At 69.9% G+C, this 57,501-nt stretch carries 51 protein-coding genes (1 of these 51 only partly in view); 36 read left to right on the top strand and 15 right to left on the bottom strand.

Translation table 11 applies throughout. The features are described from left to right. The 6 genes from dxr to SNA_RS30975 all read left to right on the top strand — a co-directional run. Positions 1–586 carry the 3' end of a 1-deoxy-D-xylulose-5-phosphate reductoisomerase gene (dxr, locus tag SNA_RS31000; RefSeq protein ID WP_044368270.1) on the top strand. It extends 680 nt beyond the left edge of the window, so the window shows 586 of its 1,266 coding nt (coding positions 681–1,266); its start codon lies beyond the left edge, outside the window; it ends in the stop codon at positions 584–586. Further along, positions 583–1,884 carry a M50 family metallopeptidase gene (locus SNA_RS30995; RefSeq protein ID WP_030071577.1) on the top strand — a complete coding sequence of 434 codons (1,302 nt, stop codon included), beginning with the start codon at positions 583–585 and terminating at the stop codon, positions 1,882–1,884. Before dxr ends, SNA_RS30995 begins: the two co-directional genes overlap by 4 nt. Positions 1,885–2,071: 187 nt before the next feature. Further along, complete coding sequence (gene ispG / locus SNA_RS30990) at positions 2,072–3,229, top strand: flavodoxin-dependent (E)-4-hydroxy-3-methylbut-2-enyl-diphosphate synthase (protein ID WP_051877511.1); 1,158 nt, start codon at positions 2,072–2,074, stop codon at positions 3,227–3,229. Positions 3,230–3,401: 172 nt separating this feature from the next. After that, positions 3,402–4,247, top strand: a complete 846-nt coding sequence (locus SNA_RS30985) for a GNAT family N-acetyltransferase (protein WP_030071573.1) — start codon at positions 3,402–3,404, stop codon at positions 4,245–4,247. 41 nt (positions 4,248–4,288) lie between these two features. Then, entirely contained in the window at positions 4,289–4,825 is a 537-nt protein-coding gene (locus tag SNA_RS30980; protein ID WP_030071571.1) for a GNAT family N-acetyltransferase, read from the top strand. Between the two features lie 89 nt (positions 4,826–4,914). After that, positions 4,915–6,648 carry a proline--tRNA ligase gene (locus tag SNA_RS30975; RefSeq protein ID WP_044367853.1) on the top strand — a complete coding sequence of 578 codons (1,734 nt, stop codon included), beginning with the start codon at positions 4,915–4,917 and terminating at the stop codon, positions 6,646–6,648. A 47-nt stretch (positions 6,649–6,695) separates the two neighbouring features. Here the strand turns inward: SNA_RS30975 and SNA_RS30970 are convergent, their stop codons facing one another. The 3 genes from SNA_RS30970 to SNA_RS30960 are packed head-to-tail and all read right to left on the bottom strand — an operon-like array spanning position 6,696 to position 8,586. Continuing rightward, positions 6,696–7,601 carry an aminoglycoside phosphotransferase family protein gene (locus SNA_RS30970; protein ID WP_044367851.1) on the bottom strand — a complete coding sequence of 302 codons (906 nt, stop codon included), beginning with the start codon at positions 7,599–7,601 and terminating at the stop codon, positions 6,696–6,698. A 25-nt stretch (positions 7,602–7,626) separates the two neighbouring features. After that, the gene (locus SNA_RS30965) at positions 7,627–8,094 is read right to left on the bottom strand and encodes a ferritin-like domain-containing protein (RefSeq protein ID WP_030071565.1); all 468 of its coding nucleotides are present in this window, start codon (positions 8,092–8,094) and stop codon (positions 7,627–7,629) included. 30 nt (positions 8,095–8,124) lie between these two features. Then, complete coding sequence (locus SNA_RS30960) at positions 8,125–8,586, bottom strand: hypothetical protein (RefSeq protein WP_044367849.1); 462 nt, start codon at positions 8,584–8,586, stop codon at positions 8,125–8,127. A 150-nt stretch (positions 8,587–8,736) separates the two neighbouring features. Here SNA_RS30960 and rimP point away from each other — a divergent pair, with 150 nt between their 5' ends. The 9 genes from rimP to SNA_RS30920 all read left to right on the top strand — a co-directional run bounded on the left by rimP (position 8,737) and on the right by SNA_RS30920 (position 17,951). After that, entirely contained in the window at positions 8,737–9,234 is a 498-nt protein-coding gene (gene rimP / locus SNA_RS30955) for a ribosome maturation factor RimP (protein WP_030071562.1), read from the top strand. A gap of 2 nt (positions 9,235–9,236) precedes the next feature. Next, positions 9,237–10,229 (top strand): transcription termination factor NusA, encoded by a 993-nt coding sequence (gene nusA / locus SNA_RS30950; RefSeq protein WP_030071558.1) that lies wholly within the window; start codon positions 9,237–9,239, stop codon positions 10,227–10,229. A gap of 111 nt (positions 10,230–10,340) precedes the next feature. Next, on the top strand, positions 10,341–10,631 hold the full coding sequence (locus SNA_RS40720) for a YlxR family protein (RefSeq protein ID WP_078970327.1): 291 nt from the start codon (positions 10,341–10,343) through the stop codon (positions 10,629–10,631). A gap of 178 nt (positions 10,632–10,809) precedes the next feature. Beyond that, a complete protein-coding gene (gene infB, locus SNA_RS40715) occupies positions 10,810–13,923 on the top strand; it encodes a translation initiation factor IF-2 (RefSeq protein WP_078970326.1) in 3,114 nt (1,037 codons plus the stop codon). A gap of 211 nt (positions 13,924–14,134) precedes the next feature. Further along, positions 14,135–14,428, top strand: a complete 294-nt coding sequence (locus tag SNA_RS30940; protein ID WP_030071556.1) for a DUF503 domain-containing protein — start codon at positions 14,135–14,137, stop codon at positions 14,426–14,428. Positions 14,429–14,492: 64 nt separating this feature from the next. Next, entirely contained in the window at positions 14,493–14,957 is a 465-nt protein-coding gene (gene rbfA, locus SNA_RS30935) for a 30S ribosome-binding factor RbfA (protein WP_030071555.1), read from the top strand. Beyond that, the gene (gene truB / locus SNA_RS30930; RefSeq protein ID WP_078970325.1) at positions 14,954–15,934 is read left to right on the top strand and encodes a tRNA pseudouridine(55) synthase TruB; all 981 of its coding nucleotides are present in this window, start codon (positions 14,954–14,956) and stop codon (positions 15,932–15,934) included. Before rbfA ends, truB begins: the two co-directional genes overlap by 4 nt. Positions 15,935–16,368: 434 nt before the next feature. Further along, the gene (locus tag SNA_RS30925) at positions 16,369–17,316 is read left to right on the top strand and encodes a bifunctional riboflavin kinase/FAD synthetase (protein WP_044367845.1); all 948 of its coding nucleotides are present in this window, start codon (positions 16,369–16,371) and stop codon (positions 17,314–17,316) included. A 47-nt stretch (positions 17,317–17,363) separates the two neighbouring features. Continuing rightward, complete coding sequence (locus SNA_RS30920; protein ID WP_030071549.1) at positions 17,364–17,951, top strand: hypothetical protein; 588 nt, start codon at positions 17,364–17,366, stop codon at positions 17,949–17,951. A gap of 106 nt (positions 17,952–18,057) precedes the next feature. On the opposite strand, the gene SNA_RS30915 is transcribed toward SNA_RS30920, so the two are convergent. The 3 genes from SNA_RS30915 to eccE form a co-directional block, all read right to left on the bottom strand. Next, positions 18,058–20,631 (bottom strand): SCO5717 family growth-regulating ATPase, encoded by a 2,574-nt coding sequence (locus SNA_RS30915; protein ID WP_044367842.1) that lies wholly within the window; start codon positions 20,629–20,631, stop codon positions 18,058–18,060. Positions 20,632–20,984: 353 nt separating this feature from the next. Beyond that, positions 20,985–21,824 (bottom strand): hypothetical protein, encoded by an 840-nt coding sequence (locus SNA_RS30910; protein ID WP_030066656.1) that lies wholly within the window; start codon positions 21,822–21,824, stop codon positions 20,985–20,987. Continuing rightward, positions 21,824–23,050: a type VII secretion protein EccE gene (gene eccE, locus SNA_RS30905; RefSeq protein ID WP_030066655.1), complete on the bottom strand. Its 1,227-nt coding sequence runs from the start codon at positions 23,048–23,050 to the stop codon at positions 21,824–21,826. The genes SNA_RS30910 and eccE overlap by 1 nt, the downstream gene beginning before the upstream one ends. Before the next feature lie 358 nt (positions 23,051–23,408). Between eccE and SNA_RS30900 the strand changes: the two genes are divergently transcribed. The 7 genes from SNA_RS30900 (at position 23,409) to SNA_RS30870 (ending at position 31,168) form a co-directional block, all read left to right on the top strand. After that, positions 23,409–25,082 carry a type VII secretion protein EccB gene (locus SNA_RS30900; RefSeq protein WP_030066654.1) on the top strand — a complete coding sequence of 558 codons (1,674 nt, stop codon included), beginning with the start codon at positions 23,409–23,411 and terminating at the stop codon, positions 25,080–25,082. A gap of 386 nt (positions 25,083–25,468) precedes the next feature. After that, the gene (locus tag SNA_RS30895; RefSeq protein WP_030066653.1) at positions 25,469–25,789 is read left to right on the top strand and encodes a WXG100 family type VII secretion target; all 321 of its coding nucleotides are present in this window, start codon (positions 25,469–25,471) and stop codon (positions 25,787–25,789) included. A 120-nt stretch (positions 25,790–25,909) separates the two neighbouring features. Beyond that, positions 25,910–26,203 (top strand): WXG100 family type VII secretion target, encoded by a 294-nt coding sequence (locus tag SNA_RS30890; RefSeq protein WP_044367841.1) that lies wholly within the window; start codon positions 25,910–25,912, stop codon positions 26,201–26,203. A gap of 297 nt (positions 26,204–26,500) precedes the next feature. After that, complete coding sequence (gene mycP, locus SNA_RS30885) at positions 26,501–27,787, top strand: type VII secretion-associated serine protease mycosin (protein WP_030066651.1); 1,287 nt, start codon at positions 26,501–26,503, stop codon at positions 27,785–27,787. Next, positions 27,780–28,085, top strand: coding sequence for a hypothetical protein (locus tag SNA_RS30880; RefSeq protein WP_030066650.1), 306 nt, complete (start codon positions 27,780–27,782; stop codon positions 28,083–28,085). Before mycP ends, SNA_RS30880 begins: the two co-directional genes overlap by 8 nt. 51 nt (positions 28,086–28,136) lie before the next feature. After that, positions 28,137–29,720 carry a hypothetical protein gene (locus tag SNA_RS42900; protein ID WP_030066649.1) on the top strand — a complete coding sequence of 528 codons (1,584 nt, stop codon included), beginning with the start codon at positions 28,137–28,139 and terminating at the stop codon, positions 29,718–29,720. A gap of 89 nt (positions 29,721–29,809) precedes the next feature. After that, the gene (locus SNA_RS30870) at positions 29,810–31,168 is read left to right on the top strand and encodes a S8 family serine peptidase (protein WP_044367839.1); all 1,359 of its coding nucleotides are present in this window, start codon (positions 29,810–29,812) and stop codon (positions 31,166–31,168) included. Between the two features lie 167 nt (positions 31,169–31,335). On the opposite strand, the gene SNA_RS30865 is transcribed toward SNA_RS30870, so the two are convergent. Both SNA_RS30865 and SNA_RS30860 read right to left on the bottom strand, forming a co-directional pair. Beyond that, positions 31,336–31,548, bottom strand: a complete 213-nt coding sequence (locus SNA_RS30865) for a DUF397 domain-containing protein (RefSeq protein ID WP_030066647.1) — start codon at positions 31,546–31,548, stop codon at positions 31,336–31,338. Then, positions 31,545–32,375, bottom strand: a complete 831-nt coding sequence (locus tag SNA_RS30860) for a helix-turn-helix domain-containing protein (RefSeq protein ID WP_030066646.1) — start codon at positions 32,373–32,375, stop codon at positions 31,545–31,547. Before SNA_RS30860 ends, SNA_RS30865 begins: the two co-directional genes overlap by 4 nt. A 124-nt stretch (positions 32,376–32,499) precedes the next feature. On the opposite strand from SNA_RS30860, the gene SNA_RS30855 reads away from it, so the two are divergent. The 3 genes from SNA_RS30855 (at position 32,500) to SNA_RS30845 (ending at position 34,552) form a co-directional block, all read left to right on the top strand. Further along, a complete protein-coding gene (locus SNA_RS30855; RefSeq protein WP_078970323.1) occupies positions 32,500–33,081 on the top strand; it encodes an ATP-binding protein in 582 nt (193 codons plus the stop codon). A gap of 166 nt (positions 33,082–33,247) precedes the next feature. Next, positions 33,248–33,703: a hypothetical protein gene (locus SNA_RS44495; protein ID WP_241779920.1), complete on the top strand. Its 456-nt coding sequence runs from the start codon at positions 33,248–33,250 to the stop codon at positions 33,701–33,703. Between the two features lie 84 nt (positions 33,704–33,787). After that, entirely contained in the window at positions 33,788–34,552 is a 765-nt protein-coding gene (locus SNA_RS30845; protein ID WP_157880153.1) for a hypothetical protein, read from the top strand. Between the two features lie 117 nt (positions 34,553–34,669). On the opposite strand, the gene SNA_RS30840 is transcribed toward SNA_RS30845, so the two are convergent. The 4 genes from SNA_RS30840 to SNA_RS30825 all read right to left on the bottom strand — a co-directional run bounded on the left by SNA_RS30840 (position 34,670) and on the right by SNA_RS30825 (position 39,696). Next, positions 34,670–35,821: a WXG100 family type VII secretion target gene (locus SNA_RS30840; protein WP_157880152.1), complete on the bottom strand. Its 1,152-nt coding sequence runs from the start codon at positions 35,819–35,821 to the stop codon at positions 34,670–34,672. 695 nt (positions 35,822–36,516) lie between these two features. Then, the gene (locus SNA_RS30835; protein WP_030066641.1) at positions 36,517–36,762 is read right to left on the bottom strand and encodes a hypothetical protein; all 246 of its coding nucleotides are present in this window, start codon (positions 36,760–36,762) and stop codon (positions 36,517–36,519) included. Between the two features lie 246 nt (positions 36,763–37,008). After that, the gene (locus SNA_RS30830) at positions 37,009–38,985 is read right to left on the bottom strand and encodes an ATP-binding protein (RefSeq protein WP_241779919.1); all 1,977 of its coding nucleotides are present in this window, start codon (positions 38,983–38,985) and stop codon (positions 37,009–37,011) included. A 306-nt stretch (positions 38,986–39,291) separates the two neighbouring features. After that, positions 39,292–39,696 carry a hypothetical protein gene (locus SNA_RS30825; RefSeq protein WP_030066639.1) on the bottom strand — a complete coding sequence of 135 codons (405 nt, stop codon included), beginning with the start codon at positions 39,694–39,696 and terminating at the stop codon, positions 39,292–39,294. Between the two features lie 237 nt (positions 39,697–39,933). Between SNA_RS30825 and SNA_RS30820 the strand changes: the two genes are divergently transcribed. Both SNA_RS30820 and SNA_RS30815 read left to right on the top strand, forming a co-directional pair. After that, positions 39,934–40,260, top strand: coding sequence for a WXG100 family type VII secretion target (locus SNA_RS30820; protein ID WP_030066638.1), 327 nt, complete (start codon positions 39,934–39,936; stop codon positions 40,258–40,260). Further along, a complete protein-coding gene (locus SNA_RS30815) occupies positions 40,257–40,964 on the top strand; it encodes a WXG100 family type VII secretion target (protein ID WP_078970322.1) in 708 nt (235 codons plus the stop codon). The genes SNA_RS30820 and SNA_RS30815 overlap by 4 nt, the downstream gene beginning before the upstream one ends. A gap of 121 nt (positions 40,965–41,085) precedes the next feature. Here the strand turns inward: SNA_RS30815 and SNA_RS30810 are convergent, their stop codons facing one another. Beyond that, positions 41,086–45,042 (bottom strand): type VII secretion protein EccC, encoded by a 3,957-nt coding sequence (locus tag SNA_RS30810; protein ID WP_030066636.1) that lies wholly within the window; start codon positions 45,040–45,042, stop codon positions 41,086–41,088. Between the two features lie 260 nt (positions 45,043–45,302). On the opposite strand from SNA_RS30810, the gene eccD reads away from it, so the two are divergent. From eccD to SNA_RS30780, 6 genes are all read left to right on the top strand, one after another. Continuing rightward, positions 45,303–46,766, top strand: coding sequence for a type VII secretion integral membrane protein EccD (gene eccD, locus SNA_RS30805; RefSeq protein WP_044367833.1), 1,464 nt, complete (start codon positions 45,303–45,305; stop codon positions 46,764–46,766). A 154-nt stretch (positions 46,767–46,920) separates the two neighbouring features. Further along, a complete protein-coding gene (gene rpsO / locus SNA_RS30800) occupies positions 46,921–47,208 on the top strand; it encodes a 30S ribosomal protein S15 (RefSeq protein ID WP_030066634.1) in 288 nt (95 codons plus the stop codon). Between the two features lie 268 nt (positions 47,209–47,476). Next, on the top strand, positions 47,477–49,696 hold the full coding sequence (locus SNA_RS30795) for a polyribonucleotide nucleotidyltransferase (RefSeq protein ID WP_030066633.1): 2,220 nt from the start codon (positions 47,477–47,479) through the stop codon (positions 49,694–49,696). Next, entirely contained in the window at positions 49,693–51,072 is a 1,380-nt protein-coding gene (locus tag SNA_RS30790; protein ID WP_030066632.1) for a M16 family metallopeptidase, read from the top strand. Before SNA_RS30795 ends, SNA_RS30790 begins: the two co-directional genes overlap by 4 nt. A 47-nt stretch (positions 51,073–51,119) precedes the next feature. After that, on the top strand, positions 51,120–51,872 hold the full coding sequence (gene dapB, locus SNA_RS30785; RefSeq protein ID WP_030066631.1) for a 4-hydroxy-tetrahydrodipicolinate reductase: 753 nt from the start codon (positions 51,120–51,122) through the stop codon (positions 51,870–51,872). A 14-nt stretch (positions 51,873–51,886) separates the two neighbouring features. Then, the gene (locus tag SNA_RS30780; RefSeq protein WP_030066630.1) at positions 51,887–52,339 is read left to right on the top strand and encodes a tetratricopeptide repeat protein; all 453 of its coding nucleotides are present in this window, start codon (positions 51,887–51,889) and stop codon (positions 52,337–52,339) included. Between the two features lie 25 nt (positions 52,340–52,364). Here the strand turns inward: SNA_RS30780 and SNA_RS30775 are convergent, their stop codons facing one another. Beyond that, entirely contained in the window at positions 52,365–52,934 is a 570-nt protein-coding gene (locus SNA_RS30775; protein WP_030066629.1) for a hypothetical protein, read from the bottom strand. A 101-nt stretch (positions 52,935–53,035) separates the two neighbouring features. Continuing rightward, the gene (locus SNA_RS30770; RefSeq protein ID WP_030066628.1) at positions 53,036–53,275 is read right to left on the bottom strand and encodes a hypothetical protein; all 240 of its coding nucleotides are present in this window, start codon (positions 53,273–53,275) and stop codon (positions 53,036–53,038) included. Between the two features lie 245 nt (positions 53,276–53,520). Here SNA_RS30770 and thyX point away from each other — a divergent pair, with 245 nt between their 5' ends. The 3 genes from thyX to SNA_RS30755 all read left to right on the top strand — a co-directional run bounded on the left by thyX (position 53,521) and on the right by SNA_RS30755 (position 57,185). Next, positions 53,521–54,288, top strand: a complete 768-nt coding sequence (gene thyX / locus SNA_RS30765) for an FAD-dependent thymidylate synthase (RefSeq protein ID WP_030066627.1) — start codon at positions 53,521–53,523, stop codon at positions 54,286–54,288. A 198-nt stretch (positions 54,289–54,486) separates the two neighbouring features. Beyond that, positions 54,487–55,386: a 4-hydroxy-tetrahydrodipicolinate synthase gene (gene dapA, locus SNA_RS30760; RefSeq protein ID WP_030066626.1), complete on the top strand. Its 900-nt coding sequence runs from the start codon at positions 54,487–54,489 to the stop codon at positions 55,384–55,386. 113 nt (positions 55,387–55,499) lie between these two features. After that, complete coding sequence (locus SNA_RS30755; RefSeq protein WP_044367832.1) at positions 55,500–57,185, top strand: ribonuclease J; 1,686 nt, start codon at positions 55,500–55,502, stop codon at positions 57,183–57,185. The last annotated feature ends 316 nt before the right edge of the window (positions 57,186–57,501 follow it).

Here is a 57,501-nt window from a genome sequence, read left to right as displayed (position 1 = left end):
GGGCCCGGTCGTCACCATCAACTCCGCGACCCTGGTCAACAAGGGTCTGGAGGTCATCGAGGCCCATCTGCTCTTCGACGTCCCCTTCGACCGCATCGAGGTCGTGGTCCATCCGCAGTCCTACATCCACTCGATGGTGGAGTTCACGGACGGTTCCACCCTGGCCCAGGCCAGCCCGCCGGACATGCGGATGCCGATCGCCCTGGGCCTGGGCTGGCCCGAGCGGGTCCCGGACGCGGCGCCGGGCGTGGACTGGACCAAGGCCCAGACCTGGGAGTTCTTCCCGCTCGACACCCGGGCCTTCCCGTCCGTGGCCCTCGCCTGCCACGTCGGAGACCTCGGCGGCACCGCCCCGGCCGTCTTCAACGCCGCGAACGAGGAGTGCGTCGATGCGTTCCTGGCGGGCGGGCTGCCGTTCACAGGGATTGTGGATACGGTCGCGGAAGTGGTCGCCGAACACGGCGTACCGGCCAACGGAACCTCACTGACCGTGGCGGACGTCTTGCAGGCGGAAACCTGGGCGCGTGCCCGCGCCCGCGAACTGGCCGCCCGTGCGGCACGGACATCATCGGAGGCTCGCGTATGACGACCTGGATGACCATCCTCGGCATAGTCGTCTTCGTCGTCGGCCTGCTGTTCTCCATCGCCTGGCACGAACTCGGCCATCTCTCCACGGCCAAGATGTTCGGCATCCGGGTGCCGCAGTACATGGTGGGCTTCGGGCCGACGCTCTTCTCCCGCAAGAAGGGCGACACCGAGTACGGCATCAAGGCCGTCCCGCTCGGCGGCTACATCCGCATGATCGGCATGTTCCCGCCCGGCGACGACGGAAAGCTCCAGGCCCGGTCCACCTCACCGTTCCGCGGCATGATCGAGGACGCCCGCTCGGCGGCCTTCGAGGAGCTCCAGCCCGGCGACGAACAGCGGCTCTTCTACACCCGTAAGCCCTGGAAGCGCATCATCGTGATGTTCGCCGGGCCGTTCATGAACCTGATCCTCGCGGTCGTGATCTTCATGAGCGTGCTGATGGGCTTCGGCATCAACACCCAGACCACCCAGGTCGGCTCCGTCTCGGACTGCGTGATCTCCGCGGCCGCCAAGACCGACAAATGCCCCTCCGGCGCCAAGGACTCCCCGGCCAAGGCCGCGGGCCTGCGGGCCGGCGACAAGATCGTCACGTTCAACGGGCACGCCGTACCGGACTGGAACACCCTCCAGAGCCAGATCCGCGACACCACCGGGCCCGCCACCCTCGTCGTCGAGCGGCACGGCGCGCGCAGGACGCTGCACGCCGACCTGATAGAGAACAAGGTCGCCAAGACGGACGGGCACGGCGGTTACGTCCCCGGCCAGTTCGTCACCGCCGGATTCCTCGGCTTCACCCCCGCCAGCGGCGTCGTCCAGCAGTCCTTCGGCCAGTCCGTGGACCGTATGGGCAGCATGGTCCAGCAGGGCGTCTCCTCGCTGGTCCAGCTGCCCGGCAAGATCCCGGACCTGTGGAACGCCGCGTTCAACGGCGGCGAGCGCAAGCAGGACTCCCCGATGGGCGTGGTCGGCGCGGCCCGGGTCGGCGGCGAGGTCTTCTCCCTGCACATCCCGCCGGAGCAGCGGGTGGCGACCATGCTCTTCCTGGTCGCCGGCTTCAACCTCTCGCTGTTCCTGTTCAACATGCTGCCGCTGCTCCCGCTGGACGGCGGGCATATCGCCGGCGCCGTCTGGGAGGCGATCCGCCGCTCCTTCGCCCGGGTCTTCCGGCGGCCCGACCCCGGCCCCTTCGACGTCGCCAAGCTGATGCCGGTGGCCTACGTCGTCGCCGGGATCTTCATCTGCTTCACGCTGCTGGTGCTGGTGGCCGATGTCGTGAATCCGGTGAAACTGACCTGACGGCATCGACCGAAATTCGGGTTTGGCGACGGCCGGACACCTCCGCGGCGTTTGGAGGCGTCCGGCCGTTCTCTTTCGAGGGGCCGCTGGAGCGCGATGTGCCTATCGACATACCGGTGCCGTAACCTCGGATGCCGGAGCCCGCCGAATCCGGGACCATGATCCACACCTTGGGGTTGCTCGTCAGATGACTGCCATTGCGCTGGGAATGCCGGACGTACCGGCCAAGCTCGCCGACCGCCGTGTCAGCCGCAAGATCCACGTCGGTACGGTCGCCGTGGGCGGGGACGCGCCCGTCTCGGTGCAGTCCATGACGACCACCCGCACCTCCGACATCGGCGCGACCCTCCAGCAGATCGCCGAGCTGACGGCCTCCGGCTGCCAGATCGTCCGGGTCGCCTGCCCCACCCAGGACGACGCCGACGCCCTGCCGGTCATCGCGAAGAAGTCGCAGATCCCGGTCATCGCGGACATCCATTTCCAGCCGAAGTACGTCTTCGCCGCGATCGACGCCGGCTGCGCGGCCGTCCGCGTCAACCCCGGCAACATCAAGCAGTTCGACGACAAGGTCAAGGAGATCGCCAAGGCGGCCTCCGACGCCGGCACCCCCATCCGCATCGGCGTCAACGCCGGATCCCTGGACCGCCGCCTGCTCCAGAAGTACGGCAAGGCCACCCCCGAGGCGCTGGTCGAGTCCGCGCTGTGGGAGGCGTCCCTCTTCGAGGAGCACGGCTTCCGCGACATCAAGATCTCGGTCAAGCACAACGACCCGGTCGTGATGGTCAACGCCTACCGCCAGCTCGCCGCCCAGTGCGACTACCCGCTCCACCTGGGCGTCACCGAGGCCGGGCCCGCCTTCCAGGGCACCATCAAGTCCGCCGTCGCCTTCGGCGCGCTGCTCAGCGAGGGCATCGGCGACACCATCCGCGTCTCGCTGTCCGCGCCGCCGGCCGAGGAGGTCAAGGTCGGCATCTCCATCCTGGAGTCGCTCAACCTCCGCCAGCGCCGCCTCGAGATCGTCTCCTGCCCCTCCTGCGGCCGCGCCCAGGTCGACGTCTACAAGCTCGCCGACGAGGTCACCGCGGGCCTGGAGGGCATGGAGGTGCCGCTGCGCGTCGCCGTCATGGGCTGCGTCGTCAACGGCCCCGGCGAGGCCCGCGAGGCCGACCTCGGCGTCGCCTCCGGCAACGGCAAGGGCCAGATCTTCGTCAAGGGCGAGGTCATCAAGACCGTCCCCGAGTCCAAGATCGTCGAGACCCTCATCGAAGAGGCGCTGAAGATCGCCGCACAGATGGAGGCCGACGGCGTCGCCTCCGGCGAGCCGGTCGTCACCGCCGCCGGCTGATCCCCCGCGAGCCCCCGAGCCCCGCCGCCCACCGGGTCGCGGGGCTCATCGCTGCCCGCCTGCGGGCAGCGGTCTCCGCGCGGGCCGGGTGCCCGCCCGCAGGGGGAGGTAAAGTGCCAAGACCTGCTCCCGCCTGGCCTCCCAGGCCCGTAACGGTGAGGCATTCCGACACGTGCTGACGACCACCACCATCAAGGTCCTCGAGCCCGGGGAGCTCGACGATGCGCTCGCGGTCCTGGACCGCGACCCGGTCGCCAACGCCTTCGTCGCCGCCCGTGTGCAGATCGCCGGGCTCGACCCCTGGCGCCTCGGCGGCGAGATGTGGGGCTGGTACGTCGGGGGACGGCTGGAATCGCTGTGCTACGCCGGCGCCAATCTCGTCCCGGTGTGCGCCACCTCGGAGGCCGTGCACGGTTTCGCCGAACGGGCGCGCCGCCAGGGCCGGCGCTGCTCCTCCGTCGTCGGCCCCGCCGGCCCCACCGCCGAGCTGTGGTCGCTGCTGGAGCCGTACTGGGGACCGGCCCGCGAGGTGCGCGCCCATCAGCCCCTGATGGTGACGTCCGCGCCGTCCGCCGAGATCCCGCCGGACCCCTACGTCCGCCGGATCCGCAAGAACGAGATGGACCTGATCATGCCGGCGTGCGTGGCCATGTTCACCGAAGAGGTCGGCATCTCCCCGATGGCCGGCGACGGCGGGCTGCTCTACCAGGCCCGGGTCGCCGAGCTGGTCGGCGCCGGGCGGTCCTTCGCCCGTATCGAGGACGGCAAGGTCATCTTCAAGGCCGAGATCGGCGCCGCGACACCGCGGGCCTGCCAGATCCAGGGGGTCTGGGTCGATCCCGCCTACCGGGGCAAGCGCCTTTCGGAAACGGGGATGGCGGCGGTGCTGCGCTATGCGCTCAGCGATGTGGCGCCGGTGGCCAGCCTGTACGTCAACGACTTCAACGCCGCGGCCCGTGCGGCGTACCGGAGGGTGGGGTTCCGGGAGGTCGGGGCCTTCATGAGCGTGCTGTTCTGAGCGGTGGTGCCGCCGTGTAACCGCCTTGTACGCTCGCGACCATGGATGACGTCGCGGTCGGCCCTCTCGATCTCGCCGCCCGCGTGGATGACGCGCTCGCGGTGCAGGCGCTGGCGTTCGGCCTGAGCCAGGACGAGGTCGCGGTACGGCGGCACATCGTGCTGCGCCATCTGGGCTGCCGCGGCGCGCGGGCCCTGGGGGCCACCACCCCCCAGGGGCACCTCGTCGGGTTCGTGTACGGAATGCCCAACGACCGGGCGCACTGGTGGTCCACCGTCGTCGAACCGTATCTGCGCAGCGAGCACCTCGATCACTGGCTGGACGACTCCTTCGTCATCACCGAGCTGCACGTCCACCCCGCCTACCAGGGCCGCGGCATCGGGCGGGCGCTGATCACCCGGATCACCGACGAGGTGGCCGAGCCGCGGTCGATCCTGTCCGCGATCGATGTGGAGAGCCCGGCCCGGGGGCTGTACCGGTCGCTCGGGTACCGCGATATCGCGCGACGGGTCCTGTTCCCGAGCGCGCCGACGCCGTACGCCGTGATGGGCGCGCCGCTTCCGCTGATACGGCCGTGAGCTTTTGGTGCGGCGGAACGCATTTCCGTGCGCCACACCCCTGCGGCTAACCTCCTGGGAGTCACCTTTCTTACGCAGGAGAAACTCCCATGGCCAACGCCGCACAGGTTCAGCGCATGTCCCGCTTGATGATCAAGACACTGCGCGAGGACCCGGCCGACGCCGAGACCGCCAGCCACAAGCTGCTCGTCCGCGCCGGGTACGTCCGCCGCTCCTCCGCCGGCATCTGGACGTGGCTGCCGCTGGGCAAGAAGGTCCTGGAGAACGTCTCCCGCATCGTCCGCGAAGAGATGGACGCCATCGGCGCCCAGGAAGTGCTGCTGCCGGCCCTGCTGCCCAAGGAGCCCTACGAGGTCAGCAACCGCTGGGAGGAGTACGGCGACCTCCTCTTCCGCCTCAAGGACCGCAAGGGCGCCGACTACCTCCTCGGCCCCACGCACGAAGAGATCTTCGCCCTCACCGTCAAGGACCAGTGCACGTCCTACAAGGACCTGCCGGTGATGCTCTACCAGATCCAGACCAAGTACCGCGACGAGGCCCGTCCCCGCTCCGGCGTGCTGCGCGGCCGCGAGTTCCAGATGAAGGACTCCTACAGCTTCGACGTCACCGACGAGGGGCTGGCGGAGTCCTACGCGCTGCACCGCGCCGCGTACGAGAAGATCTTCGCGCGCCTGGGCCTGGACTTCCGGATCGTCTCCGCCGTCTCCGGCGCGATGGGCGGCTCCGCGTCCGAGGAGTTCCTGGCGCCCGCGGCCGCCGGTGAGGACACCTTCGTCGACTGCCCGGCGTGTGACTACGCGGCCAACACGGAGGCCGTGACGGTCAAGGTCGAGCCGGTCGACGGCTCCGGCCACGGCCCCGTCGAGGAGCTGGACACCCCCGACACCCCGACCATCGAGAAGCTCGCCGAGCACCTCGGCGTCCCGGCCTCGGCGACGCTGAAGAACCTGCTGGTCAAGGTGACTGAGACATCAGCGGCTGGCGCCGCGGGTGAGATCGTCGCGGTGGGCGTCCCCGGCGACCGCGAGGTCGACCTCGGCAAGCTCGGCGAGCACCTCGCGCCGGCCGTCGTCGAACTGGTCACCGCCGAGGACTTCGTCGAGCGGCCGGAGCTGGTCCGCGGCTACGTGGGGCCGCAGGGCCTGGCGGGCAAGTCCTTCCGCTACCTCGCCGACCCGCGCGTCGCCTCCGGTACGGCCTGGATCACCGGAGCCAACAAGGAGGGCAAGCACGCCCGCAACGTCGTCGCGGGCCGTGACTTCGAGGTCGACGAGTACCTCGACGTGGTCGTCGTGGAGCCGGGCGACCCCTGCCCGAAGTGCGGCACCGGCCTGAGGATCGACCGCGCCATCGAGATCGGCCACATCTTCCAGCTCGGCCGCAAGTACGCCGACGCCTTCGAGCTCGACGTCCTCGGCCAGAACGGCAAGCCGGTACGGGTCACCATGGGTTCGTACGGCATCGGCGTCTCCCGTGCGGTGGCCGCCCTCGCCGAGCAGACCCACGACGAGGCCGGGCTGTGCTGGCCGCGCGAGGTCGCACCGGCCGATGTGCACGTCGTCGCGGCGGGCAAGGCCAAGCAGACCGAGCTGGCGCTGTCGGTGGGCGAGCAGCTGGGGGCCGCGGGGCTGCGGGTGCTGGTCGACGACCGGCCCGGCGTCTCGCCCGGTGTGAAGTTCACCGACGCGGAGCTGCTGGGCGTGCCGACGATCGTGGTCGCCGGGCGCCGGGCCGGTGAGGGCGTGGTCGAGGTCAAGGACCGGCGCACGGGCGAGCGCGAGGAGCTGACGGTCGAGGAGGCCGTGGCCAGGCTCAGCGCCTGAGGCGTACGGCGGTACCTACAGGGCCTGTCCGACCCGTCGGACAGGCCCTACAGCCAGGCCGCGAACTCCAGCAGCAGTTCGCCGCGCTGGCGGTCGCCGGCGGCCGTTTCGCGTACGGCGGTCAGGACGGCGCGGCACAGCGTCCAGTCGCGCAGGCGGTCGCGGTCCACGTCCAGGGAGTCGGCCAGCTTGGCCACGCGCCGGCGGGCGGCGGCCGCCGCGCCGGATCCCGCCATCAGGTCCTCGAAGCGGTCCAGGACGAGCGCGGCCAGGTCGTAGGCGCGCTCGCCGACCAGGGGCGCGGGACCGACGGCCAGCCACGGCGCGCGCTCGCCCGCCAGGACCTTGCCCTGGCGGAAGGCGCCGTGCAGCAGGAGGTGTTCGGTGGCCGTCGTGGGCAGGGCCTCGCGCAGTTCGCGCGCCTCCGCCAGGAGGGGCGCGGCGGCGGGGCTGTCGGCCTGCGCCGCGCTCAGCGTCCGCACGGCCTGCTCGGTCTGGCCGGCCAGGGTGGGGAAGGGGTGGTCGGGGCCCGGCTCCACCCACAGGCGGCGCACCGTGCCGGCCGCTTCCAGGAGGGCCTTGGCCTCGGGCAGCGAACGCAGGGACACCGCACCGTGCAGGCGTTCCAGCAGGAGCGCGCCGGTCGTCTCGTCGCGGCGCAGCAGCCGGACCGCGCCCCAGCCGTCCCATATGCCCAGGGCCTCGGCCTCGTGCGGCCGCCCCGGCGCGGGGAACTTCAGGGCCGCGGGGGTGCCGTCCTGTTGGCGTACGAGCGCCACCAGGCTGCTGCGGCCACCGGGGGAGTGCACCCGTTCCAGCGTCAGATCCCAGGACACCAGCTGCTCCTGAAGCAGCGTCGGAAGCGCGGCGAGCCACCGCCGCTGCGGACTTTCCGGATCGCTGCTCAGCGAACTCACCAACCGCTGGGGCGGTTCGATGGGTGCCGTTGCCATGCCTGAGCTGTCCCTTTCCGGTGGTTCACAGCGCGTTCGAGGGCGCGCTCGGGGACGGGGCCGGTGCACCGGCCGCCCGCTCCGCGAGCCCAGGGAAGGCTACGCCGCTGCCCCGCCAGCGCACCGACCGGACTGCCGCCTCCCGCAGCGCGGCCGCCGCGTCCAGGCGGCGGGACTTCTCCGCGGACCGTACGAGATCGGCGTAGACGGCCGCCAGCCGGTCCTCCAGCTCCGCTGCCAGGCGCAGTGCGGCCGCCGCGTCCGGGACGGGGAAGGGCAGCTCGTAGGCGGCCGCCGCGGCGTGCGGCGTGCCGCCCAGGTCCCGTACGGTGCGGCGCAGCGCGTCCCGCCGTGCGCGATGGGCGTCGTACGCCTCCTGGGCCTCCTTGCGGCGGGCCGGGGAGATCCGGCCGCCGACCACGCCGTAGCCGTACACGGCGGCGTATTCGGCCGCCAGGGCCGCCTGGGCCGCGGTGAGCTCTGTTGCTGTCATGGTGCGGATGCCTTCGGGGTGTTGTGGTGGTTACGACCTGGCCAGCAGATAGGCGTGGCCGGCGCCGGCGGCCGCCACGGAGGCCAGCAGGCGGGCCAGCTCGGGCGGGGCGCCGGGCAGCGCCCGGGTACGTCGGTCGGCCAGATTGCGCTCGGCTTCGGCCAGCTCCTTGCGGGCCGTCGGCGCGTCCGGTGCGGCTGGGGGGTGCGACACGCCGGTGCGCGGTTTCCCGGCGCCGAACGCCTCGGCGTGGCGGGCCACTTCGGCGCGCAGCGGCCGCAGGGCCGGTGCCAGGGCGGGGTGGGCGGCCAGGGCGGCGTCGTAGCGGGCCAGCAGCGCGGTGCTGTCCCGGGCGGCGCCTCGGCGCAGATGGTCGGCGGACGAGGAGCGTTCGGCCCGCTGGGGGGCCGGGTCCTCGGAACAGGCGGTGAGCCAGGCCGCGCCGCCGAGGGCGGCGGCGGTCAGCAGGGTCCTTCTTCGCGCGTGCGCCACATTCGGCTCCCGGGGTCTTTCGTTGTGATCACCGCAGGCGAGAGTATCCGTGCCCGCCCACCGAATCGTCAGTACCCCGCCGGAACAGATAGGCTTTGACCCGACACGCGATCTACCCACAACAGCACACGCGGCCGAGGAGTCACCCGGATGAGCACCACCCAGAACGAGAGGCTGCGCGGACTGCTTGAACCGCTCGTCGCCGCGCGAGACCTGGATCTGGAAGAGATCGAGGTGACCCCCGCGGGCCGGCGGAGGGTGCTGAGGATCGTGGTCGATTCCGACGACGGCGTCCAGCTGGACGACTGTGCGGCCGTCAGCCGCGAGGTGTCGCAGGCGCTGGACGAGACCGACGTGATGGGCGGCGCCCCCTACACCCTTGAGGTGACCTCTCCCGGCGCCGACCGGCCACTGACCGAGCTGCGGCACTACCGCCGCGCCGTCGGAAGGCTCATCAAGGCCCGGTTGAGTGACGGTGGCGAGCTCGTCGCGCGGATCATGTCCGTGGACGAGGACGGCCTCGATCTCGAGGTGCCGGGGGTCAAGGGCCGCAAGCCGACCGAGCGGCGGGTCGCGTTCGACGAGATCGAGCGGGCCCGGGTCGAGCTGGAATTCAGCCGTAAGGACGAGAAGAAGGAGGAGGCGTAGCCGTGGACATCGACATGAGTGCCCTGCGGGGTCTGGTGCGGGAGAAGGAGATCTCGTTCGACCTGCTGGTCGAGGCGATCGAGTCGGCCCTCCTCATCGCATACCACCGCACCGAGGGCAGCCGCCGGCGGGCGCGGGTGGAGCTGGACCGCAACACCGGCCATGTGACGGTGTGGGCGAAGGAGGACCCCGACGACCTGGAGGAGGGCGCCGAGCCGCGCGAGTTCGACGACACCCCCTCGGGTTTCGGCCGGATTGCGGCCACCACCGCCAAGCAGGTCATCCTCCAGCGGCTGCGGGACGCCGAGGAGGAGATCACCTTCGGCGAGTACGCCGGGCGCGAGGGCGATGTCGTCACCGGTGTGGTGCAGCAGGGCAAGGATCCCAAGAACGTGCTGGTCGACATCGGTCGGCTGGAGGCGATCCTGCCGGTGCAGGAGCAGGTGCCCGGTGAGGACTACGCACACGGCACGCGGCTGCGGTCGTATGTCGTGCGGGTCGTCAAGGGCGTGCGCGGGCCGTCGGTGACGCTGTCGCGGACCCACCCGAATCTGGTCAAGAAGCTGTTCGCGATGGAGGTCCCCGAGATCGCGGACGGGTCGGTGGAGATCGCCGCCATCGCGCGCGAGGCCGGGCACCGGACGAAGATCGCGGTGCGGTCGACGCGGTCCGGGCTGAACGCCAAGGGCGCCTGCATCGGGCCCATGGGCGGCCGGGTGCGGGCCGTGATGGCCGAGCTCAACGGCGAGAAGATCGACATCGTGGACTGGTCGGAGGATCCGGCCGAACTGGTCGCCCATGCGCTCTCCCCGGCGCGGGTGAGCAAGGTCGAGGTCGTCGACCTGGCGGCGCGCTCCGCGCGGGTGACCGTGCCCGACTACCAGCTGTCGCTGGCCATCGGCAAGGAAGGGCAGAACGCCCGCCTCGCCGCCCGGCTCACCGGCTGGCGGATCGACATCCGGCCCGATACGGAACAGCACGCTCCGCAGGAGTAGCCGTCCGGATGCGCCGCGGCCCTCTGACAGGGGCCGCGGCGGGAATTTTGTGCCGACGTTCGGGCTTTACCCCATCGGGGTGAGGTCGCTACGGGGAGGTAGACTTAAGCAGTGTCTGGCCGGACGCATGCCCGCGCATGCCCTGAGCGCACCTGTCTGGGTTGTCGGGAGCGAGCGGCCAAGGGCGATTTGCTGCGCATCGTGGTGATCGAGGGTGAGTGTGTCCCTGATCGGCGCGGTACGCTGCCCGGCCGGGGTGCGTATGTGCATCCCGCACCGGGCTGCCTCGACCTGGCGGTCCGCCGCCGGGCGTTTGCCCGGGCTTTTCGGGGCCCGGGACCGTACGACACGGCGGCTTTGCGCCGGGCCGTCGAGCGGGACGGGGCCACAGCGGCCCGTTAATGCAATGGCGCAAGCAGTAAAAGCACAGTAAGAACGCACAGCGCACGGAGAACCGTGCGGTCAGGTACCTCGCGAGTCGGAAGTAGGTCGAGATTGCGATGAGCACTCGATGAGTACGCGATGAGTACGCCCATGAAGTAGCGACGGTCCGGCGCAACCCGGACCTAAAAGGAGCGAAGTGGCTAAGGTCCGGGTATACGAACTCGCCAAGGAGTTCGGAGTTGAGAGCAAGGTCGTCATGGCCAAGCTCCAAGAACTCGGTGAGTTTGTCCGTTCGGCGTCCTCGACGATCGAGGCGCCGGTTGTTCGCAAGCTGACCGACGCTTTCCAGGCAGGCAGCGGCAGCGGCCGCGCCGCCGGGAAGCCCGCGGCGCCGCGCAAGTCGGCCCCCGCGAAGCCGTCGGCGCCCTCTCCGGCGCAGGCTGCGGGCACCTCCCCTGCCGCCAAGGCAGCGGGAGACCGTCCTGCCGCCCCGAAGCCGGGCGCCCCCAAGCCGGGCCCCGCGGCTCCGGCGCCGGCGCCGGCAGCCCCCGAGGCACCCAAGAGCAGCACCCCCTCCGCGGCGCCCACACCGGGCCCGCGCCCCACGCCGGCCCCCAAGGCGCCGGCCCCCAAGCCCGCTCCGGCCGCCCCCGCGCAGCCCGAGTTCCAGGCTCCGCCGGCCGCGCCCGCGTCCGGCCCCTCCGCCCCGCGTCCGGGCGCCGAGCGTCCGGCCCCGCGTCCCGGCGGCCGTCCCGGCCCCGGCCAGGGCGCTCCGGGCCGTGGCGGTGCCCCGCGTCCGGGTGCCGAGCGTCCGGGCCCCCGCTCGGGTGCCCGTCCCTCCGGTCCCCGTCCGGGCAACAACCCCTTCACCTCCGGCGGCTCGACGGGCATGGCCCGTCCGCAGGCCCCCCGTCCCGGCGGCGCCCCGCGTCCCGGTGGCCAGGGCGGCCCCGGTGGCCCGCGTCCGCAGGGCGGCGGCCAGGGCGGTCCCCGTCCCCAGGGCCAGGGCGGCGCGCGTCCGACCCCCGGTGGTATGCCCCGTCCGCAGGGTGCGGCTCCCGGCGGCGCCGGTCCGCGTCCCGGCGGCGGTAACCGTCCGAACCCGGGCATGATGCCGCAGCGTCCGGCTGCCGGCCCGCGTCCGGGCCCCGGTGGCGGCGGCGGTCGCGGTCCCGGCGGTGCCGGTCGTCCCGGTGGTGGCGCCGGTCGTCCCGGTGGCGGCGGCGGTTTCGCCGGTCGTCCCGGTGGTGGCGGCGGTCGTCCGGGTGGCGGCGGCGGTTTCGCCGGTCGTCCCGGTGGCGGCGGTCCCGGTGGTGGCGGCGGCTTCGGCGGCGGTCGTCCCGGCTTCGCCGGTCGTCCCGGCGGCCCCGGTGGCCGTGGTGGCACGCAGGGTGCGTTCGGCCGTCCCGGCGGTCCGGCGCGTCGTGGCCGCAAGTCGAAGCGCCAGAGGCGTCAGGAGTACGAGGCCATGCAGGCCCCGTCGGTCGGCGGCATCATGCTGCCGCGCGGCAACGGTGCGACGGTTCGCCTGTCGCGCGGTGCCTCGCTGACGGACTTCGCGGAGAAGATCAACGCCAACCCGGCGTCGCTGGTCCAGGTCATGCTGAACCTCGGCGAGATGGTCACCGCGACCCAGTCGGTCTCCGACGAGACGCTCCAGCTGCTCGCCGACGAGATGAACTACGTCGTCGAGATCGTCAGCCCGGAGGAGGAGGACCGCGAGCTGCTCGAGTCCTTCGACATCGAGTTCGGCGAGAACGAGGGCGGCGAGGAGATGCTCGTCTCCCGTCCGCCGGTGGTGACCGTCATGGGTCACGTCGACCACGGTAAGACCCGACTGCTGGACGCCATCCGCAAGACCAACGTGGTCGCGGGCGAGGCCGGCGGTATTACGCAGCACATCGGTGCGTACCAGGTCACGACCCAGGTCAACGACGAAGACCGCGCGATCACCTTCATCGACACCCCCGGTCACGAGGCGTTCACCGCCATGCGTGCCCGTGGTGCCAAGTCGACCGACATCGCGATCCTCGTGGTGGCGGCCAACGACGGCGTCATGCCGCAGACGATCGAGGCGCTCAACCACGCCAAGGCGGCCGACGTCCCGATCGTGGTCGCGGTCAACAAGATCGATGTCGAGGGCGCCGACCCGACCAAGGTGCGCGGTCAGCTGACCGAGTACGGCCTGGTGGCCGAGGAGTACGGCGGCGACACCATGTTCGTCGACATCTCCGCCCGCCAGGGCACCAACATCGAGGAGCTCCTCGAGGCCGTCGTCCTCACCGCGGACGCCTCGCTCGACCTGCGCGCCAACGCGGAGCAGGACGCGCAGGGCATCGCGATCGAGGCCCACCTCGACCGCGGCCGCGGCGCCGTGGCGACCGTCCTGGTCCAGCGCGGCACGCTGCGCGTCGGCGAGACCATGGTCGTCGGCGACGCCTACGGCCGGGTCCGGGCGATGCTCGACGACAAGGGCAACCACGTCGAGGAAGCGGGTCCCTCGACCCCCGTCCTGGTCCTGGGTCTGACCAACGTCCCGGGCGCCGGCGACAACTTCCTGGTGGTCGACGAGGACCGTACGGCCCGTCAGATCGCCGAGAAGCGCGCGGCACGCGAGCGCAACGCGGCCTTCGCCAAGCGCACCCGCCGGGTGTCCATGGAGGACCTCGACAAGGTGCTCAAGGCCGGCGAGATCCAGCAGCTCAACCTCATCATCAAGGGCGATGCGTCCGGTTCGGTGGAGGCTCTCGAGTCCTCGCTGCTCCAGCTCGATGTGGGCGAGGAGGTCGACATCCGCGTGCTGCACCGCGGCGTGGGTGCGGTCACCGAGTCCGACATCAACCTGGCGACCGGCTCCGACGCGATCGTGATCGGCTTCAACGTGCGCGCCGAGGGGCGTGCCACGCAGCTGGCCGAGCGCGAGGGCGTCGACGTCCGCTACTACTCGGTCATCTACCAGGCGATCGAGGAGATCGAGGCGGCGCTCAAGGGCCTGCTCAAGCCGGAGTACGAGGAGGTCGAGCTCGGTACGGCGGAGATCCGCGAGGTCTTCAAGTCGTCCAAGCTGGGCAACATCGCGGGTGTCCTCATCCGCTCCGGCGAGGTCAAGCGCAACACCAAGGCGCGCCTCATCCGCGACGGCAAGGTGGTCGCGGAGGACCTCAACATCCAGGGTCTGCGTCGCTTCAAGGACGACGTCACCGAGATTCGCGAAGGTTTCGAGGGCGGTATCAACCTCGGCAACTACAACGACATCAAGGTCGACGACGTCATCGCGACGTACGAGATGCGGGAGAAGCCGCGCGGCTGATGCCGCAGCCCGCGCGTAGCGCGGTCCACCAGAGGTGGTGGCCGGGCGACGGGTGGGCGCTTCACCGGGGCCGGTCGGCGGAGGAAATCCGTCGATCGGCCCCGGCCGTTGCGTGTACGGTGCGAAGGACCCACGGTTCGGATGATCCGTACGCCCCCGGCCACCGCCGGAGGTGACCCCAAGGCCCCACGGGTGGCTTTACCCGTCGTGCATGTACGTAGGGACGCTGTCCTTCGACCTGCTTCTCGGCGACGTACGGTCGCTGAAGGAGAAGCGCTCGGTCGTCCGCCCGATCGTCGCCGAGCTGCACCGCAAATTCGCGGTGAGCGTGGCCGAGGTCGGGGACCAGGACCTGTACCGCAGGGCCACTATCGGCCTGGCGGTGGTGTCCGGGGACGCCGGGCATCTGACGGATGTCATGGACCGCTGCGAGCGCCTGGTCGCCGCACGGCCCGAAGTGGAGCTGCTGTCGGTGCGCCGACGGCTGCACGGCGACGACGACTGACCCGCAAGGGGCATCGCGCCGCCGGTGGAAGCACAATTGTGAAAGACAAGAAGGAGACGGACCAGTGGCCGACAATGCGCGGGCGAAGAAGCTGGCGGACCTCATCCGGGAGGTGGTCGCCCAGAAGCTCCAGCGTGGCATCAAGGACCCGCGGCTCGGTTCGCACGTGACCATCACGGACACCCGGGTCACCGGCGACCTGCGGGAGGCTACGGTCTTCTACACGGTCTACGGGGACGACGAGGAGCGGGCCAGCGCGGCCGCGGGCCTCGAAAGCGCCAAGGGCATCCTGCGCTCAGCGGTCGGGGCGGCGGCCGGCACCAAGTTCACGCCGACCCTGTCGTTCGTGGCGGACGCCCTCCCGGACAACGCCCGGACCATCGAGGACCTGCTCGACAAGGCGCGGGCCTCGGACGCCAAGGTGCGCGAGGTCTCCTCGGGCGCCCAGTACGCCGGCGAGGCCGACCCGTACCGCAAGCCGGGCGAAGACGCCGACGAGGCGGACGACGAGGGCCGAGCGGCAGAATGAAGCGTGAGAGCAACAAGCCATCCGAGAGGGGCGAGCGCGCAGCGCTCTCCGGCAAGGGTGGTGGTGGGCGACGGGCGGGCCTTGTGATTGTCGACAAGCCGGCCGGTTTCACTTCGCACGACGTCGTCGCGAAGATGCGCGGTATGGCCCGCACCCGCCGGGTCGGGCATGCCGGCACGCTCGACCCGATGGCCACGGGCGTCCTCGTCCTCGGCATCGAGCGAGCCACCAAGCTGCTCGGTCATCTGGCGCTGACGGAGAAGGAGTACGTCGGCACGATCCGGCTCGGCCAGACGACGGTGACCGATGACGCGGAGGGCGAGATCACCGCGTCCAAGGCGGCGCACGGCCTCGCCCGGGAGGACATCGACGCGGGGATCGCCGCGCTGTCCGGGGCGATCATGCAGGTGCCGTCGAAGGTCAGCGCCATCAAGATCGACGGCAAGCGGTCCTACTCGCGGGTGCGCGACGGCGAGGACGTGGAGATCCCGGCCCGGCCGGTGACCGTCTCCTCGTTCGTCCTGTATTCGGTGACCGAGACCGAGGCGGCGGACGGCACCCCGGTGACCGACCTGCTGGTCTCGGTGGAGTGCTCCTCCGGTACGTACATCCGCGCCCTGGCCCGCGACCTGGGCGCCGGGCTCGGGGTCGGCGGCCATCTGACGGCGCTGCGGCGCACCCGGGTGGGCCCGTACAAGCTGGACCGGGCGCGCACCCTGGAGCAGCTCCAGGCTGCGGTGGACGACGCCGAGGGCCCGGGGCTGCCGGTCATGCCGATCGGGGAGGCGGCGGCCGCGGCGTTCACCCGCTGGGACGTGGCCGAGCCGCAGGCGCGGCTGCTGATGAACGGTGCCCGGATCCCGATCCCGCGCTTCGAGGCCGAGGGCCCCGTGGCGGCGTTCGGGCCGGACGGCACGTTCCTGGCGCTGGTGGAGAACCAGGGCGGGAAGGCGAAGAGCCTGGCCGTCTTCGGCTGACGCGGGAGACGGCGGGGTGCGGCGGTGGCCGGTTCCGGTGCGCGCAGGCGTACGGGACCGGCCACCGGCCGTTTGCGGACGCCGCGGGGCCGCCGGGCCCCGGGGGAGGTGGTGGACCGCCGACCGGCCGGATGGGCGTGGGCGCGGCCCGCGGTCCACCATCCCCCTCGCCTTGACTCTGTCCATCGCGGTGCGGTGATTCACTCCTTCGGCGCGGCGCTCGGAGTGAATCACCGCGCGGAAGGGGGCGCTTTTGCCGCCATCCCCTCGGCGGGACACCGGAGTTGGCGTTCCGCGCGGCGCCCGTGGCGGCCCCGGAGCGCCTGCGGGAGACCCTTCGCGCGAAGCACCTCCCCGGGCATGGCAGTCTTAGACCTGCGTCATGGCGAAATGGCGCTTGGGACGGACAAGGGTTCGGGCGAGGAGCGGGCACAGTGCAGCGCTGGCGTGGCTTGGAGGACATCCCCGAGGGCTGGGGACGCAGCGTCGTCACCATCGGCTCGTACGACGGTGTGCACCGCGGCCACCAATTGATCATCGGCAAGGCCGTCGAGCGCGCCCGTGAGCTGGGCGTTCCCGCGGTGGTCGTCACCTTCGACCCGCACCCGAGCGAGGTGGTGCGCCCCGGCACCCATCCGCCGCTGCTCGCACCGCACCACCGGCGTGCGGAGCTGATGGCGGAGCTGGGCGTGGACGCCGTGCTGATCCTGCCGTTCACCAAGGAGTTCTCGCAGCTGGCGCCGGCCGACTTCGTGGTCAAGGTCCTGGTGGACAAGTTGCACGCCCGGCTCGTCGTCGAGGGCCCCAACTTCCGCTTCGGCCACCGGGCGAGCGGCACCGTCGACACCCTCGCCGAGCTCGGCCGGACCTACGACTTCACGGTGGAGATCATCGACCTCTTCGAACGCGGTACGGCGGGCGGCGGCGAGCCGTTCTCCTCCACCCTGGTCCGCCGGCTGGTCGCCGAGGGCGATATGACCGGCGCGCGGGAGGTCCTGGGCCGGCCGCACCGCGTCGAGGGCGTCGTCGTACGGGGCGCCCAGCGCGGCCGCGAGATGGGCTTCCCCACCGCCAACGTGGAGACCCTGCCGCACACCGCCATCCCCGCCGACGGCGTCTATGCGGGCCTGCTGCACGTCGAGGGCGAGGCGATGCCTGCGGCGATCTCCGTCGGCACCAACCCGCAGTTCGACGGCAAGGTCCGCACCGTCGAGGCCTACGCCATCGACCGCGTCGGCCTGGACCTGTACGGCCTGCACGTCGCCGTCGACTTCCTCGCCTATATCCGCGGCCAGGAGAAGTTCGACACCCTCGACGCGCTGCTGGAGCGGATGGCGATCGATGTGAAGCAGGCGCGGGACCTGATCGCCGCGGCGGACTGACGCGACGCAGCCGGGGACACTCGGGGGAAGAAAGCCGGGGGAACAGCGTGAAACTGCCGGAACTGACGCCGCTCGCGACGGCACCGTCGCTGCCCCGGCCCGGACCCGGTGGCCGGGTGCTGGGTGCCGTGTTCTTCGTCCTCGCCCTGGTCGTGTTCGGCCTGGCGTGCTCCCGTATCGCGTATGCCGGCGGATTGGCCGGGTCGCCCGGCACCCTGACGGCCACGAGCTGCCACGCCCTGCGAGCGGCCGGGAGCAGCCACCCCACCAGCGGGCCCACCGTGTGTGAGGGCACCTTCCGCTCCGACGACGGCCGCAGCACGGACGAGGTGGCGACGGTCCGGGCGGACGCGACACCGGGCGACCGGATCGCCGTGCAGGGGGCGGACGGCGAGTATGTGCGCACCGGTCCCGGCGAAGTGGCCCGCTGGATCGCGCTGTTCTTCTCCGGGTGGCTGGTGGCCGCCTTCGGCGTGCCCTTCGCCGCGACCGGGATGCTGCCGCGGAGCGGTGTCCAGGCGGCCCTGATCAACCGCTCGGTGTCCGGCACGCGGGCCGGGACGGTACGCAACCGGCTCTACCTGGTGGGCCTCGGGGGCGCGGCGGTGAGCCTGCTGGTGACCTGGATGCTGTGACCCTGATCCGGTGGTGGTGGGCTCTGAGCAGTTGTGGTGACCCTGTGCACGTGAAGGGCCCCGCACCAGGTGCGGGGCCCTTCGCCTGTTTTTCGCTACGTCCGGCTCACTGCGGAGGCGGCTGCTGGGTCCAGCCGCCGCCGTCCGGCAGGGGAGCGTCCGGCGCCGGCTGTTGCTGCTGCCAGCCGGACGGGGGCTGGCCGGGCTGCTGCTGCCAGCCGCCCTGCTGCGGGGGGTAACCGGCGGGCGGCTGCGCGGGCTGGCCCTGCTGCTGCGGATAGCCCTGCTGCGGCTGCTGGCCCTGCTGCGGCTGCTGGCCCTGCTGGGCGTACTGCTGCTGGGCGTACGGGTCGCCGCCCATCTGCTGTTGCGCGTACATGCCCTGCGCCTGCTGCTGGCGTGCGAAGTCCTCGGCCACCAGGGCGGAGAGGTGGAAGTACGCCTCGCGGGTCTTGGGCCGCATCATGTCGAGATCGACCTCGGCGCCGGCGGCGAGATGCTCGTCGAAGGGGACGACGACCACACCGCGGCAGCGCGTCTCGAAGTGCGACACGATGTCGTCGATCTTGATCATCTTGCCGGTCTCGCGGACCCCGGAGATGACCGTGATACCGCGCTGTACCAGGTCGGCGTAGCCGTGTGCGGACAGCCAGTCCAGCGTCGTACTGGCGCTGCTCGCACCGTCCACGGACGGGGTGGAGATGATGATCAACTGGTCGGCGAGGTCGAGGACCCCGCGCATCGCGCTGTAGAGCAGGCCGGTACCCGAGTCGGTGAGGATGATCGGGTACTGCTTGCCCAGGATGTCGATCGCCCGGCGGTAGTCGTCGTCGTTGAAGGTCGTCGAGACGGCCGGGTCGACGTCGTTGGCGAGGATCTCCAGACCCGAGGGGGCCTGCGAGGTGAACCGGCGGATGTCCATGTAGCTGTGCAGATGCGGAATCGCCTGCACCAGGTCACGGATGGTCGCACCGGTCTCGCGGCGCACCCGTCGGCCGAGCGTGCCGGCGTCCGGGTTGGCGTCGATCGCCAGGATCTTGTCCTGCCGCTCGGAGGCCAGGGTGGAGCCCAGCGCGGTGGTCGTCGTGGTCTTGCCGACGCCGCCCTTGAGGCTGATCACCGCGATCCGGTAGCAGGACATCACCGGCGTACGGATCAGCTGGAGCTTCTGCTGACGCTCCTCCAGCTCCTTCTTCGCGCCCAGCTTGAACTTCGACGGCTGCGCGTTGGCACCCGGCTTGCGCTTCTTGGGCTGGTTGCGCAGCAGGCGGTCGGAGGTCAGCTCGACGGCGGCGCTGTAGCCGAGCGGTGCGCCCGGGGCCGACCGCTGGGGCTGCTGCTGGCCGGGCTGCGAGTACTGGGCGTAGTTCGCCGCGGCGTTGGGGTCGACGCCCTGCTGACCGGGGAACGGCTGGGGCTGCTGCGGCTGTTGCTGCTGCTGGGCCTGCTGCTGTGCGTGCTGGGCCTGGGCGGCGGCCTGCTGCTGGGCCTGCGCCTGGGCCTGGGCCGCCTGCTGGGCCTGCGCCTGCTGCTGGTCGTATGCGGGCTGCTGCTGCGGCTGCTGCTGGCCCTGCTGCGGGTAGGGCTGCTGCTGCGGATAGCCGTAAGCGGGCTGCTGCTGCGCCGCATTGGGGTTCTGCTGCGGCTGCTGGGCCTGCTGCTGGGGGTAGCCGTAGGCGGGCTGCGGATAGCCGTACGCGGGCTGCTGCTGCGGCTGCTGGGCCTGCTGCGGGTACCCCTGCGGCTGCTGCTGGGCCTGCTGCGGATAGCCCTGCTGGGGCTGCTGCTGCGCTGCCTGCTGCTGCACGGGGGCCTGCTGGGGCTGCTGGGCCTGCTGCGGGGCCTGCGGCTGACCGGCCTGGGCCAGCCGCGGGTCCGCGGGCTGGAACTCCGGCGGCAGCGGCGGCAGTTGGCCCTGCTGCTGTGGCTGCTGCTGGCCGTCCGCGGCCCAGGGAGCGCCCTGCTGCGGTGCTCCCTGCTGGGGCTGCTGCTGGGCCTGCTGCGGCGGTACGGGGGCCTGCTGCGGGGCGGCCTCCGGCTGCGGCTGGGCCTGCGCGGGGACGCCCTGCTGCGGCTGCGGCTGCGGCTGCGCGGGGGCCTGCTGGGCCGGTGCGGCCTGGGCCTCGGCGGGCCTGGGCTGCTCGGGCGCCTGCGGCGCGGGCGCCTCAGGCTGCGCCGCAGACGCCTCCGCCGGCGCGTCCTGCGCCTGCGGCTCGTCGTCGTCATCGTCGTCCCACAGCGAGGCCGAGGGATCGACACCGGTGCCCGAACGCACCCGGTCCTCGCCGGAGCCACCGCCGGACGCGGCCGGGGCGGCCTCCGGGGTCTGCGGCGCGGCGGCAGGGGCCCCGTCGGCGGGCTCGTTGGGGCGCAGCGTCGGGAACCCGGGCGGCGCGGCGTCCGCCGGCGCCGGCGCACCCTGGGCCGGGCCGCCCTGCGGCGGCACACCGGGCGGGCCCTGCGGCGGCCCCGCCTGCGGCTGCCCGGTGGGCCCCGCCTCGGGCGCTGGTGCGGGCGCAGGAGGCTGCGCGGCGGCGGCACCGGCGCCTCCGCTGGTGTCGTTGCTGGCATACCAGGCCGGAGCGGCAAAATCGATCTTGAATTCGCCGGTCAGATCGAACTCGGACTGGTCATCGTCAGGATCGTTCCCGTCCGGACGGAAAGCCTCCTGGTCCCTCACTGTGCCTCCTGGTCTACTGCTGCAACGCACCTGAACGGCAGGACCGGATACAGGCGGATCGATCGGATGAATCGGATGTCGTGGACGTCGGAACACACCACTCGGGGCTGCGCCAACACTGCTTGTCTCCATCCCCGGACCGACTGCCGTCACCGACTGCCGTAGTCATGTGCTTCGGCGCTCTGCGCGCACTGGACACAGCCTAATCAAGAGTCGGCCCATAACGGCAGTCGGTGTCATGTCGTCTTCGAGCCCCGTTGGCACACCTACGGGCGCATCCGAGGATGCGCCCGTGGTTTCGTGCCTCCGGCCGGCCGCGCGCACCACATGCGCACGACCGGCCCCGGCCGTGGTCAGTCCATCCGGCGCGGCCCGCCGAGCAGCTGGGTCTCCGCCTCGGTCGGCTGGGTCATGACGAACTGGTGGCCGTCGCGCGAGGCCCACAGCATGGCGTTGTCGCTGAGCGTCGGCAGCACCGCGCCGACCTGCTCGGGCAGCCGCATGATGCGCGTCACAACCTCCGCCTCCTCGGGGGAGAGCCGCTGGAGGCCGACCAGGTCGACGCGGGCGAGCATCTGCGGCGAACGCGGGCCCAGGAACGGCAGCACCGTGAGCACCGACTGCCAGGGGCTGGGCGCGAGTTGATTGCGCGGCGGCCGGGCACCCATGTCCCGGACGACCAGCACGGGGCTGGAAACCGACGGTCCCTGCGGCGCGATCTGGCGCACCTCGTGGATCGACACGCACTGCTGCCCGCCGCCCGCGGCCTGCGCCATCTGCCCCCATGCCTGCGGCCGCGCGGTCTCCACCGCGACCCGCGCACCAGTGGCGACCGTACGCAGCGCCAGCACCTGGGCCATCCACATGCTGCCGATCAGCGCGATCTCGATCGGCGCCGGGCGCAGCATGCTGAGCACCGCGGGCTGGTTCTGCGGATCGATACCGATGATCACGCCGTCGTCGCCGACCGGCAGCGTCAGCGCACCGAGCGACTCGGCCGTCAGCACATGCGCGTTGCGGCGCGGCCCGCGCAGCCCGAAGCCGGGCCGGGGCTTGGGCCCGGTGGGGCCGGACTGCTCCTCCTCCGGGCGGGGCTGGTGGTTGAGCCGGCGGCCGTTGTCGGAGCCGATCGGAGCGTTGCGCCAGCCGTCGCTCTGGACGGTGACGCGGGACTGGTAGGTGGGAGTGGCCATCAGCGGGTACCTCCGAGGGGAAGCGTGGCCAGCAGGCCGGGCAGCTGCTCGCGGTCGAGCCGTACGAGACCGACCTTCACGGAACCGGAGCGGCGCTCCAACTCATTCTGCGCCGCGGTGAGTTCGTTGTCGCTGCGGGTCGACAGCCGGATGTAGCCGGTGATGGCCGGCAGGCGGCCGCTGCCGTGCGTGGCGGTCAGCGAGAAGGTGCTGGCCATCGCGCGGGTGCTGGTCAGCAGCTGGGTGATGGCGGCCAACGGGGCACCGCCCTGGCCCAGTTGGGGCCACCGGCCGATCCAGTAGGTGGAGTGCCAGCGGTCGTCGCAGCGCATCGCCCGGGTCGTCTCCTGGGTACGGCGGCCGGCCCGGCCGCCGCCTCCCATCGCGCCGTTGGCGGCCCGCGGGCTCACACACACGGCGGTGCCGACCGCGGCCACGACCTCACGCTCGTTGAGCACCTTGGCGCGTACGCCCCGTGCGGTGAGCCGGCTGACGAGCTGGTCGGCGGCGCGCAGCAGCGAGCGCTGGGCGCCCTCCACCCCGCCGCCGCGGGCCTCGATGGCCTCGGCGCACAGCTCCGGGTCCAGCTTCAGCGCGATCCACGACAGCTGCACGGCCGGCGTCTGCGACTGCGCCTGCAACGGCGCGTACGAACGGGCCGCGACGGCCTGCTCGGGCAGATGCGGCGCCGGCGCCGGCTGGGTGTACTGCACGAACTGCACCGATTCCAGGTGGATGTCCTCCACGTCCAGCGCGGTGTGCAGCACGTCCAGCGGCAGCATGTGGCTGCCACGGTGCGGCCGCAGCGGTTCGTCGCGGGCGGTCACCTGCACGATGGCCGTCAGGAACGTGCCGTCGCCGACGAATCCGATGGCGCGCTGGTCCGACTCGGTCGTGTACTCGTACGTCCGCAGCGCCGGCTCGCACTCGACGACGGGCGCCAGCGCCGGGTCGACGTTCTGCGTGGCGGCGAGCGCCGCGGAGCTGTTCTTGCCGCGGCGCTTCATCGCCTGGACCGTCGTGATCCATTCCGGCAGCGGAATCTTGCGCCGCCGGCCGAGCGCGAAGACGACCAGCAGCGCCGCCACCACGACGGCCGCGGTCAGGGCGGCGGGGTGGATCGTCCAGCCCACCAGCACCAGCGCGGCGGCGAGTTCGATGATGGCCAGTTGCTGTACCCGGACACCGCCGATGGTGCCGGCCTGCTGGCGCAGCCGCGGTGCCACCGGACCGGCCGGGCGGGCAGCGGAACTCCGGCCTCTATTTCGCCTATTGCCCGGCGCTGTGTCGTTTTGGCCGGCATTTCCCGCGTATTGCGGTGCAGCGGATGCTTGTTGCTGCTGTTGCCGCCCGTTGCGGCGTCGAGCCCTGGTGGCGCTGGACATCCCCCGGCCTGCTCCTCTACTGGTGATGTGGCCTCTGGGCGTTTCGGCCGCCGCTGAGACTGAATGCTTGGACTGGTGCGTCGGAAGGTGGCACCCGTACCGTACGGGTCGTTCGACACACGGCATAGTAGAGGGCGCTACGGCGTGAGTGCCGGGGGCGGTTCGATGTGCATCCAACAGGCGGGGAGAGAAAGCAACAATGGCATCACGTCGGGACGAGCTGAATGCGTATTCGTTTGCGCGAAAGCGTACGAATGCGGCATTTCTGAAGCCGCTGCCGAACGGTTCGATCGAGAGCGCCCCCAAGCCGCTGAAGGCGGTGGTGCCGAGTATCATCATGGGGGTCTTGGTGCTCGTGGGATTCGGGGCCTGCGGCATTATCAAGCCGGTCGCACCGCAGGGATGGGACACCGTAGGGGCAAATGTCCTCGTTGGTGATGAATCCACCACCCGTTATGTCGTTCTGCCCAGCCACGACGCCAACGGGAACAAGACGAAGCTGCTCCACCCCGTCCTGAACCTCGCCTCAGCCAAACTCCTTCTCGACCCGAAGAAGTTCCAGGTCCTCAAGATCAAGGAATCCGAGCTCGACGGGAAGCTGGCACACGGCCCGGCCATCGGCATTCCCTACGCCCCCGACCGGCTGCCCAGCGCCTCCACCGTCGACAAGCCGAAGACCTGGGCGGTGTGCGACCGCCCCGGAACCGAGGCGAACGGCAAGACCGAGCAGGCCGTTTTCGTCCTCGACGGCAAGGACAAGCAGCTCGTCGACAACACCAAGAAGGGCAAGGTCGACTACAACCACGCGCTGTACGTCGAGGATCCGGACGGTGCGCGCTGGCTGGTGGACCAGCGCGGCTTCGCGTTCCAGATGATCGCTGACCAGCTTCAGGGGATCAAGGAGGCGAGGGTCGGTCTCAAGCACTTCGACACCGACGAGGACCGGTCCCTGCGGCAGATCATCTTCGGCTCCGAGGCCGAACCGCAGAAGGTCACCGCGGACTTCATGAACACACTGGTCAAGAGCCCGCTCCCGATCGACATGCCGGTCGTCGACAATGCCGGCAGGACGCCGGCCGTGACGGACGGCCTCCCGGCGGCGGCGCGCAAGATCGGTTCGATCCTCGAGGCCAGTGACGGCCAGAAGTACGTGGTGGAGTTCAACGGCGTCGAAAAGGTCAGCAACTTCGTCGCCAAGATCCTGGAGCAGGGCAAGAACGCGGAGAAGGTGAACGGCGGCACCGGCAAGGCCCTGGACCCGGTGCCCGTGGCCACCGGCAACATCAAACACCCCATCCTGGACTCCATGAACCACCCGTCGACCTTCAGGGGCTCGCTCCCCGGGAACGACCTGATCCCCAGCCCGTGGCCCACCGAAGAGGTCACCGCCGCCAACGACTTCGCGCACGGCGATCAGACCGGCGGCCTGGGCGCCCCCACCAAGAACGGCGTCTCCTGCAGCGTCTACAAGGGCACCACCACCAAGTACCCGGGCGTCGACAAGCTCGGCTTCGCCAACGGCGTCCCGGACATGGGCACATGGGTCGGCAAGGACTACCCGGCGAAGATCGCCCCCGGTGCCACCTCGTACGTCACTCCGGGCAGCGGCCTGCTCTACCGGCAGGTGAACAACGCCGCGGACAAGTCCGGCAACCTCTTCCTGGTCACCGACACCGGCCTGCGCTACTCGATCCCGAGCAACAACGACTCCGCCAACAAGGCCGGCAGTGACAAGCAGGACATCGACCAGGCCCAGGTCCACCTCGGCTACGGCGACGCGCACCCGCCGCTCCTCCTGTCGGCGTGGTCCAAGCTGCTCAATGCGGGACCCCAGCTGAACACCCACGCTGCGAGCCAGCCGCAGCAGTCCTGACGCCGGACGGCTGACTGCTGCGGGGTCGCATCCGGAACCGTTCACGGTCCGGATGCGGCCCCGCCGCCGTATTGCCTTCGCCATTGCCCGCGCCTTCGTCTCGTTTGTGCCCTTCGCTTTTGCTATTCGCTCAGCGAGGTGCTCCGGACCAAGAAGCGATCGGCGCATTTCGTGACCAATTCCACCGCTTCTGTCCGTTTCTGCTGAACGCCTTTCTCTCAACGCGTAGTTGACGATGTTGTGATCCCGTCACAAGACGCCACCCCCTGTTGGGAGTAACCCAGAAGAGTGGGTAATGTGGCAGGAGGCGTCAGCAGGAGATGCCAGCCGCGTACACGCCTCGGCATCGCGCGGACAACGTACAAGTCTCATGGGGGACGTTGACTATGGCTGGTCAGTTCACAACGACCGAGGAGGAGATGCATGCCTTCGCCGGCAAGATCGCCTCGGTCAACCAGGCAATTCAGGGTGAGCTCTCGCGTCTGAACTCGGTCGTCGACCAGATCACCTCGGGCTGGAAGGGCCAGGCGGCCTCCTCGTACCACCAGCTGCAGTCCCAGGTGAACGAGGACGGCAACCGGATCAACCAGCTCCTGGGCGAGATCAAGGAAGCGATCGACTCGACCACGAAGAACTACGCCGCCTCCGAAGAGGAGCAGCAGCAGTCGATGTCGCACGTCACCGCCCAGGCTTCGCCGTTCGGATGATGGGGCCGCGTCGCTGACCGCGACGCAACGGCCCAGCCGTCGCAGTCAGACCAGCCGATTCCGGGCTGGTCGCTGCGGCAAGTGAATCGACCAGACATCATCAACTCCTGAGGAGACACCATGTCCGGCCAGATCCTCGTTAATTTTGCGACGATCCAGCAGGCAAGTTCTGACGTCCGTCAGACGGCTAACAACATCCGCCAGCAGCTCGACGACCTCGAGTCCGGCGTCAAGAAGATCGCCGCGAGCTGGGAAGGCTCGGCGCAGGAGGGCTACCAGGCCCGCCAGCGCGAGTGGGACCAGCGCGCCGCCTCTCTGCACTCGACGCTCGAGGCCATCGCCAAGGCGCTGGACACGGCCGCTCAGAACTACCAGAGCGCCGAGCACAAGAACGCCGGTATCTGGGCGAGCTGACCTCGCATCACGCGAGTACGGACAGCAACCGGCTGAGCAGCCCTCGAAGGCTCGCACACTGGTGATTGAGGGCGAGCGCGCTGCACGTGCGCTCGCCCTTCTGCCGTCCACCTGCGTGCCAGGTCAACTCCCGCCCCACCACACCTCCCGTTCTCCCCTTCTCCACCACAGCCTCACCCCTTCTCCACCTCACAGCTTCCTCCCCCCACAAGATTCAAACCCCTCGCCCCGCGCCCCTCACCACCTCCGCCCTCATCACATCCGCCACATCCGCCACGCATGGAGAGCAGACAACTCGTGGGATCTCGCGCCATTGGTCAACGAGCCGGGCACCGTCGCCGAGCGACGGGCGCACTGGTCACGGCGGCGTGCATCGTCGGCCTGTCGGGTGTCACCGCCGCGCCGGCGGTCGCGGACGACAACACCACTCTCCACAGCGGTGAGTGCAAGTTCGGCGCCAGCAACATCAAGGAGACCCCCTGGTCGCTCCAGCGGCTGCTGGTCGACCAGATGTGGGCCAGCGGCAAAGGCGAGGGCGTGAAGGTCGGTGTCATCGACACCGGTATCGACAAGGGCAACTCGCAGATCCGGCCGGCCATCCTGGGCTCCGGTAAGTCCTTCGTCACGAAGGGCAAGGCGACCGCGACCGTGGACACGGTCGGCCACGGCACCAAGGTCGCCGGCATCATCGCCGCCCAGAAAGTCCCGTCGTCCGGCTTCTACGGCCTCGCGCCCGGTGCCAAGGTCATCCCGTACCAGACGACCAGCGACCAGCAGGCCGGTACCCCCGTCAGCCTGGCCAAGGCCATCAAAGCCGCGGTCTCGGACGGCGTCGACCTCATCAACATCTCGCAGGGCACGCTCGCGAGCGAGAGCCAGCTGGGGCCGCTCAAGGACGCGGTCAGCACGGCCAAGAACAAGGGCGTTCTGATCGTCGCCTCGGCCGGCAACGACGGCGCCAGCGGCAAGGAGCAGAACAACTACCCCGCCGCGTTCAGTGACGATTTCGACAACGTCCTGGCCGTCGCCGCCTCCGACCGCAACAACGAACGCGCGCCGTTCTCGCAGCCCGGTCGGTTCGTCGGCATCGCCGCTCCCGGCGTCAACATGGTCTCCACCGTGCCCGGCGGCGGCAACTGCGTCGACCAGGGCACCAGCTTCGCCTCGCCGTACGTCACGGGTGCCGCGGCCCTCCTGATCGCCAAGCACCAGAACGACAAGCCGCGGTGGAGCCCGGCGCAGATCATCTCGCACCTGGAGCAGACGGCCGACCGCGTACGCAAGGGCAAGGACAAGAACATCGGCTGGGGTGTCGTCAACCCGGTCGCCGCCCTCAACGACGACACGCGCCCCACTGGTGACCCCACGCCGGACAAGGTCACCAACGCAGCCGGCGCCTCTGACGTCGAACCGGTCGCCGTCACCCTCGGAGAGACCGCCGAGGACCGGCAGGGGCGCTTCGCCATCTACATTGTCGGCGGCGGACTCCTGGCCGTCGCCGCGGTCGTCGGCTCCTCGATCGCCATACGCGACTGGCGCCGCAAGAACGGACTGACAACTCACGGGGAGGCCCAGCATGGGTAAGGAATACGGTGTCGATCTCGACGCGCTGGACCAGGTCGTCAAGGAGCTGAACCAGGTCCTGAAGGACATGGGCGGCCCGAAGGACAAGGCCAAGAACCAGACGTTTCTGTCGGATGGGGCGCTGGGGAAGGGTTTTGAAGAGCGGGATCGGATGCACAACGCCCACAACCAGATGAAGGACTACATCGAGCGGAATGTCGTCAAGTTGATTGAGGACATGATCGACGATTTCGGCAAGAAGTCCAAGCAGACGAAGGACGCCTACGAGGACGCCGAGCACGACAACAGCATGAAGTGACGTGGGCAGCACAGCGGTTGGCCTGTAGGTGAAGGAGAAGGGGGTCTACACATGGGTGGAGATGCGAGCGGTGCGCCCTCGGGTGGTTACTCGGGGGAGAGATTCACAACCAAGTTCAATCTGCACGACCTCGACGGCCTGAAGGGCATGCTGGACGGCGCCAGCGTCCAGCAGGTCCGGGACGTTGCGCAGCACTGGCAGGACCTTCACGACCAGCTGGTCGGTCCGGGTGATGGTGGCGGCGGTATCCAGAAGACGTTCGACGACGCCGTGAAGAAGGTGCTGGAGCACTGGCACGGTGACACAGCCGACAGGTTCCGCAAGCGGGCGGAGCAGATCAGTGCCAACTTCAAGGCCGGTGCTCCCTATGCCAGCCACGCGGCGAAGGTGATGCACCAGACAGCTGAGGACCTGTCGACGGCTGTCTCCAAGGTCTCGCCGGTCCACGACGGTTGGAACTGGGGCGATGACGTCTGGGACCAACTTGATTCGGATACGGTCGACGACGACGATCTGAATGACGCGCTGAAGGCTGGCGCGGACACCAAGCAGGTTCTTGAGTTGAACAAGGAAAACCTGACCGGTCACCAGAAGAAGCGACTTCAGGCTGCTGCGGCCATGGAGGATCTGGGGACGTCCTATGTTGTGAGGGCGTCGTCCCTGAAGCCGCCACCTATCGGTAACCGGGAGGACAAGATCCCCGAGCACAACGGTGGTGGTGATGGCGGTGTAGGCACCATGCCGATGCCGTTCCCGACAGGCGGAATGGGCGGTGGCGGTGGCGGTGGCGGCGCCGGTGGCGGAGCTGGCAGCGGGGGCGGCGTCAAGATCCCCACGCGAGGCATGAAGGCCGCCCCCATGCCCAAAACGCCTGAGTCGCCCCAAACGCCAGGCATTAGTGGCGGAATGGGTTCCATGAAGCCCAAGGTGCCCGGTCCCGATGTGACGACCGGCCTGGATGGCGCCCACAGTGGCGGCCCCGGCGGCACCGGCGGTCCCGGGGTCAAGATCCCCGGTGGTGGCGGTGGCGGCGGCGCCGGTGTTCACATGCCGAGTGGCGGTGGCGGCGGTGGCACAGGCGTCAACGTTCCCGCGGGCGGCGGCCTTGGCATGCCGGGCGGCAAGGGTGGTATCAGCGGCGCATCCGGCCCCAAGGGCGGTTCGTCTGGTCTCAAGGGTGGCGCGTCTGGTCTCAAGGGCGGCGCGTCCGGTCTCAAGGGCGGCGCGTCGGGCCCTGGTGGCGCTGGGGCTCGCACCGGTAAGCCCGGTATGCCGGGTATGGGCGGCGCCCACGGTGGCGCAGGAAAGGGCGCAGGCGGCGGACGCGCTGGCGTCAGCACCGGTGGTGGTGCGCAGGCTCGCCAGAAGGGCGGCCTCGTCGGCTCGACCGGTGGTAAGGCCAGCGGCGGAGGCCAGGGTGGTTCCGGTCTGCACCGCAGCCGCGGGGGAACCGCAGCCGGTACCGGTTCCGGCAGTGGCGGACGTCGCCCGGCAGGCATGATGGGCGGCGCCCATGGTGCCCACGGCGGTAAGGGCGAGGGCAAGGGGCAGGACGGTAACCGTCCCGATTACCTGGTGGAGGAGGAGGAGACCTGGACGCCGGAGCGTAATGTGGCTCCCCGGGTCATCGAGTAGGAACGGCCGGACAAGCAATCGGTAGAGACGCTTGGGGCCCGCAGCCCCTCGGGCTGCGGGCCCCAACTCTGTGAGGAAGGTGTTTTGGCATGAGCTTCACGCGGACGCTGCGTGCGGTGAGCGGCGCGGTAGTGGCGGGGGCACTGCTCTTCGGCACCGCGCCGGTTGCTTCGGCAGACCAGATTAGGAACGACCAGTGGCCATTGAAAAAGTTCGATGCGGCGTCGATCTGGAAGATTTCCACGGGTAAGGGCGTTACTGTCGCAGTAATCGACGGGCCCGTGTACGGAAGTCACCCTGATCTCACAGGATCGGTTCTGCCGGGTAAGAGCTTCGTGACTGGTGGCCGTGCAGACCAGGGCTCTGGTGATGACGGGGAGCACGGCACGGCGATGTCGTCGCTGATTGCCGGTCACGGTCATGGGGCTGGTGGATCCGAGGGGGTAAAGGGCCTAGCCCCCGACGCTAAGATTCTTCCGGTTGCAATCAACATCTCGACCGAAGAGAATCCCAAGACTGGGCAGCAGACAAAATATGCTGAAGCGCTGAAGTATGCAGTCGACAAGGGCGCGAAAGTTGTGAACATGTCGATCGGTATCAGCGGCTGGGAGGTGACTCCAGAGGAGCAGCAGACCATCGACTATGCCCGCAAACATGACGTGCTCGTAGTCGCGGCCTCAGGTAATGACGGGGTGGATACTCCTCAAGATCCGGCTGGGTCCCCAGGTGTTCTCGCAGTGGGGGCAGTGGACGACCATGGTTACGTCTGGGGCAAATCCAACTATGGTCCTTACGTCAAGTTGACTGCTCCGGGTGCGCGTATCAGGTCCGCAAGCGCCATGGAAGAGGCTAAGGGTAAGTACCACTTGGCCAACGGTACCTCCGACGCCACCGCCTACGTCTCCGCAGCCGCGGCCCTTATTCGTTCCAAATTCCCGAACCTGACGGCTGGTCAGGTGGCCAACCGCCTGATCAAGACGGCTGGTATCCCGGCGAGCAAGCAGGGCATGAAGCTTCCCGACCAGCACTACGGCTACGGCTTCATCAAGCCCTACAGCGCGCTGACCAAGAACGTTCCCGCTGGCCCCAAGGACGGCCCGTTCCCGGCGCTGAGCGGTGGCGCGACTCCCAAGCCCTCCAGCGCAGCAGGCAACGACGACACGTCGGCGAACATCAACAGCGACAAGGGTATGAGCACCGGCGTCATCATCGGCATCGTCGGTGGTGTGGTGGCCGTCCTCGTCATCATCCTGGTTGTGGTCCTCGTGGCCAAGAAGAAGAACGGTCGTAACGGCCCGCCGCCCGGTGGTCCCGGTGGCTACGGTGGCTCGGGTGGGCCCGGCGGTCCTGGTGGGTTCATGCCGAACCAGCAGCAGCCGTATCAGCAGCAGCCCGGCGCGCCCGGTTCGTACCCGCCGGCGCCGCCCACGCAGCCGCCTGGCCGGTAAGGCTGTGAAGTAGAGAAGAGCGGAAAGAGATTGGGGTCCGCGGCCTTCGGGCTGCGGACCCCAATTCGTTTGAGAGGGAAGGGAGTTCGGAGAGCCGCCACACGGGGTGGGTAGTGGGGTGCTCTGCCCCTCGTGTCTCGGGGGAGGAGAGCGCCCCGCCGTATCCGTCAGGGCGCCTCGGCTATGGCGAAGCCGACGAATGTGGCCCAGGCGGCGGGGGGTACTGTCAGCGCGGACCGTGTGAGGTCCTTCGAGTCGCGGATATGCACGGCGGTGGCGCCAGATGCGATCTCGACGCATTCGCCGCCCGCGCCACTGCTGTAGCTGCTCTTGAACCAGGCCAACTCAGTCACGGCCTGCGCAGTCTCTTCGTTGTTCATGCTTCTCCCAGCAACTTCTCGACAAAGGCCAGCGACTCGCGCGGCGTGAGCGCCTGCGCTCTGAGGATTCCGTACTGCTCCTCGATCTCCCGGACCGCTTTCCGGTCCGAGTGCAGGCGACTGTCCCTGTACGCCTCCACATAGGCGATCCTCCGCCCTTCGCGTGACTCGATCAAGGTGAAGGCCCCACCCAGTCCTGCGTGCTCCTCCCGGGCGGTCGGCATCACTTGGATTTCGACATTGCGGCGCTGGCCGTGCAGCAGGATCTGTTCCAACTGGCCCCGCATGACCGCCTTTCCACCGAGGGGACGGCGCAGCAACGCCTCCTCGATGACGAAGCTGATCGTCGGCGCCGGCATGCGGGCAAAGACCTGCTGGCGGTCGAGCCGTGCCGCAGTTCGCTGCTGGATGGTCTCTTCGTCCAGTAGGGGCCGCCACATGGCGAAGACCGCCCGCGCGTACTCCTTTGTCTGTAGCAGCCCCGGCAGCCCTTGCGCCGCATACACATGAAGCCCGACCGCCGTCGCCTCCAACCGCGCCGCATCCCGGAAGAACGCCGGATACCGGGCCCTCGCCACCTCCTCCTTCATCTCCACCAGAACGCCGTGTGCCCCCAGTACCTCGTCCGCCTTGTCGATGAACTTGGGCGGGGGGATGCGCCGCCCCTGCTCGTATGAGGCGATGGTGGCAGCGGAGTAGCCGGTCTTCGCGCCGAATTCCGGGCGTTCCATTCCTGCCCATTCGCGTAGGCGCTTGAGCTGTCGCCCGAACACCAGCAAGATCCCCGATCCGGGCTCGTACTCCGCCTGCTGTTCGTCGTCGTCCATGTCCGCCGCCCTCCCGGGGCCGTGCCGCCCGCTGCGTACCCGCGCATTCCCGGTGCGTACAACGCATCGTGGTCAGCGCATTACTCCTCGTCAAAGGTAGGGGTCGGACGGGAGGGTGGGGGCCATGAACAGCACAGTCCGCTCTTCCGGGGCAATTTCCCGAAACAGTGAAACCGCCGCCGGAATCGGCGAGTTCGGGATGCGTTTCACCTCCACACCGCGTGGTGCCCGGCTGGCCCGCCGTCTTGCGTCGCACCAGCTCGACGAGTGGGGGTATCCCTACGACGGCGAGACCAATGAGTCCGTCACCGCCATCGTCGGCGAACTCGTCGCCAACGCGGTTCGGCACGGCCACGTTCCCGGGCGGGATTTCGCGCTGCGCATGACGGTCCTCAGGGTGGCGGACGCTTTCGGGACTCCCGACGCGCTGCGATTCCGCGTCGAGGTGTCCGATACGCGGGGCGAGAGGATGCCCACGGTCGGCCCCGCAGTCACAGCAGCCACATCGGCTACATCGGCCGGATCGGCCGTCGGAGTTGGGGTAGCGGATGCGTGGTGCGCTGGGGCGCTCGCCGAGGCCGGGCGCGGGTTGCTGATCGTGCGGTGCCTGGCGGACGGATGGGGTGTGGTGCCGCGGCCGGGTGGTCCGGGCAAGACCGTCTGGGCGGAGTACGTCGCGGCGGCGGCACGTACCGCAGCGCACTGAAGCCGTCGGGGAGGAAGGGGGTCGGAAAGCGTGGAACGTCCTCGACGCTGTTCTTGACCGCGATTCGGTTATTCCGTCCTTCCGGCCTGCTGGTGGCGCAGGCTGAGGGGGAGCGTCGCTGGTCAGTGGCCTGGAGCGGGGCGGGCGAGTGTCGGGGGAGTGGAACATGCGGACGATCATTCGTCCCGTAGCATTCCTGCTCATGGGAGAAACCGGCAGTGGCGCAACCGGCAGTGATGAGCACGGTGTTGAAGATCCTGGCGTTGATCAGCCTGACGCCGAGCGGCCCGGGGCGGAAAAGCCCGAGGCGGAAGAGCTCGACGGGGATGAGCCCGAGGTGGAAGAGCCCTCTGCCGACGATCACGATGGGCTGACACCTCGTCAGGCCCGACGAATACGCATTGTCCTGGCCTCCGTGCTGATGGCCGCGATGGCGGCGGTGCTCGTGGCGCGCCTGGCGTCGCGTACGTCGGTGCTGGTGGTCGGGGTCTACGGTGCCGCGCTCGTACTCTGCGGCATCGTCATCGAACTCAGTCGGCACGGGCGTACCCGGCTCGGCACCTGGCTGCTGGGTATCGGCCTGGCGTCCGCGCTGGCGGCGGACTGGCTGCTGCTGCCCTGAGGGGGGCCGTGAGGGGAGCGGTGAGGGGGCGCTGCGGTAGCTTGGGCCGTCGAACTACTGCGCGTAATTGAGGAGGACGTGACGGTGAGCGGCTACTACCAGCAGCCCCCTGGTGGGGCACCCGGAACGCCGGGTTGGGGTGGTGCCCCCGCGGGCGGGACACCTGGTTGGGGCGGTGCCCCCGCGCCCGTCGGGCATCCGGCGCTTCAGCAGACCGCGGCCCCGCATCTGCGCCCCGGTGAGACGCTGATCGGCGTGTTTCCCGGTGCTCTCGATCCTCTCCTGCCGCTCTCCTTCCACCAGGAATTCGGTGTGGGGGCGACCGCCGCATCGGCGCCCATGCGGATCCTCCTGGGCTTCCTGTGGGGTATCTGGCGAGGGTTCTGGGTTTTCGTTCTGCCCCGGTGGGCGGCGGAGCTGATCTTCCCCAGCATCATGCGCCGCGAGACGTTCGGGATGCGCATGGACCGGGCCGCGTACCGCGCGATGCGCCGGCCCTTCCACCGCGGCTCGTGGAGCGGCGGTGAGAACAGCACGGCGCGGCATTTCTGGAGGGCCGTACGTACCACCCCGGGCGATCAGGGCAAGGCCGATCACGACCTGTTCACGCTGGTGCTGACCGACCAGCGGATGCTGCTGCTGGGGCGGCACCGCGCCTACCAGCGCGAGCAGGTCTACGAGGCCCTCGGGCTGTTCGAGATCCCGCGCGGCGGCTACGGGCTGCGGCGTGATGTGCCCGGCTCCTGGTTCACGCACCGGCTCGACCTGGCCTTCGGCGATGGCTCGTGGATCGCGCTCAACATGTACGACAAGGACGACGCGCAGCAATGCGCGGCCCTGCTGGGCTGATTGCCATGTAGCCCCGAGGTCATCTCCCCGCAGAGCAAGCGCTGAGGGGGCACCGTGGACGCCACGGTGCCCCCTCAGTCATTCAGTTGTTGACCGCCGAGCGACGGCCGGCGCCCCTTACCCGAAGGGCGTGTCGATCTTGTTCTTGTCGACGCGGTAGGGCTCCGGGTCGTGGGCGAGACCCGTGTCGTGCAGGATCTCCTGCTCGACGGCGTTCTTGTTGGTGTCGCTCGTCAGACCCTCCTTGGCCGCTTCCCAGGCCGACTTGCCCGCCGCCTTGCCAAAGCCGCCCACGCTGCGGTCTTCGCTCCGCTGCACGGGGTCGTCATCTTCGATGCCGAGGCCCGACCTGACCACATTGTCGACGCCCTCATTGACCTTGCCGGTGATGAACTCGTCGGCCTTCGCGACGCCCTTGGCTACCATGCCTTCGCCCTGCCCGATCTCGCGGACCCCCTCGACGGCCGTCTCGACCTTCTTGATCCCGCTGAGAGCGGTCTTGGCGGTCTTGAGGCCCCGGACGGCCTTGACGGCCTGGCCCAGTTCCTTGAGGGACTTCAGCAGCGTTTCCAGCTTCGTGGCCAGCTCTTCGGACACCTTGGCGACGCGGGCGACGAAGACCGCGATCTCCCCCTCGGTGATCAGCGCGTCCGCGATCAGGCCGATACCTGCCGTCAGAACGGCGATCACGGCCTCGGCGGCGAGGGAGGCGATCAACGCCTCGATCGCCTCGCTGATGATCTCGATGATCATGCCCTCGGCCTGCGCGCATTCCTGCGCGGCCGAGTTGATGATCTTCGCGGTCGACTGCATCTCCTCGGCAGTCGAATCGAGCGCCTTGACGATCTCGCCCATGTGACCGCTGAAGGCGCTGGACGCCTGCCCCTCCCACTGCTGGGACACGGGGTTGGCGCTGGACCTCAGGTCCTCGGCCACCAGCTGCACGGCCTTGGCCTGGGTCTGCCACGCGTCGGCGGCCTCGTTGAGCTGGGCGAGGTCACCGGTGACCTTCTCCAGCATCTCCAGCAGGCCGGACTTCTCCAGGGCCCACTCGACGGCCTCGTCCAGCATGCCGCCCAGCCCGCCCCGTTCGGGGTGCTGCGCCTCCTGGAGCATGGGCATGGGCGCCGGGTTGGGCGTGCGGATCCACCCGTAGGCGTCACCGGCGGGCGTCATGCCCGTGGTTGCGCCCGGGTAGCCGCCCGAGGATCCGCCCGGACCGGACGGGTACCCGCCGAGGCCGCCGGGCGGCCCTCCGTAGGCGGGCATGGTGGAGTACTGGCCGGGGCCTCCGGGCACGGGCGAGGGCTCGGGTACTCCGTAGCCTCCGCCCTCGCCGCCACTGCCGTAGCCCTCGCCGCCGACGGCGCCTGGGCCGCCGTAGCCGCCGCCGGCCTCGCCACCCGGCGTTCCGTACGGGGCGCCGCCCGGTGGGGCGGGGTACGGGGCTGGTTCGCCGTAGCCGCCGCCTTCGCCGCCGGGGGCCTCGCCGCCGGGGGCAGGTTCACCGTTGGGGTTCTCTTCGGAGCCCCCGGTGAGCTTGTTCTTGGCCCATTCGCCGACGCCTTCGCCGAGCGGCCCGCCCGCGCTCTTGCCGAACTCTTTGAGGCCGTCCGTCCACTTGGTGGGTTCGTCGCCGCCCCCCGCGGGGTCATCGGGCGCCGGGTTCGGCGTTGGCTCTGGGGTCGGGTTGGGGCCCGGGTGCGGGTTCGGTGTCGGTTCCGGAGTCGGGTTGGGGCCCGGGTGTGGCGTCGGGCCGGGGTGCGGCGTTGGCGACGGCTCCGGGGTCGGGTTTGGCGTCGGGCCTGGGTGTGGCGTCGGGTTCGGCGTCGGGCCCGGGTGTGGCGTCGGGGTCGGCTCCGGGGTCGGCTGCGGGCGCGGAGTCGGTGCCGGGTGCGGCGTTGGCGACGGCGACGGCGACGGGTGCGGAGTGTGCGAGCGGTGCGAGCCGCCAAACCTACTCATCACGCACCCCGCACGAAGGTAGCGCTGACCTCACGGTCATGCTCGGCATAGTTCTGCGCGGTGTACGTGAGTCCGTCTGCCGTGTTCGACAGGGCGTCCACGAGGTCGGAGAGGTTCTGCCGACTCGCGTCCGCGTGCTCGTTGTACTGCTCGGCCAGGTTCTGGGCGTTCGGCAGGTGGCCGAATGCGGTGGACGAGAGGCGGATGGCCGATACCGCGGACTGGATCTGGCTGAGCTGCTCCATCTGTGCTTGGACCGTTGACGCATAACTTCCGATTGTTTCGTGATCAACCCGAAACCCGGAGTCCCCCATGTCAGGTACCCTTCATAAGCGAACGTGAACTCTCATCGTACTGACGCTTCTTCGGTTCAAGGCGCCAGGGGGTGACATCGACCACCCGAATTTCACAAGTCTCTCGACGCCTCGCGGTGGCTCAGAACAACCCGTGCCACATCTGCCTCGCCGACCAGTGACCATCGGTTGCCCTGGTCATCCAGCGCCGTGGTGCGGCCCGCCGCCGGGCACGGTCGCAAGGATCTGACGCGCCGTCACGCCGAGCCCGGTGGCCAGGACCAGGACGCCGTCGGGTGAGAGGTCGGCGCCGGTGAACGGGGTGTCGGAGAGCACCACCGTCACCACCTCCCGGCTGGGCCGGTCCCACACCCGCAGAGAGTCGGCGCCCGGACTGAAGCCGTACGGCGCCGCCTCGGCCGCCTCCTGCGACGGCCGCTGCACCCGTGCAGGGTCGGCGTCGACGTGACCGGCCCGCAGCAGATCATGGAGCAGCAGCGCCCCCTTGCCCCCGCCCGGCCTCGGACGGGAGCCCGGGGTGCCCTCGGGCACGAGGAAGGCCGCCACCGGGCGCGCGTCGGCGCCCTCGCCCTCCGGGGGCAGCAGCCCCGTCGTCACCGCGGCCACACCGGCCAGCGGGACGCTCCACAGGGTGCGCCAGGGCAGTCCGAGTCCGAGGGTGTGCAGCGCGTCCGCGTGCGGACCGAGCCCGTCCTCGACGAACGCGGTCTCCAGCAGCGCCGCCCGCATCACCACCGGCGCCTGCGAGCGGGTGAGCAGCGGCGCGGTCCGCAGATACGTACGGGCCGGTGCGCCCAGCTGCTCCAGCGGTACGGCCTCGACGGCGGCCCGCAGCACCACCGGGTCGGCATGCGCGAACAGGCCCGGGTCGGTGAGGAGTTGGGGGAGCAGACCGGCCTCAAGGGTGTGCGCCGCGAGGTGGTCGCGGACGTACGGGTCGGCCCGGGACCAGTCCTGCTCGGGCACCGCCTCCAGCAGCGCCATGGCGATTCTGGCCTGGGCGTCCTGGGGGTCCGGCAGACCGGAGCGGATGTCGTCGGCGATGGCGGGGTGTATCAGGCGCAGCAGGGGGCGGTCGGCGGCCGGACCGTCGCCGGAGCCGGAAACGTCCTCGACGTCGGCCTCGTCCGCCGTGTCCGCAACCGGCTCGATGAACGGCGCCGCGAGCAGCATCCCCTCGGCGACCTCCCGGCTCATGTCCCGCCCCGCGACGGCACTCGCCAGCGGCGCCAGCAGCCGGGCCGGCAGCCCCGCGCCCTCGGCGAAGGCGAGCGGCGTCAGGACCGACCGCAGGGTCTGCGGATCGGAGCCCAGCCGGCGGGCGTGCAGATCGAGCGCCTCGCCGATGCTGCCGGGCAGCAGGGAGGCGTCCGCCGGGTCGAAGCCGTCGGGCGCCGTCAGCAGCGACTGCACGCCCAGCCGGACGGTCAGGTGGCTGCCGTCCGCCCGCCCGGCCATCGCCTCGGCGAGCGCCCGGCGGGCCACCGGGTCGGTGGTGTACGGGAGTTCCGGCGCCGCTCCGGCGGCGTCGCCGAGGGCGGTCTCGGCGTGCCGCACCAGGCCCTCGGGGTCGGCCCACTCGGCCGCATCCAGGTCGATGATCTGCGCCTGGCCGCTCGGCAGCGCGTCGGCCAGCTCCGCGGCGAGTGCGCGCGGCACATCGGCCAGCAGCTGGACCGTCTTGAGGGCGGCGAGCGGTTTGAGCACGTCCGCGACGAGGCGGGCCGGCTCGTCGGCGGCGCGTACCGGCCCGGCCCGGTCGACGTCCGGGACCACGATGCTCACCGGCTCTTCAAGAGCGGCGAGTTCGGTGAAGATGTCTTCACTGCGGGCCGCGTCGAGGCCGAAGTGATCGGCGAGGAGCTCCAGCACCTGGGCCGCGGTGCGCCCCGCGGGGCCGGGCACGGCGGGTGCGGGGAGATCCGGCGGCACGGTGGCCGGGTCCAGGTCGTACAGCGGCAGCTTCTTGCGGTGTTCGGGGTCGCACATCATCAGGAAGCCGGTGAGCAGGCGCGAGCGGCCGCTGCCCGGGTTTCCGGTGAGGGCGATGACGCGGGGAGCGCCGGGCCAGCACATCCGCCAGGCGGCGAGTGCGCGGAGCGCGGCGGTGCGCCCGCCGACGTAGGGATGCGGTGCGTAGCGGGGAGCGCTCATGGCTCCCTCTGCGGCGCTCATCGCTTCCTCGTCCCCCATCAATCCCGTCTCCACCTTCGTGGATTCCTGCGTGTACCGGCTCGATCTTATGTTCCGGGCGGAGCCCGCCCCACAAGCCACCGGCGCAGCCGGGATCGCCACGTACGGAAGAAAGCAGATCCGCCCGAATTCTCCGCGGGCCGATCTGCTTTCTTCCGTGTCGCCGTATCGGAGTTGTGATCCCTGTGATCCCTGTGATCCCTGTGATCCCCGAACTCTTTGAGATCTTTGCGCTCTTTGCGCGGGTTTCCGTTCCGCTTGCGGAGATCAGCGCCGGTGGCTGGGTCCGCCCCGCCGCGAGGAGCCGGTGACGAAGCCCCGTGACGGGGCGTCGCGCTCGGCGCGCTCCTCTTCCTCCTTCGCCTCCTGCTCGCGCTGCCAGGCGGCGAACTTCGCGCGGGCCTCCTCGCGCTCCTCCGGCGTCTGGTTCTCCGCCGCCTGCCGGATCGTGTCGAGCCGGTCGCCGAGTGCGTCCATGTAGCCCGGCGTCTCGATGGCGTCCTTCATGCTGATCCGGCCGGAGAGCACCTCCTTGGCCATCTCCTGGAGCTTGCCGCCCACGTTGGGGTTCGACTCCAGGACCTTCAGCGCCTTGCGCAGCCGTGCTGCCTGCTCCGGGTCATGGGCGACATCCATCAGGTCCTCGTCCTGGATCTCCCGCTCGTTACTCATCCCTGCCCCCTCGGACGTAATGTCGCAGCAACCGCATGTGCCGCCCCGGTGTCCTGAGTGTAAGGAAGGACGCGAACGGGTCGTCAAGGTGGGGTTGTCGGTATTGCCGCATATTGCTCCGGGTGCATTCGGCGTTCCGCCCGGCCGCTGTTCGGCACCGGCGTTACGCCCTATTGCGGGTGTGCTAGACCTGAGGCGATGTTGGCAGGTAGCTGTCATTCAATTCGGGGAGAAAAAATGTCCGACGAAGTCCGGCTCAGTACGGAGGAGTTGCACCAGCTCGGTGCGTCCTTCGAGATCCGCGCAGAAGAACTGAGCCGGCAGCTTGCCGCATTCAGACGGCGGGCGGACGCCGAGGCGCTGCGGGACGGATTCGGCAGCGACGAGGCGGCCCGGCCGTACCGTGAGCTGTACGAGGAGGCCGAGCAGGCCCTCACCCAGCTGCAAAAGCGGCTCGCGGAGGTCGGCAGCGGCATCAAGGAGACGGTCGCCAATGTGCATGCGGCCGAGGAGGAGCTGGTCGACGCCCTGCGGAGCGTCGAGAAGCAGGGGGGCATGAAGTGAGCGAGCGACGACGTAACCCCGAGGCGCTGCACGAAGCGGCGGCCGGCTGGCGCGAGATGGGCAAGCACCTGGACGGCATGGTCCGCGATCTGGACCGCCATGTCGGCGCCGCGGCGGCGGCCAACTGGCACGGTCCGGCGGGTGAAGGGTTCGCCGCGGAGTGGCACGGCCTCAGGCGGTCCGTCGACGATTCGCTGCCGGCCTTCGAACTGGCCGCCGCGGACCTCGACAACGCCGCCTCGCAGCAGGACGGCCATCCGGACGAGCACAAGGACGACCAGGACCACGCCGCGCCGCAGAACGCCGGCGGTGCGCAGTCGTCGTCCGGCAACGGGTCGACGACCTACGGCTTCATGGCGTTCGGGCAGCTCGCCAACGGCCTGGGCAGCGCCTTTTCCAAGCGCGGCGGCAAGGGCGGTGGCGGCCAGCGCCAGGGACCGGTCGTCACGCACCAGTGGGAGACCTCCGCGGCCGCCCACGGGTCCGATCCGTTCGGAGGGGCCAAGGACGGCGAGGCCAAGACGCGCGGCGGCGAGGGCCTCGCCAAGGGCGTACGGAGCGAGCCGGGCGTCCCGGAGGCGGCACCGGCTCCCGCGCCCGCTCCGGCTGCGGCACCTGCTTCCGCGAAGCAGTCGAAGGACCAGCCGGCGAAGGGCCCGGCGGCCACCACCCCGGACACCGGCCGGCACGGCGCGTTCGGCTGACCCGTACGGTGTGCTGCGCCTCCGGACGGCTCCGGACGCGCAGCACCCACCACAGAAACGAAACGGCGGTGGGGCGCCCCTCCTGGGAGGGACGCCCCACCGCCGTTGTGCGGGTGACCGGTTACTGGCCCTGGCCCGGCAGCCAGCCCGTCTGGACCAGCTGCGCACCGCGCTTACGCGTGATGAACGTGGCCCGGCCGGGCGTCAGCGACTGACCCTTGATGTTGCCCATCAGCGGGCCCTCCGCCGGGTCGGCGGAGAGGATCAGGCCCTGTGCGCCGAGCTCCTTGGTGCGCTGCATCACGGGCTCGAACGACGACCGTCCGGCGCCCGAGGAGCTGCGCGCGATGATCACGCGCAGACCCACGTCACGGGCGAACGGCAGGTACTCGACCAGCGGCATCAGCGGGTTGCCGCTGCTGGTCGCCACCAGGTCGTAGTCGTCGATGATGATGAACGCGTCCGGCAGGTCGTACCAGCTGCGGTTGCGCAGCTGCTCCGGTGTGACGTCCGGTCCGGGCATCCGGCGGCCGAGCGAACCGGCCAGGCCGCTGATGACCTCCTGGAGCTGCGGGCCCGCGGCGCAGTACTTGTACAGATGGCTCTCGGGCAGCTCGCCGAGCATGGCGCGGCGGTAGTCGCCGACCACCATGAGCGCCTTGTCGGACGGGTACCGCTCGGCGATCTGCTTGGCGAGCAGCCGCAGCAGCGACGACTTTCCGGACTCGCTCTCGCCGTAGATGACCAGCAGCGGGTCGGTCTCGAAGTCGATGAACGCCGGCGAGAGCGTGGTCTCGTCGACACCGATCGCGATGCCGTGATCCGGGTAGTCGCTGCCCTTGGGCAGCTCGTTGACGTGCAGCATCGTGGGCAGCATCCGCACCTTGGGGGCGGGCTCGTGCTGCCAGTTCTCGCTGACCGTCTGCACCAGGTTGGCGATGCCGTCGCTGATCGTCTCCGGGTCGCTCATCCCGTCCATCCGCGGCAGCGCCGCCAGGAAGTCGAGCTTCTCCGGGGACAGACCGCGGCCGGGCTTGCCCATCGGGACGTTCTCCGCGCGCTTGCGGTCGAACTCCGACTCCATCGGGTCACCCAGGCGCAGCTCCACACGGTTGAGGAGCTGGTCGCGCAGCGCGGGCCGGACCTCGGTGTAGCGGGCGGCGCCGAGGATCAGGTGGACACCGAAACCGAGACCGCGGGCGGCGATGTCCAGGATCACCGGGTCCATCTGCTCGTAGTCGGTCTTGAACGTGCCCCAGCCATCGATGATCAGGAAGACGTCGCCCCACTTCTGGTCGGGGAAGGCGCCCGAGGCCCGCCGCTGGCGGTAGGTCCCGATCGAGTCGATGCTGTTGGCCCGGAAGAACTCCTCGCGCTCGTTGAGGATGCCGACGACCTCGGCGACCGTACGGCGGACCTTCTCCGCGTCCAGACGCGAGGCGACCCCGCCGACGTGCGGCAGGCCCTCCATCGTCAGCATGCCGCCGCCGCCGAAGTCGAGGCAGTAGAACTGCACCTCGGACGGGGTGTGGGTGAGCGCGAACGAGGCGATGGTGGACCGGATCAGGGTCGACTTGCCGGACTGCGGACCACCCACGACCAGACCGTGACCGGCACCGGCGGAGAAGTCCAGGTACATCACGTCACGCCGCTGCTCGAACGGCTTGTCCACCAGCGCGACCGGCACCACGAGCTTGCCGAGCGCGGTGTACTCCGCCGCGTGCACGCCCCGTTCGGGCGTGACCGCGAGAGTCGGCAGCAGCTGGTTGACCGTCGGGGCCTCCTCCAGCGGAGGCAGCCACACCTGGTGCGCCGGCGGGCCCTGGCCCTGCATGCGCTGGACCATGACGTCCAGCACGGTGTCGGCCAGCGCGTCGTCGATCTCCGGCTCGTCCACCTCGATGACGGGCTCTTCGATGATCTGCTCGATCACCGGGGCCGCGGTGAACGGCACCGGCATCTGCGTCGACCCGCCGCCGCTGCCGCCGCGGCCGCCGCCACCGGGACCGCGGTAGGTACCGGAGACGTACGCGGCCTTGAACTGCACCATCGTCTCGGTGTCGTACTTCAGGATGCCGGAACCGGGAACGTTCGGCAGGTGGTAGGCGTCCGGCACACCGATCGCGGTCCGCGACTCGGCCGCGGAGAACGTCCGCAGACCCAGCCGGTAGGACAGGAACGTGTCCAGACCGCGCAGCTTGCCCTCTTCCAGACGCTGCGAGGCGAGCAGCATGTGCACACCCATCGAACGGCCGATACGGCCGATCTGGATGAACATCTCGATGAAGTCGGGCTTGGCGGCCAGCAGTTCGGAGAACTCGTCGATGATCATCACCAGCGACGGCAGCGGCTCCAGCGGGGCACCCGCGGCACGCGCCTTCTCGTAGTCGGTGATGTTCGCGTAGTTGCCCGCCGAGCGCAGCAGCTCCTGACGGCGCTGGAGCTCACCGGTGATCGAGTCGCGCATGCGGTCGATCAGGGTGACGTCCTCACCGAGGTTGGTGATGACGGCCGCGACGTGCGGCATCTCCGACATACCGGTGAAGGTGGCGCCACCCTTGAAGTCGGCGAGGATGAAGTTGAGCGTCTCGGAGGAGTGCGTCACCGCGAGGGCGAGCACCAGGGTGCGCAGCACCTCGGACTTACCGGAACCGGTCGCACCGACACACAGGCCGTGCGGGCCCATGCCCTGCTGCGAGGCTTCCTTGATGTCGAGCATGACGGGCTGGCCGTCCTTGTCGACACCGAGCGGGACGCGCAGCCGCTCGGCCAGCGTCCGGGGCCGCCAGGTGCGCGAGACGTCCAGGGAACCGGCGTCGCCGATGTTGAGCAGGTCGGTGAAGTCCATGGAGGACAGCAGCGGATCCTCGCCGTCCGAGCCGGCACCGGCCCGCAGCGGCGCGAGCTGACGCGCCAGCGACTCCGCCTCGGGAATCGAGAGGGTGTCGCACACACCGTGGTAGACCGCACCGCTCGCCGACTCCAGCACCAGCTTGCCCGGCCACACCTGGACGGCCAGACCACCGCGGACCTCGTCCAGGTCGCCCGGCACGACCTCCAGGATGGTGACGCCCTGAAGGCCCTCGGCCCCGGCGATCACCGAGTCCATCGGCACATCGCCGCCGTCCAGCACGATGATCACGTGCGGGGTGTCGGTCACCGGGGTGCCCTGCGGGTTGAACCGCCCGCGTCCGTCGAGCTCCTCCGCCAGCAGCTCCTCGATCTCGCCGAGGTCGCCGACGACCATCCGGCGGCTGCCGGCGCCGTCGGTGCTCTTGTGCTGCACCTGCGGCAGCCACTTCGTCCACTCCCACTCCGCCTGCGCACCGGGCGCGGCGACGACCGCCACGACCAGGTCCTCGGGGGAGTGCAGGGTGCACAGCTGGGCGAGGATCGCCCGGGAGGCGCCGTAGACCGTGTCCGGGTCACCGGAGACGGTCAAGTGATAGAAGGCGCGCAGCGAGACGGCAAGCGGCAGGCTGTCCAACTGCCCGTGCTTGTCCAGGAATTCCTTCATCGCATGCGCGGTGAGCGGCTCCAGCTCGTCGACCGGGGCGGTCTCCGGAGCCCTCAGCGGGGTGGCCAGCTGCTGCGGCCCGAGCCCGAGGCGTACCTGCCCGAAGTCGGGGTCGGTCGCCCGGCGTTCCCATACCCGTTTGCCCTCGGCCACGATCGACCACAACTGGGCCGGATCCGGGTGGATGTAGAGCTGGGCGTCGCGCTGCTTGCGCGCGGTGCGGCGTACCTCTTTCCGCTTCTGCGTCAGGTACTTGAGGTAATCCTGGCGCTCCTGGACCATTTGTCCGGAAGGGCCCTGGCGGGCTTTGACGATCTGCATGATCGCCATTGCCAGAGTGGACGCCACCATAAAGCCGCCCATGATTTTCATGAACGGCTGATTGCCCATGAACAAAAACCCCGCTGATGACGCCATGCCCATCATGGGCATAAAGGTCATAAAGAGGTTCTCCGGCTCCCCTTCGCGGGGAAGTTCCGGCGGTGCCTCAAGTGTCACCTCCTCGGAGGGGACTTCAGGTGGCAGCGCGCGGGGCGGGCGCTTGACGATGACAACGCTCACCGAGGCATCAGTCCTTCATGCATCTCGCAGTCTCGGACCGCCCCCGTTGGATTCGACGGTCCCCCCGAGCCAAGTTCTTGGTTGGCCCGAACCAGGCGTTGATCCTACTGTTAACCGTCAAGTCTCGGGGTGGGTGGGGCAGTCGCCGAATCGGACGGTACGCTGACGCCTCGCAAGCGCGCCATGGCCTGGCAAGAGAAGGCTCGATATAAACGGCGCGCGAAGCGACAAAACGCCCAACGGATAGGGGGAACCGCCAGGTGAGCACGAGCACTGGCACCGGCTTTTGCCGGGTCACAGTCGCCGCGCCGGATGCACGGATCGATGTGGCTCTGCCGGAGGACGTCGCACTCGTCGACATTTATCCGGAGATCCTGCGGCTCTCCGGGCAGTCCCAGGCCGAGGGTGCACCGACCGGCTACCACCTCGTACGCCGCGACGGCACGGTACTCGATGCCGGACAGTCACTCGCCCAGCAGCAGATCCTCGACGGCGACCTGCTGCTGCTGAAGCCGTTCGCCGAATCGCTGCCGCTCCCGGTCTTCGACGACGTCTCCGACGCCGTCGCCTCCGCGGTCAAGCGCAACCGCAGCCGCTGGAGCGACGACCTCATGCACACCGTCGGCCTCACCGCCGGCGTGCTGCTGCTGGTCATGATGGCGTTCGCGCTGTGGTTCTCGAACCCCGTCGACCGCGATATGCACCGCCTGCCCGGCATCATCGCCGGCGTCGTCGGCATCGTCCTGGTCGCGCTGGCCGGCGTCCGCGCCCGCGTCTACGACGACCACGGCTCCTCCATCGCGCTGGGCCTGGCCGCCCTGCCGCATCTGCTGATCGCCGGCTCCGGCATCTTCCCGTGCGACCCCACCGAGGGCCCCGGCCGCCTCCAGCTCCTGGTCGGCTGCGTGACCGTACTGATCGCCTCGGTCCTCCTGGTGGTCCTGCTGCCCCGCGGTGACGCCCCCTTCGTGGCCGCCGCCTTCCTCTCCGCCATCGGCACCCTCGCCGTCTTCGGCGCGATCCTCACCGACGCCGCACCCAGCGAGGTCGCCGCCGTCACCGCCGTCGTCGCCATCGCCATGGTCGCCTGGCTGCCGGGCCTGTCCGCCCGCTTCGCCCGGCTGCCCATCGGCTACAAGTCGCCCGACCAGATCGCCAAGGGCTCCTTCGAGGGCGGCGGCGACACCGAGTCCGTCGACTTCGTCAAGATCGGCAACCAGGCCAAGCGCGGCCACGAGCTGCTCCTCGGCCTCGTCGCCGGCTGCGCCGCCCTGGTCGTCGGCTCCGCCGGTATCGTCCTCGGCTTCTCCGACAACATGTGGGCCCAGCTGCTGGCGATGACCGCCGGCATCACGATCATGCTGCGCGCCCGGCTCTTCGACTACACCGCGCAGGTCGCCTGCCTGACCATCGCCGGCATCCTGACCATCGTCCTGCTGATCCTGGGCATCGTCCTGCACCCGCCGATGGACATCTTCGTCCAGCTCCAGACGTACCAGGACTCCGGTCCGCTGAACATCCGCACCGTCTGGTTCTCCAGCAGCATCGCGGTGGGTGCCGCCGTCCTCGTCGGCGTCGGCCTGGTCGTCCCCCGCAAGGGCGTCACCCCCTTCTGGGGCCGGATCTTCGACATCTTCGACGGCCTGGTCCTGCTGTCCCTGGTCCCGCTGTGCCTGGCGGTCCTGGACGTCTACAACAAGGTGCGCGGCCTCACCGGCAACTAGCGCCTCCGCCGTCACCCGGCTGCGGCCCCCCGACCACCCGGTCGGGGGGCCGTTTCATTGCTGGTACGCTGTGTGACGGTCCGCTCGAGTCATCCAAGATTCCCTGTGACGTAAACCAGGGGCGCTCAAGGACCGGAACCCCAAGGAGTACCGCGTGTCGCTCGACGCCGCTACGAAGAAGCAGATCATGACCGAGTTCGCCACCAAGGAGGGTGACACCGGCTCCCCCGAGGTCCAGGTCGCGATGCTCACCCGCCGCATCTCGGACCTGACCGAGCACCTCAAGACCCACAAGCACGACCACCACTCCCGCCGTGGTCTGCTGCTGCTGGTCGGCCAGCGCCGCCGCCTGCTCCAGTACCTGGCGAAGAAGGACATCACCCGCTTCCGCCAGCTGGTCGAGCGCCTCGGCATCCGCCGCGGTGCGGCGGGCGCCAAGTAAGACGCCGTAAAGGGAGCGGTTCCCACCGGGGGCCGCTCCCTTTGCCGTACGCGCCGGACACCGTCGCCATCCCGTGGCGGGCGGAAGCTTTGTAGTCTGGTGCCATATCGCGAAAGCGAACGCAGGGGAGCGCCTCCTGGCCGCCGGTCCTCGGTAGTGGCCCCCGGAGATCTCCGGGAGCTTCGATCGAAGACCGGCCCGCACGGCGCTCCACCGCAGAAGGTCCGCTGCCACACGGGCAACGGACGCAAACGAGGAGATATTCCTGGTGGAGAACGAGACCCACTACGCCGAAGCCGTGATCGACAACGGTTCCTTCGGCACCCGCACCATCCGCTTCGAGACGGGCCGCCTGGCCAAGCAGGCCGCCGGCTCCGCCGTGGCGTACCTGGACGACGACACCATGGTGCTGTCGGCCACCACCGCCTCCAAGAACCCGAAGGACCAGCTGGATTTCTTCCCGCTGACCGTCGACGTCGAGGAGCGGATGTACGCAGCCGGAAAGATTCCCGGCTCCTTCTTCCGTCGTGAGGGCCGCCCCTCCGAGGACGCGATCCTCACCTGCCGTCTGATCGACCGCCCGCTGCGCCCGTCCTTCAAGAAGGGCCTGCGCAACGAGATCCAGATCGTCGAGACGGTCATGGCGCTCAACCCCGACCACCTCTACGACGTGGTCGCCATCAACGCCGCCTCCTGCTCCACGCAGCTGGCCGGCCTGCCCTTCTCCGGCCCGATCGGCGGCACCCGCGTCGCCCTGATCAACGGCCAGTGGGTCGCCTTCCCGACCCACACCGAGCTGGAGGACGCCGTCTTCGACATGGTCGTGGCCGGCCGCGTCCTCCCGGACGGCGACGTCGCGATCATGATGGTCGAGGCCGAGGCCACCGAGAAGACCATCCAGCTGGTCAAGGACGGCGCCGAGGCCCCGACCGAGGAGGTCGTCGCCGCCGGTCTGGAAGCCGCGAAGCCCTTCATCAAGGTCCTGTGCAAGGCGCAGGCCGACCTCGCCGCCAAGGCCGCCAAGCCGACCGGCGAGTTCCCGGTCTTCCTGGAGTACCAGGACGACGTCCTCGAGGCGCTGACCAAGGCCGTCAAGGACGAGCTCTCCCAGGCGCTGACCATCGCCGGCAAGCAGGAGCGCGAGGCCGAGCTGGACCGCGTCAAGGGTCTGGCCGCCGAGAAGCTGCTGCCGGAGTTCGAGGGCCGCGAGAAGGAGATCTCCGCCGCGTACCGCTCGCTGACCAAGACCCTGGTCCGTGAGCGCGTCATCAAGGAGAAGAAGCGCATCGACGGCCGCGGCGTCACGGACATCCGTACGCTCGCCGCCGAGGTCGAGGCCATCCCGCGGGTGCACGGCTCCGCCCTGTTCGAGCGTGGCGAGACCCAGATCCTGGGCGTCACCACCCTCAACATGCTCCGCATGGAGCAGCAGCTGGACACCCTCTCCCCGGTGACCCGCAAGCGCTACATGCACAACTACAACTTCCCGCCGTACTCCGTCGGTGAGACCGGCCGCGTGGGCTCGCCCAAGCGCCGCGAGATCGGCCACGGCGCGCTGGCCGAGCGCGCCATCGTGCCGGTGCTGCCGACCCGCGAGGAGTTCCCCTACGCGATCCGTCAGGTCTCCGAGGCGCTGGGCTCCAACGGCTCGACGTCCATGGGCTCGGTCTGCGCCTCCACCATGTCGCTGCTGAACGCCGGTGTGCCGCTCAAGGCCCCGGTCGCCGGTATCGCCATGGGCCTGATCTCCCAGGAGATCGACGGCCAGACGCACTACGTCGCCCTCACCGACATCCTCGGTGCGGAGGACGCCTTCGGTGACATGGACTTCAAGGTCGCCGGTACCCGCCAGTTCGTCACCGCCCTTCAGCTGGACACCAAGCTGGACGGCATCCCGGCCTCCGTGCTGGCCGCCGCCCTCAAGCAGGCCCGCGACGCGCGTCTGCACATCCTCGACGTCATGACCGAGGCCATCGACGTCCCGGACGAGATGTCCCCCAACGCCCCGCGGATCATCACCGTCAAGATCCCCGTGGACAAGATCGGCGAGGTCATCGGCCCCAAGGGCAAGATGATCAACCAGATCCAGGAGGACACCGGCGCCGACATCACGATCGAGGACGACGGCACCATCTACATCGGTGCCGCCGACGGCCCGGCCGCCGAGGCCGCCCGCGCCACGATCAACGGCATCGCCAACCCGACCATGCCGGAGGTCGGCGAGCGCTACCTGGGCACGGTCGTCAAGACCACCACCTTCGGTGCGTTCGTCTCGCTGCTCCCGGGCAAGGACGGCCTGCTGCACATCTCGCAGATCCGCAAGCTGGCCGGCGGCAAGCGCGTCGAGAACGTCGAGGACGTGCTCGGCGTGGGCGCCAAGGTCCAGGTCGAGATCGCCGAGATCGACCAGCGCGGCAAGCTCTCCCTGATCCCCGTGATCGAGGGCGAGGACGGCGACGCCGAGAAGAAGGACGACGCCGACAAGTGACGTCCCGTACGCACAGGACGACGGCCCGCCCCTCTTCGGAGGGGCGGGCCGTCGCCCGTACCCAAACGCTTCTCAAGGGCACCAACGGCGCCGGCACGGTCCGCCGGACCACCCTTCCCGGCGGCCTGCGCGTGGTCACCGAGACGCTGCCCACGGTCCGCTCCGTCACCTTCGGCATCTGGGCACACGTCGGCTCCCGCGACGAGACCCCGTCGCTCAACGGCGCCACGCACTACCTGGAGCACCTGCTCTTCAAGGGCACCGAACAGCGCAGCGCGCTCGACATCTCCGCCGCCATCGACGCCGTCGGCGGCGAGATGAACGCCTTCACGGCCAAGGAGTACACGTGCTACTACGCACGCGTGCTCGACACCGACCTGCCCCTCGCCATCGACGTCGTCTGCGACATGCTCACCGGTTCGCTGATAGACGCCGAGGACGTGGACGCCGAACGCGGCGTCATCCTCGAAGAGATCGCGATGACCGAGGACGACCCGGGCGACTGCGTGCACGACCTGTTCGCGCACACCATGCTCGGCGACACCCCCCTCGGCCGCCCGGTCCTGGGCACCGTCGACACCATCAACGCCCTGACCGCCCCGCGCATCCGCCGCTTCTACAAGAAGCACTACGACCCCACCCACCTCGTCGTCACCGCCGCGGGCAACATCGACCACGCCAAGGTCGTCCGCCTCGTCCGCCGCGCCTTCGACCGGGCCGGGGCCCTCAGCGGTACGGACGCCGCCCCGATCGGCCCGCGCTCCGGCAACCGCGCGATCCGCACCGCCGGCCGCGTCGAGCACCTCGGCCGCAAGACCGAGCAGGCACATGTCATCCTCGGTGTGCCCGGGATGTCCCGCACCGACGACCGCCGCTGGGCCATGGGCGTACTCAACACGGCCCTCGGCGGCGGCATGTCCTCCCGCCTCTTCCAGGAGGTCCGCGAGAAGCGCGGCCTGGCCTACAGCGTGTACTCCTACACCTCGGGCTTCGCCGACTGCGGACTGTTCGGCGTCTACGCGGGCTGCCGCCCCAACCAGGTGCACGACGTCCTGGCGATCTGCCGCGACGAACTCGCCCAGGCGGCCGCCCAGGGCCTGACCGACGACGAGATCCACCGCGCGATCGGCCAGCTCCGCGGCTCCACCGTGCTGGGCCTGGAGGACACCGGCGCGCTGATGCACCGCCTCGGCAAGAGCGAGCTGTGCTGGGGGGAGCAGATGTCGGTCGACGAGATGCTCGCCCGGATAGCGGCCGTCACCCCCGACGAGGTCCGCGAGGTGGCCGCCGAGATCCTGGGCGCCCGCCCCTCGCTGTCCGTCATCGGCCCGCTGAACGACCGGCAGGCGGCCCGGTTGGACGACGCCGTCGCCTAGCCGGGGCCGTACGCCCCCGTACCACGAAGAGAGAGCTGGACACCGTTATGAGCAAGCTGCGCGTGGCCGTACTCGGCGCCAAGGGCCGCATCGGCTCGGAGGCCGTACGGGCCGTCGAGGCCGCCGAGGACCTGGAGCTGGTCGCCGCCCTGGGCCGGGGCGACAAGCTGGAGACGTTGGTGGAGGCCGAGGCCCAGGTGGTCGTCGAGCTGACCAACCCGGGCGCCGTGATGGGCAACCTCGACTTCTGCGTCAGGCACGGCATCCACGCCGTGGTCGGCACCACCGGCTGGACCGACGACCGCCTCGCGCAGCTGCACACCTCGCTCGCCGCCTCGCCAGAGGTCGGTGTGCTCATCGCCCCGAACTTCTCCATCGGCGCGGTGCTCACCATGCAGTTCGCCCAGCAGGCGGCCCGTTTCTTCGAGTCCGTCGAGGTCATCGAGCTGCACCACCCCAACAAGGCGGACGCCCCCTCCGGCACGGCCGCCCGTACGGCCCAGCTGATCGCCGCCGCCCGTAAGGAGGCCGGCAGCGCCCCGCAGCCGGACGCCACCACCACGGCCCTGGACGGCGCCCGCGGCGCGGACGTCGACGGCATCCCGGTCCACTCCGTACGGCTGCGCGGCCTCCTCGCTCACCAGGAGGTCCTCCTCGGCGGCGAGGGCGAGACCCTCACCATCCGCCACGACTCCCTCCACCACAGCAGCTTCATGCCGGGCATCCTGCTCGGCGTACGCCGCGTCGTGACCACCCCGGGCCTGACCATGGGCCTGGAAAACTTCCTCGACCTCGGCTGACGGACGAACCCACCGTGCGCGCAAAGATCACCTACTTCGTCCTGGCGGCCGTCCTGGTCGTCTATTTCGGCCTGGTCGGCAGCCGCGGCGTCCTGCTCATCGAGCAGGGCACCGCGGTCACGGTCACGTTCGGCGTCGCCGTCCTGATCCTGCCGCTCATCGGCGTGTGGTTCCTCTGGCACACCACCCAGTTCGCCCGCAAGGCCGGCCTCCTGGCCCGCGAACTGGAGGCCGAGGGCGGACTCCCCGTCGACGAGCTCCGCCGCACCCCCGGCGGCCGCATCGACCGCGACTCCGCCGACGAGGTCTTCGCCAAACGCCGCGCCGAAACCGAACAGTCCCCCACCGACTGGCGCACCTGGTTCCGCCTGGCCATCGCCTACCACGACGCCCGCGACACCCCGCGCGCCCGCAAGGCGATGCAGCGCGCCATCGCCTTGCGCGAGGGGAAGCCGGTACGGGCCTGACGTCGGACGGGGCGGAGCAGGAACCTTAAAGGTTTCCCCCACCCCGGTACTCCGCCGCCCAGGCCTCCAGCACATCCGCCGCCCGTTCGAACGCCTCGGGGCGTGACTGGAAATCGCCGTCGTGGTCCGTGATCAGGATCCGCGGCGCCGTCTCGGGCGCGCGGTGGGCGATCACGGCCTGGCCCTGCACCGTACGCGGCAGGCCCAGCCAGCGCACCGGCTGCTGCACGGTACGGATCGCGGCGACCGCGCTCCAGGGGGCGGTCGTCGTCCGCAGCAGCGCCACCTGCCGCAGCCCATGGGCGCTCACCCACACCCCCACACGCAGCATCCGCAGGGCCAAGACGATCAGCAGCGCCGCCACCGCCCCGCAGACCGCGGCCCCGGTGAGCGAACCGGCCAGACCGATGATCATGGCCGAGAGCAGGACGAACGAGGCGAGCAGGAAAAACACGGCCGCCGTCCCCACCCGCCACGGTCCGGGGCGGTAGGGACGGCGCCAATGGCCGGGCCCGGTGTGCACGGGTGCGGCCGGATCCTCCGGGCTGCCGTGGCCATCGAGGTCACGGTCGGCCGTCAGGAAGGGGAGGGGCACGGCGGAACCTCACAATGGCACGCATACGGAAAGCTGTGACCGGTGAGGCTAGCGGGCCGGGCGGAGCGGAACCACTCGCTCTTGCGCTCCGCCCGGACCACTCAGCGGTGTGCCGCCTCCGACTGATGCACCCGGCTCGGCCCCGAGCCGTCCTGCTGTAGCGACGGAAGGCCGAACAGCAGGGCGCCTGCCAGGCCGCCCACCACGGTGAGGGTGATCAGGGAATGGCCCAGCAGCTGCGTACGGGAGGCGCGCTGGCGCGGCGGGGGAGTGACATTGCTGCGGAACCGGTCTGCCTCGGCTACGAAGGCGAACGGGACGGGCTCTCGCCGGCGGAACATGAGCGGGCTCTCCTAGGAACCTCGAAGTGGGCACTGTCACAGGGTTAGACGTCGTCGTCGCCCCTTTGGTGCCCGTTTTCAGTGACTTCTGTGAAAAATATCAACCCCCGCCCCGCTCCTCGCTCACCGGGGGGCCCGTTTTGCGGCTAACACGGCATCAGGGGCCATTTCCGGACCTTTCCCCGGCTGTCAGTGGTGGCCCGTAGGCTGGGCGCCGGACGAGGATCGAACGGAAGGAACCGCCGGTGTCCCACACCCCCGACGAGAGCACCCCAGGCACGCAGAGCGCAGCCGATGCCGCCCCCAGCTTCCGCAGCGAGGTGACGGTCGAGCTGGTCAAGCACAGCGCCTCGGACAGCGACGTGCTCTGGGCGGCCCGCGTCTCCACCGCCGGCGAGCAGTCCCTGGAGGAGCTTCAGAAGGACCCCGAGCGCTCCAAGGGTCTGATCAACTTCCTCATGCGGGACCGCCACGGCAGCCCCTTCGAGCACAACTCCATGACCTTCTTCATCAGCGCGCCGATCTTCGTCTTCCGCGAGTTCATGCGGCACCGCGTCGGCTGGTCGTACAACGAGGAATCCGGCCGCTACCGCCAGCTGGAGCCGGTCTTCTACGTCCCCGGGCAGTCCCGCAAGCTCGTTCAGCAGGGCCGTCCCGGCAAGTACGAATTCGTCGAGGGCACCCCGGCGCAGCACGAGCTGACCACCCGCGTCATGGAGGACAGCTACCGCCAGGCGTACGCGGCCTACCAGGAGATGCTCGCCGAGGGCGTCGCCCGCGAGGTGGCCCGCGCCGTCCTGCCCGTCGGCCTGTACTCCTCGATGTACGCGACCTGCAACGCCCGCTCGCTGATGCACTTCCTGGGCCTGCGCACCCAGCACGAACTGGCCAAGGTCCCGTCCTTCCCGCAGCGCGAGATCGAGATGGTCGGCGAGCAGATGGAGGCCCACTGGGCCAAGCTCATGCCGCTCACCTACGGCGCATTCAACGCGAACGGCCGCATCGCTCCGTAAGGCGACGAACGCCGGGCCGGGCACCGCCCGTGCAAGTACTGACGTGCGAAGTGTCCGGATTGCGGCATTTTGAGAAGTTCATCTACTCTGAACAAACGGACCCGGCACTGCTTGAACCCCCGAGCAGGCAGTGCCGGAGTCCACATCCCGGCTCCCCAGACGCGCACCCCGCGGTGCGCTACGAGTAGCGTGGGACCCATGGCTCCGACTTCCACACCGCAGACCCCCTTCGGGCGGGTGCTGACCGCCATGGTCACGCCGTTCACGGCGGATGGCGCCCTCGACCTCGACGGCGCGCAGCAGCTCGCCGCCCACCTGGTGGACGCCGGCAATGACGGCCTCGTCCTCAACGGCACCACCGGAGAGTCACCGACCACCAGTGACGCCGAGAAAGCCCAGCTGGTCCGTGCCGTGGTCGATGCGGTCGGAGACCGCGCCTTCGTCGTCGCCGGAGCCGGCACCAACGACACCCACCACAGCCTGGAGCTCGCCCGCGCCGCCCAGGACGCCGGCGCCCACGGCCTGCTCGCGGTGACCCCGTACTACAGCAAGCCCCCGCAGGAGGGCCTGCTGCGCCACTTCACGGCCATCGCGGACGCCACCGACCTGCCGGTCATGCTCTACGACATCCCCGGCCGCAGCGGCGTCCCGATCAACACCGAGACCATCGTCCGGCTCGCCGAGCACCCCCGGATCGTGGCCAACAAGGACGCCAAGGGCGACCTCGGCCGCGCCAGCTGGGCCATCGCCCGCTCCGGCCTCGCCTGGTACAGCGGCGACGACATGCTCAACCTCCCGCTGCTCTCGGTCGGCGCCATCGGCTTCGTCTCCGTCGTCGGCCATGTCGTCACCCCCGAGCTGCGCGCCCTCCTGGACGCCCACCTCAACGGCGACGTCACCAAGGCGACCGAGATCCACCAGAAGCTGCTGCCGGTCTTCACCGGCATGTTCCGCACGCAGGGCGTCATCACCACCAAGGCCGCCCTCGGCCTCCAGGGCCTGCCCGGCGGACCGCTGCGCCTGCCGCTCGTCGAGCTCTCCCCCGAGGAGACCGAGCAGCTCAAGCGCGACCTCGCGGCCGGCGGCGTACAGCTCTAGTCACAGACTTCACAACTGAATACGGACCAACAACCGCCACACAGCAAGTGCACGAATGTCATGCGCGCCACGTGCCTCGACGGCAGCGTGGCGCGTGTGGTGAGGAGAGTCTTTTGAGTCATCCGCATCCCGAGCTCGGCGCTCCGCCGAAGCTTCCCAAGGGCGGCCTGCGCGTCACCCCCCTCGGCGGCCTGGGGGAGATCGGCCGCAACATGACGGTCTTCGAGTACGGCGGCCGACTGCTGATCGTCGACTGCGGAGTGCTCTTCCCGGAGGAGGAGCAGCCCGGAATCGACCTGATCCTGCCGGACTTCACGTCCATCCGGGACCGCCTCGACGACATCGACGGCATCGTGCTCACGCACGGCCATGAGGACCACATCGGCGGCGTCCCCTACCTCCTGCGCGAGAAGCCGGACATCCCGCTGATCGGCTCCAAGCTGACCCTCGCCCTGATCGAGGCCAAGCTCCAGGAGCACCGCATCCGCCCCTACACGCTGGAGGTCGCCGAGGGCGACCGCGAGCGGCTGGGCCCCTTCGACTGCGAGTTCGTCGCGGTCAACCACTCCATCCCGGACGCCCTCGCGGTCGCGATCCGCACCCCCGCGGGCATGGTCGTGCACACCGGCGACTTCAAGATGGACCAGCTCCCGCTGGACCGCCGCCTGACCGACCTCCCGGCGTTCGCCAGGCTCGGCGAGGAGGGCATCGACCTTCTCCTGTCCGACTCGACCAACGCCGAGGTGCCGGGCTTCGTCCCGCCCGAGCGCGATATCTCCAACGTGCTGCGCGGCGTCTTCGCCAGTGCCCAGAAGCGCATCATCGTCGCCAGCTTCGCCAGCCATGTGCACCGCATCCAGCAGATCCTCGATGCGGCCCACGAGTACGGGCGACGCGTCGCCTTCGTCGGCCGCTCGATGGTCCGCAACATGGGCATCGCCCGCGAGCTGGGCTATCTCAATGTCCCGGCCGGCCTGGTCGTCGACGTCAAGACCCTCGACGACCTCCCGGACGACGAGATCGTCCTCGTCTGCACCGGCTCCCAGGGCGAGCCGATGGCCGCGCTCTCCCGTATGGCCAACCGCGACCACCAGATCCGCATCGTCCAGGGCGACACCGTCATCCTGGCCTCGTCCCTCATCCCGGGGAACGAGAACGCGGTCTACCGCGTCATCAACGGCCTGACCCGCTGGGGCGCCAACGTCGTCCACAAGGGCAACGCCAAGGTGCACGTCTCGGGCCACGCCTCGGCCGGCGAGCTGCTGTACTTCTACAACATCTGCAAGCCGAAGAACCTGATGCCGGTGCACGGCGAATGGCGCCATCTGCGGGCCAACGCCGAACTGGGCGCCCTGACCGGCGTACCGAAGGACCGCATCGTCATCGCCGAGGACGGCGTCGTGGTCGACCTCGTCGACGGCGTCGCCAAGATCACCGGCAAGGTCCAGGCGGGCTATGTCTACGTCGACGGCCTCTCGGTCGGCGATGTGACGGAAACCCACCTCAAGGACCGCCGCATCCTCGGCGACGAAGGCATCATCTCGGTCTTCGTGGTCGTGGACAGCACCACCGGCAAGACCGTCGGCGGCCCCAACATCCACGCCCGTGGCTCCGGCATCGACGACGCGACCTTCTCCGCCGTCGTCCCCAAGATCGAAGAAGCCCTCGCCAAGTCGGCCCAGGACGGCATCACGGAGCCCCACCAGCTCCAGCAGCTGATCCGCCGCTCGGTCGGCAAGTGGGTGTCGGACAACTACCGCCGCCGCCCGATGATCCTCCCCGTGGTCGTCGAGGTCTGACGCTCACGCCCGTACGAAGTCGTACGAACGCCCTCAAGTAGGAGCGGGGTGCCCGGATTTGCATCCGGGCACCCCGCTCCAGTAGGTTTACGGCTCCGCCCAAACGGGAAGCACCCCGCGCTTGCATGCGCGGAACGCCTCTCCGGACGGTGGCGGAATTCCGACCCACAACATTCTGTTAAAGTCGGATCGCCGAAAGGCACCCCCCTCCGACGGGAAATCAATTCCGCCGAACCGTAATCCGAAAGGGAAACGGCAAGGCGCGGATCTGCTAAAGTCGGAAAGGTCGAAAAGGCGAAAGCCTGGAAGGCCAACC

It is taken from the genome of Streptomyces natalensis ATCC 27448, from assembly GCF_000935125.1.
Classification (GTDB): Bacteria; Actinomycetota; Actinomycetes; order Streptomycetales; family Streptomycetaceae; genus Streptomyces; species Streptomyces natalensis.
Note: the sequence above shows the minus strand (reverse complement) of the source record. Positions and strands in the feature narration are given on the sequence as shown.

Excerpts from the sequence above, each read along its gene's own strand:
- SNA_RS30865 (WP_030066647.1), bottom strand. The coding sequence starts at position 31,548 with ATGAACAACGAAGAGACTGCGCAGGCCGTGACTGAGTTGGCCTGGTTC.
- SNA_RS44495 (WP_241779920.1), top strand. The coding sequence starts at position 33,248 with ATGCGGACGATCATTCGTCCCGTAGCATTCCTGCTCATGGGAGAAACC.
- truB (WP_078970325.1), top strand. The coding sequence starts at position 14,954 with ATGAAGCGTGAGAGCAACAAGCCATCCGAGAGGGGCGAGCGCGCAGCG.
- SNA_RS30965 (WP_030071565.1), bottom strand. The coding sequence starts at position 8,094 with ATGACAGCAACAGAGCTCACCGCGGCCCAGGCGGCCCTGGCGGCCGAA.
- SNA_RS30830 (WP_241779919.1), bottom strand. The coding sequence starts at position 38,985 with ATGAGCGCTCCCCGCTACGCACCGCATCCCTACGTCGGCGGGCGCACC.
- SNA_RS30910 (WP_030066656.1), bottom strand. The coding sequence starts at position 21,824 with ATGGCCACTCCCACCTACCAGTCCCGCGTCACCGTCCAGAGCGACGGC.
- SNA_RS30840 (WP_157880152.1), bottom strand. The coding sequence starts at position 35,821 with ATGCCCGCCTACGGAGGGCCGCCCGGCGGCCTCGGCGGGTACCCGTCC.
- SNA_RS30995 (WP_030071577.1), top strand. The coding sequence starts at position 583 with ATGACGACCTGGATGACCATCCTCGGCATAGTCGTCTTCGTCGTCGGC.
- SNA_RS30835 (WP_030066641.1), bottom strand. The coding sequence starts at position 36,762 with ATGGAGCAGCTCAGCCAGATCCAGTCCGCGGTATCGGCCATCCGCCTC.
- SNA_RS30970 (WP_044367851.1), bottom strand. The coding sequence starts at position 7,601 with ATGGCAACGGCACCCATCGAACCGCCCCAGCGGTTGGTGAGTTCGCTG.
- SNA_RS30870 (WP_044367839.1), top strand. The coding sequence starts at position 29,810 with ATGAGCTTCACGCGGACGCTGCGTGCGGTGAGCGGCGCGGTAGTGGCG.
- SNA_RS30940 (WP_030071556.1), top strand. The coding sequence starts at position 14,135 with ATGTACGTAGGGACGCTGTCCTTCGACCTGCTTCTCGGCGACGTACGG.
- SNA_RS30820 (WP_030066638.1), top strand. The coding sequence starts at position 39,934 with ATGTCCGACGAAGTCCGGCTCAGTACGGAGGAGTTGCACCAGCTCGGT.
- SNA_RS30895 (WP_030066653.1), top strand. The coding sequence starts at position 25,469 with ATGGCTGGTCAGTTCACAACGACCGAGGAGGAGATGCATGCCTTCGCC.
- SNA_RS30860 (WP_030066646.1), bottom strand. The coding sequence starts at position 32,375 with ATGGACGACGACGAACAGCAGGCGGAGTACGAGCCCGGATCGGGGATC.
- SNA_RS30900 (WP_030066654.1), top strand. The coding sequence starts at position 23,409 with ATGGCATCACGTCGGGACGAGCTGAATGCGTATTCGTTTGCGCGAAAG.
- SNA_RS30770 (WP_030066628.1), bottom strand. The coding sequence starts at position 53,275 with ATGTTCCGCCGGCGAGAGCCCGTCCCGTTCGCCTTCGTAGCCGAGGCA.
- SNA_RS30880 (WP_030066650.1), top strand. The coding sequence starts at position 27,780 with ATGGGTAAGGAATACGGTGTCGATCTCGACGCGCTGGACCAGGTCGTC.
- dapB (WP_030066631.1), top strand. The coding sequence starts at position 51,120 with ATGAGCAAGCTGCGCGTGGCCGTACTCGGCGCCAAGGGCCGCATCGGC.
- SNA_RS30890 (WP_044367841.1), top strand. The coding sequence starts at position 25,910 with ATGTCCGGCCAGATCCTCGTTAATTTTGCGACGATCCAGCAGGCAAGT.
- SNA_RS30825 (WP_030066639.1), bottom strand. The coding sequence starts at position 39,696 with ATGAGTAACGAGCGGGAGATCCAGGACGAGGACCTGATGGATGTCGCC.
- SNA_RS30975 (WP_044367853.1), top strand. The coding sequence starts at position 4,915 with ATGGCCAACGCCGCACAGGTTCAGCGCATGTCCCGCTTGATGATCAAG.
- SNA_RS30980 (WP_030071571.1), top strand. The coding sequence starts at position 4,289 with ATGGATGACGTCGCGGTCGGCCCTCTCGATCTCGCCGCCCGCGTGGAT.
- rimP (WP_030071562.1), top strand. The coding sequence starts at position 8,737 with ATGAGCACCACCCAGAACGAGAGGCTGCGCGGACTGCTTGAACCGCTC.
- SNA_RS30855 (WP_078970323.1), top strand. The coding sequence starts at position 32,500 with ATGAACAGCACAGTCCGCTCTTCCGGGGCAATTTCCCGAAACAGTGAA.
- SNA_RS42900 (WP_030066649.1), top strand. The coding sequence starts at position 28,137 with ATGGGTGGAGATGCGAGCGGTGCGCCCTCGGGTGGTTACTCGGGGGAG.
- ispG (WP_051877511.1), top strand. The coding sequence starts at position 2,072 with ATGACTGCCATTGCGCTGGGAATGCCGGACGTACCGGCCAAGCTCGCC.
- dapA (WP_030066626.1), top strand. The coding sequence starts at position 54,487 with ATGGCTCCGACTTCCACACCGCAGACCCCCTTCGGGCGGGTGCTGACC.